Source organism: Hoeflea marina (assembly GCF_003182275.1).
GTDB lineage: Bacteria > Pseudomonadota > Alphaproteobacteria > Rhizobiales > Rhizobiaceae > Hoeflea > Hoeflea marina.
This window is the reverse complement of record NZ_QGTR01000001.1, coordinates 569,829-626,172: the sequence shown is the minus strand read 5'-3', so window position 1 is coordinate 626,172 and position 56,344 is coordinate 569,829. Positions and strand designations below refer to the sequence as shown.

The following is a 56,344-nucleotide window of genomic DNA, read 5'->3' as shown; positions in this document are numbered from 1 at the left end:
GGAACGACACCTGGCTGCCGCGGGCCTGCGCATCGCGCGGCGAGGCGAGCGTCAGCGCCGGGCAGGCGGCCTCAACTTCCGCGATGAACAGTTCGGTGAGCAGAATCGAGCGGGCGCGGACACGCGCCAAGTCGATGCCGTCCCAGACATCGAGCGCCGCGTCCAGCGCCTCCAGCGACAGCACCGGTGGCGTTCCCACACGCATCCGGTCGATGCCCGGGGCGGGGCGATAGTCGGGATCGAAGGCGAAGGGCGCGGCGTGGCCGATCCAGCCCGACAGGAGCGGCGCGATTCCGTCCTGGTGTCGCGGCGCCACATAGACGAAGGCCGGCGCGCCCGGACCGCCATTGAGGTACTTGTAGCCGCAGCCGACGGCGAAATCGACCCCGGTGCCGGCGAGGTCCACTTCGAGCGCTCCGGCTGAATGGGCGAGGTCCCATATCACCAGCGCGCCGGCATCGTGCGCGGCGCCGGTGATCGCCCTCATGTCGTGACGGCGACCCGTCCGGTAATCGACCTCGGTCAGCATGACCACGGCGACGGTGTCGTCGATCGCGGCCATGACGTCCTCCGGCGCCACGGTCCTGAGCATCCGGCGGCCGGGCAGGCGTGCGGTCAGCCCCTGAGCGATGTAGAGATCGGTGGGGAAGTTGCCGGTGTCCGAAAGCACCACCGAACGTTCTGAGTTGAGATGAATCGCTGCGTCCAGAACCTTGAAAAGATTGATTGATGTCGTGTCTGCCACCATGACGGTTCCGGCGGCCGCGCCGATCAGCCGGCCGATGCGATCTCCGACCTTGCCGCTGAGATCCATCCACCCGGCGTCATTCCATGCGCGGATCAGCATCGCGCCCCATTCCGCCTGGACCGTGCGGGCGACCCGCGCGGCGACGTTGGACGGCAGGGGCCCCAGCGAGTTGCCGTCGAGATAGATGACGCCATCGGGCAGCGCGAACATGGCCCTGGTGCCGGCAAACAGCGCATCGTCATCGGTGGGCGTGGGCATGGTTCTCTCCTGGCGGGCGGCGGGACGGACGGCATTGGTAGCCTCGGCAGACCGGTGCCGCAACCCGCGCTGGCGGTGTCGCTGCCGGTCTTGCCGCTTGCCCGGCGTCGTGCGAGGCTCCTGCATGATCGACAAGCTCGAATATTTCATGGCACTCGCCCGCGAACGGCATTTCGGCCGTGCCGCCACCGAACTGGGCATCACCCAGCCGACGCTGTCGGCGGGGCTCAAGCAGCTCGAGGACCAGCTCGGCGTGGTGCTGGTGCAGCGCGGCTCCCGCTTCCAGGCGCTCACCCCGGAAGGCCAGCGGGTGCTGGAATGGGCCCGGCGCATCGTCGGCGACGCCCGCACGATGCGCGAGGAGATGAAGGCGGCGCGCAAGGGACTGTCCGGTCATGCGCGGCTTGCCGTCATCCCCACCGCACTGTCAAAAGTTACGGCGATGACGGCGGCGTTCTCCGAGAAGCACCCGGCTGTCACGCTGTCGATCATGTCCTGCACGTCGAACGAGGTGTTGTTCCAGCTCGAGAACCTCGAGATCGATGCCGGCATCACCTATCTGGAGAATGAGCCCACCGGCCGCGTCGTTTCGGTGCCGCTCTACGAGGAGCGGTATCAATTGTTCACCACCGCCGGCCAGATGCTCGCCGACCGCGAGACGGTGACCTGGGCCGAGGTCGCCAAACTGCCGCTGTGCCTGCTCACGCCCGACATGCAGAACCGCCGCATCATCAACCAGCATCTCGCCGAAGCCGGCGCGGCCGCCAAGCCGACGCTCGAATCCAACTCGGTGACCGTGCTGTTCTCCCATGTGCGGACGGGCAAATGGGCCTCGATCATGCCGCTGCATCTGGCCGAGACCTTCGGCCTTGCGCCCGAAATCCGCGGCATTCCGATCGTCGAGCCGGATGCCCATCACATGGTGGGGATGGTCGCCGCGCCGCGGGAGCCGCACACCCCGATCGTTTCGGCACTGCTGCACGAGGCACGGATCTTTGCCCGTGACATGAACCCTCGATAGAGATTCCCTATCGGCCGACGAATATGCGCTATTGATTTTCGACTGAAATGCCTGAAATTGTGGCAGTTGTGATGATTGGGAGGATTGTCGATGCTGAACCGAACGGCTGACGCGGACATCGCGTCGCGCGCCGGCGCCATTGTTGAGGGCCACAGGGCGCTCGAAGGGCCGCTGTTGCCGATCCTCCATTCGATCCAGGACGAGTTCGGCTATGTGCCGACCGCGGCGCTGCCGGCGATCGCCGACGGGCTCAATCTGTCGCGCGCCGAGGTTCACGGCGTCGTCAGCTTTTACCACGATTACCGCCAGGAACCCGCCGGCCGCCACGTCATCAAGGTGTGCCGGGCCGAGGCCTGCCAGTCGATGGGCGGCGAGGAGCTTGCCGAAAAGCTGCTGGCGCTGCTGGGTCTCGACTGGCACCAGACCCGCGCCGACGGCGCCGTCACCATCGAGCCTGTCTATTGCCTTGGGCTGTGCGCCTGCGCGCCGTCGGCCATGGTCGACGGCGAAGTGATAGGCCGTCTCGATCATGACGCCATCGCCGAGATCGCCCGGGGAGTGAACGCATGAGCATCAGGATTTTCGTTCCCGGCGATGCCGGCGCCCTCGCGGTCGGCGCCGACAAGGTGGCCGGCGCATTGGTGAGCGAAGCCGCCAAGCGCGGGCTCGACATCGAGATCGTCCGCAACGGCTCGCGCGGCATGTTCTGGCTCGAGCCGATGGTCGAGGTGGAAACGGAAAAGGGCCGCGTCGCCTACGGGCCGGTAAAATCGTCCGATGTGCCGGGCCTGCTTGACGCCGGCCTGACCGATGGCGGCTCCCACGCGCTCAATCTCGGCCTGACCGAGGAGATCGATTTCCTCAAGCGGCAGACGCGGCTGACCTTCGCCCGCTGCGGCATCACCGATCCGCTGTCGCTCGAGGACTATCGCGCCCATGGCGGCCTCAAGGGTCTCGAGCAGGCGATCGCCATGACGCCGCTCGACATCGTCACCCAGGTGACCGACTCCGGCCTGCGCGGACGCGGCGGCGCGGGCTTCCCCACCGGCATCAAGTGGAAGACGGTTCTTGATGCGCAAGGCGCGCAGAAATACATCGTCTGCAATGCCGACGAAGGCGACTCCGGTACATTCGCCGACCGCATGATCATGGAGGGCGACCCCTTCGTGCTGATCGAAGGCATGGTGATCGCCGGCATCGCCACCGGTGCGACCAAGGGCTATGTCTACACGCGTTCTGAATATCCCCACGCCATTGCGGCGATGAACTCGGCCATCGAAATTGCGCGCAAGAACAACGTTCTCGGCGTGTCTGTTCTCAATTCAGGTCATGCGTTCGACATGGAAGTGCGGGTCGGCGCCGGCGCCTATGTCTGCGGCGAGGAAACTGCACTTCTGGAAAGCCTCGAGGGCCGCCGCGGCATCGTCCGCGCCAAGCCGCCGCTGCCCGCCCACAAGGGCTTCCTCGGCCGCCCGACGGTGATCAACAATGTGATCTCGCTCGCCTCGGTGCCGGTGATCATGGAAAAGGGCGCCGCCTTCTACAAGGATTTCGGCATGGGCCGCTCACGCGGCACGATCCCGATCCAGATCGCCGGCAACGCCAGGCATGGCGGCCTGTTCGAGGCGGCCTTCGGCATGACGCTGGGCGAACTGGTCGATGATGTCGCCGGCGGCACCATTACCGGCCAGCCGGTCAAGGCGGTGCAGGTGGGCGGTCCGCTCGGCGCCTATTTCCCGCGCGCGCTGTTTGACACTCCGTTCGACTACGAGGAGTTCGCCGCCCGCGACGGCCTCATCGGGCACGCCGGCATCGTCGTCTTCGACGACAGCGTCGACATGCTCGACCAGGCGCGCTTCGCCATGGAGTTCTGCGCCATCGAAAGCTGCGGCAAGTGCACGCCCTGCCGCATCGGCTCGACCCGCGGCGTCGAGGTGGCCGACAAGATCCGTCGCGGCGAGGAGCCGGAGAAGCAGCTCGCGCTGCTCACCGACCTCTGCAACACGATGAAGTTCGGCTCGCTCTGCGCGCTGGGCGGCTTCACACCCTATCCGGTGATGAGCGCCATCAATCACTTCCCGGAGGACTTTCGTCCGGTTCCCATGTCCCAGGCAGCGGAGTAGGCACCATGGCTCTTATCCAGGAAATCGACTACGGCACCCCGGTCTCCAAGGCGGAGAAGACCGTCAGCCTGATCGTCGACGGCAATAGGGTCACGGTGCCCGAGGGCACCTCGATCATGCGCGCCTCGATGGAGGCGGGCATTGCCATTCCGAAACTCTGCGCCACCGACATGGTCGACGCCTTCGGCTCCTGCCGGCTCTGCCTGGTGGAAATCGAAGGACGCCGCGGCACCCCGTCCTCCTGCACCACCCCGGTGGCGGAAGGCATGGTGGTCCACACCCAGACCGGACGGCTCAAGGACATCCGCCGCGGCGTGATGGAGCTCTACATCTCCGACCATCCGCTCGATTGCCTGACCTGTGCCGCCAATGGCGACTGCGAGCTGCAGGACATGGCCGGCGCCGTCGGCCTGCGCGATGTTCGCTACGGCTACGAAGGCGACAACCACGTGGTGGCGCGCCAGGGCGGCGAGCTGAACGCCCGCTACATGCCGAAGGACGAGAGCAATCCGTATTTCACCTATGACCCGGCCAAGTGCATCGTCTGTTCGCGCTGCGTGCGCGCCTGCGAGGAAGTGCAGGGCACCTTCGCGCTGACCATCGAGGGCAGGGGCTTTGGCAGCCGCGTCTCGCCCGGCATGCACGAGAGCTTCATGAACTCCGAATGCGTCTCCTGCGGCGCCTGCGTGCAGGCCTGCCCAACGGCGACGCTGCAGGAGAAGTCGGTCATCGACATCGGCCAGCCGGAACATTCCGTCGTCACCACCTGCGCCTATTGCGGCGTCGGCTGTTCCTTCAAGGCGGAAATGCGCGGCGAAGAAGTCGTCCGCATGGTGCCGTGGAAGGACGGCAAGGCCAACCGCGGCCATTCCTGCGTCAAGGGCCGCTTCGCCTGGGGCTACACCAACCACAAGGACCGGATCCTCAACCCGATGATCCGCGAGAACATCACCGATCCCTGGCAGGAAGTGACCTGGGAAGAGGCCTTCGCCCATGTGGCCAAGGAATTCAAGCGCATCCAGTTCCAGTATGGCCGCGGCGCCGTCGGCGGCATCACTTCGTCGCGCTGCACCAATGAGGAAACCTTCCTGGTGCAGAAGCTGGTGCGTGCCGGCTTCGGCAACAACAATGTCGACACCTGCGCCCGCGTCTGCCATTCGCCGACCGGCTACGGCCTCGGCAAGGCGTTCGGCACCTCGGCCGGTACCCAGGATTTTGACAGTGTCGAGCACACCGACGTGGTCATCCTCATCGGCGCCAACCCGACCGACGGCCATCCTGTGTTCGCCTCGCGGCTCAAGAAGCGGCTGCGTGAAGGCGCCAAGCTGATCGTCATCGATCCGCGCCGCATCGACATGGTCAAGACCCCGCATATCCAGGCGTCGCATCACCTGCCGCTGCGCCCGGGCACCAATGTCGCTGTTCTCACCGCGCTGGCCCATGTGATCGTCACCGAAGGCATCTTTGACGAGGCCTTCATCCGCGAGCGCTGCGACTGGTCGGAATTCGAGGACTGGGCGTCCTTCGTCTCCGATCCGGCCCATAGCCCGGAGGCCACCGAGGCCTATACCGGCGTTCCCGCTGCCGAGTTGCGCGGTGCTGCGCGGCTTTATGCCCGTGGCGGCAACGGCGCCATCTATTACGGCCTCGGCGTCACCGAGCACAGCCAGGGCTCAACCACGGTGATGGCGATCGCCAATCTGGCCATGGCCACCGGCAATCTCGGCAAGCCGGGCGTCGGCGTCAATCCGCTGCGCGGCCAGAACAATGTGCAGGGCGCCTGCGACATGGGCTCGTTCCCGCACGAGCTTCCCGGCTACCGGCATATCTCGGGCGAGGAAACCCGCGACATCTTCGAGAAGCTCTGGGGCGTCGAGCTCAATTCGGAACCCGGGCTGCGCATCCCCAACATGCTAGACGCCGCCGTCGAGGGCACGTTCCGCGGCATCTACATCCAGGGCGAGGACATTCTTCAGTCCGATCCCGACACCCACCATGTCCAGGCGGGTCTGGCGGCGATGGAATGCGTCGTCGTCCATGACCTGTTCCTGAACGAGACCGCCAATTACGCCCATGTCTTCCTGCCGGGTTCGACCTTCCTGGAAAAGGACGGCACGTTCACCAATGCCGAGCGCCGGATCAACCGGGTGCGAAAGGTGATGACGCCGAAGAACGGTCTCGGCGACTGGGAAGTCACGCTCGGCATCGCCGAGGCGATGGGGCTCGGCTGGGATTACAGCCACCCGTCGCAGATCATGGACGAGATCGCCGCCACCACGCCGAGCTTCACCAATGTCTCCTACGATCTCTTGGAGAAGATGGGCTCGGTGCAGTGGCCCTGCAACGAGAAGGCGCCGGAAGGCACGCCGGTCATGCATCTGGGCGGTTTTGCCCGCGGCAAGGGCAAGTTCATCCGCACCGAATATGTGGCCACCGACGAGCGCACCGGACCGCGCTTCCCGCTGCTGCTCACCACCGGCCGGATTCTGAGCCAGTACAATGTCGGCGCCCAGACCCGGCGCACCGAAAACGTCGCCTGGCATGCGGAGGATCTCCTGGAGATTCACCCGCACGACGCCGAGCAGCGCGGCATCCATGACGGCGATTTCGTCAAGCTGGCGAGCCGCTCGGGCGAGACCTCGCTGCGCGCCAAGCTGACCGAGCGGGTGTCGCCGGGCGTGGTCTACACGACGTTCCACCATCCCGGCACCCAGGCCAACGTGATCACCACCGACTTCACCGACTGGGCGACCAACTGCCCGGAATACAAGGTGACGGCGGTGCAGGTGAGCCCGTCGAACGGTCCGACCGCCTGGCAGGTGGAGTATGATGCGCAGGCAGCTCAGTCCCGCCGCATTGCCGAGCCGGCGCTCGAGCCTGCGGAATAGGGCGTCCGTGACCGCCCGCCAGACTCGCGCCACCGTCGCCCGGCTTGCCGTGCGCGGCGGTGTGCGGGCTTCGGGCGAGCGCACCTTGCCGGAGGAGGCGCCGGTGGCGCTGAGTTTTGGCGGCACCACGCAGGCGGTGATGATGGCGACGCCTGACGATCTTCTCGATTTCGGCTATGGCTTCGCGCTGACCGAGGCGATTGCCGGCAGCGGCGCCGACATCGAGGCGATCGAGATCGTCGAGGCGGGCGAGGGCTATGACGTGCAGATGCAGCTTGCCGACAGCCGACAGGCGGCGCTCGCCGCCCGGCGCAGGCGGATGGCGGGGCCGGTGGGGTGCGGACTGTGCGGGATTGAATCCATCGACGAGGCGCTGCGGCAGTTGCCCGAACGTTCGGCGCTCGAGGCGCAATTTACCGCCGGCGATATCCGCGCGGCCCTTGGCAGTCTCGGCGCGGGCCAGAAGCTGCGCGCCGAAACCGGCGCCGTGCATGCCGCGGGCTTCTACCGGCCGGGCGAGGGCATGGTGATGGTCCGCGAGGATGTCGGCCGTCACAATGCGCTCGACAAGCTGATCGGCGGGCTCGCCCGCGCCGGCCAAAACACCGCCGGCGGCGCCATCGTCATTACCAGCCGGGTCTCCGTCGACATGGTGCAGAAGACGGTGATCGCGGGCAGCCCGGTGCTGATCGCCGTCTCCACGCCGACCGCGCTGTCGGTGCGCACCGCGGAAGCCGCAGGCCTGACGCTGATTGCCATTGCGCGCGGCGAGGATTTCGAGATTTTCACACGGCCCGACCGGATAACATCGGGCCGGACAACACATGGAGTTGAGAGCGATGTCGCCTGACAAGCTGCGGTACCAGGCCAACCAGATTGCCACCTTCTTCGCATCCCAGCCGGAGCAGGAACAGGTTGAAGGCGTGGCCGACCACATCAACAAGTTCTGGGACCCGCGCATGCGCACGCAATTGTTCGAAATCGCCGACGAGAGCACCGAGGGTTTCAAGCCGATGGTTGTGGCGGCGCTAAAGGACATAAGGCGGCCGGAGAAGCTGGCGAGCGCGGGGTGATGTGCTGCCGGTATTGGCCTGTTGGATCAGTCAGTGGCCAAGGATTGACGGGCCGTAGCTGACGGATTGGTCCTGCACGAGCACATGCCCGCGCCGTATCAACTCTCTCGTCATCGCGTCCTGCTCGGCCTGGTCCAGGGTCTTCTTGAAGAGCGCGTTGACAGTTCCAGCAAGGGTCTTGAGCTTTCGCGGCCGCGCGGCGCCGCGGGATTTCAGGCTGGAAACAACCGCATCGATCTTTTCGTCGAGCGTTTTGGCGGAGGCCACCCTCAGGAGCGGAATTTCCGATATGTCCTTGTGGCGAAGAGCGAAGATCCCGCGTTCGCGCAGGTGGGCGATGAGCGGATCGAAACCCTTGTCACGCGAGATGATATGGAAATAGGCGTTGGCGTCCGTCGCCGCGAATTCTCCGATATAGAAGGCGATATGGAAATCAAGCGCGTTTGAGCCGTTGCCGGAGATCTTCCTGTAATCGGCGTTCTCTCCCAGCTTCTGCAATGCGGTGGCGAATTCGTAAGGAACAGTTTTCTGGTTGGCGCCGACAAAGACGACCAGCTTGAAATTGTGACCGTTGAGGATATCCAGGTTTCCCGGCTGGACGTTCTCGAAATCGATCAGGATATAATTGTTCTTCACGCCAGCGTCTCCCTTTCTCCTTCGGCGGTGAGATGCATTGATCCGTATGCCACCCCTGGTACCATCCGTCCTACATCAGCAACGTAAAGAAGCAATTGATCTGCGCCAGCAAAGTCAAACCTTTTGCTTGATCTAGAGAAATGCAAGCATCAGAAACCCAACCGCCACGGCAGCGGCAGGCCGGAGATGGCGGCGAGCGCGGGGTGATCTCAAGCCGGACGCATTTCCCGGACGATCCGCGAGAAAGGCGGTCTCTCACCGCGCCGACGCGCGGTGGCTGGATTCCGGCTCAGAGGCCGGAATGACGGGGGAGGAAATTGGTGCGGCGTAACGCCGACAAACCTTGGGGCACCGCTCAGAGCGGCCGAAGCAGCCAGACGATTTCCTTTGCCGGCACGCCCTTCATGCCGCCGGCCAAGGCGTTCGTGGCCAGCTCGGACAGCTCGTACCCATCACCGTATCGGAGCCGCACTTCATCGCTCGTTACCGAGAAGGGCGGGCCGTCAAGTCGGGACTGGTCGTAGTCGAAGGTGATCAGCAATTGCGGGGCGTTGCCGGCGAGGGCGGCGATGTGGGGCGCGTAGGCCGCGCGCATCTCCGCATGCAGGGCCACCAGGGCCGCCCGGTCGAAGACCGCGTCGATGGGTCCGAGCAGGTCGGGGGTGAGATCGAAGACATCGCCCACGAAGATGTCGATGTTTTCGGCGCTGTAGCTTTTGAGATCGCCAAGATCCGAAATCTCCGGCTCGAGGCCGAGTTCCTTGAACAATTGCCCGATCGCCAGTTCGCTCAGTTCCGCGCCGGCAACGCGGTGCCCCCTGGACATGAGCCAGCCGATGTCGAGGGTCTTGCCGCAAAGGGGCACGAAGACGCGGCCATTGGCGGGCACTGAAAGTGCGGCGAAATGGGCGAGCAGCAGCGGATTGGGCCGGTTCTCGTGAAAACCGATCCTGCCGCTCTGCCACCGGTCATGCCAAAATCCATGTTCCATTCAATCGCCCTTTCAGAAAACCAGCCGCCACAGCAGCGGCAGCAGGATGGCCGTGGCCAGTGCATTGAGGCCCATGGCGAGGCCGGAGAAGGCGCCGGCGATCTCGCTCTCCTGCAGCGCGCGGGCGGTGCCGATGCCGTGGCTGGCGGCGCCGAGCGCGAAACCGCGGGCTCGCCAGTCGCTGACGCCGATCAGCGTGAGCAGCATCGGTCCGAGGATTGCTCCGGTTATCCCCGTCAGCATCACCAGCACCGCCGTCAGCGACGGCAGGCCGCCCAGTTGCTCGGTGATCGCCATGGCGACCGGCGCGGTCACCGATTTCGGCGCCAGCGACATCAGCGTGTCGTGCGAGGCGCCGGTGAGCCAGCCGATGCCGAGTGCGGAGACGATGGCCGTCAGCGAGCCGCAGATGAGGCTGACGCCGAGCGCCAGCGCCGAGCGGCGCACCCGCTCGAACTGGCGGTAGAGCGGGATGGCGAGCGCCACCGTGGCCGGACCGAGCAGGAAGTGGACGAATTGCGCGCCCTCGAAATAGGTTTCGTAGCTGGTGCCGGTGAGGCTCAGCAGCGCCACCAGGACGATGACGGCGATCAGCACAGGGTTGAACAGCGGCAGGCCGCCGGAGCGCTGGTAAATCCAGGTGCCGAACTGGAAGGCGATCAGTGTGAGCGTCAGGAACAGCAGCGGGCTGGCGCTGAGATAGACCCAGATCTGGGTGAGATCACGCATCGCTTTCGCCCTCCGCGGCCTTGCCGGTAAGCCGGTCGATCCAGACCATGACCAGCGCCGTGACGGCGATGGTGGCGAGCGTCGAGCCGATCAGCGCCGCGGTGATCGGCCACCAGTTCTCGGCCATCAGATGCAGATGCACCATGACGCCGACGCCCGCCGGCACGAACAGCAGCGAGAGATGCGACAGCAGCCCGTCGGCGGTTGCCTGCAGCGGCGCGGGCACCTGGCCGCGGATCATCAGCATGGCGAACAGGATCACCATGCCGATCACCGGGCCGGGAATGGGCAGGGCCAAGACCTGAGAGAAGAGTTCTCCTGCCAGCTGGCAGCCGAGAATGAGGGTGAGCGAGGCAAGCATGAGTGGGCCTTCTGCAAGTTGCGGGCAGGGCGCACTATCGGCGGTTTCTGCCGCGATGGCGAGATGGCGGCAGATCGCCCTGTTCATTTCCCTATAACCAAATGCACCCCACCCGGCGCTGCGCCCCACGGGGCGAGCCACGGGTCTCGCCCGTCCTGCGGACACCCCGGACGGGGAGCGAAAACCCGCCGGTGATCCCGGCGCCGGGACGTTCCTCCCCCGAGCTGGGGCCGATTTGCGGTTTCCTCCCCCGAACCGGGGAGGTGCCGGCGCAGCCGGCGGAGGGGGCGACGGCCGGGATCCGCCCCGGATATCAAACCGCCAGCATATTCCCCAATCCCCAGCCATGAAAAGGTTCCCAGGTCAGGCAAATTGGGCAGGGACGCCACGCGTCCGTTGCGCGCCGCATTTCCAACACCAGCGGATCGGATCAGCCTTCGTGGTGCGCGGCATCCTGCCGATGGTTCTGGCAATGGCTGGCTTTGCCGCCGAGGACATGCTCATGCCGAGGACAGGTTCTTTGACCTGGCCGCCTCCGGCACGGCGGGTGGGCAGCCGGGCCGGCGACCCATCTGCTTCGTCAGTCAGTGATGCCGGCGATCATTGTTGCTTTGCCGCGCCCGTTCCCGAAGGCCCCCGGCCCGCGACGTAGGGGTCGGCGAGGGCAGCTTGCGGCCGGCTGACCGGGACCGATGTGGATGACGTGATTTTCGACAGATGCTCCGGGCCCTTACTGGCCAGAATCCTGCGGAAAACCGGGTTCATGCCGCCATCCGAATAGGCAAGGCCCGGGCTCTGGACATCGTTGAGCAGGCTTTTCATCTTCTCAAGGTCCCCGGTCGACTTGTCGGCCACTTGCTGGACCTCCGGTGCAAATGCCGGGCATTCCGCAAGCGGGTCGGCAGGCGCCGCTCCGCTGACCGGCTCTCCGAACCGGTAGCGTCCTTCACAGAACTGAAAGTCCGGCGGTCGACGCAGCACTTCGAAGCGGTCATAGCCTGCCTTGAGATCCATCCAGAAGCTGAAATTGGGATTGTCGCTGTGCGCGGCAAGATTTTGCGGCGTCATCCGAAACGGATAGGATTGAACCTGGACCGATGGTTGGCCACTCCGCAATGCATCCCTGAGAACGGCGTAGACCTCGGCGACATGTTCATCGGAGATCGCGAAGCAGCCCGACGAGGAACAGGCGCCATGAACCATCAGGGCGGAGCCGCTGTACCCCTTTGCCCGCTCCAGCCTGTTCGGATAGCCCAGATCGAAGGAGAGATGGTATTGGGAGTTCGGGTTCAGCTGTCCGGAATTGACCGTGTAGAACCCCTCGGGGGCCTGCCGGTCACCTTCGAACCGCTTGGGCCCCAATCCGCCGGACCATCGGCACATCGGATAGGTCTTCATCAGGGCGTATCTGCCGGATGAATTCCGTTTCCATATTTCCAGTTCGCTTTCCCGCTTGAAAATCCGGACTAGCACCGGGTCCGCGGGCTTCATGCCCAGTTCCCGCATCTTGACGATCGTCTTCTGCGGGATCGGAGCATTGCCGCGGTCATTGAGCTCCAGCGTGCTCGTCACACATCCGGACACAACAAGGCCTGCCATCAGAATGCCGATCACTCTGGATCGGAAGCCCCGGCTCCCGTGGTGTTTTCCTGCGAAGATAGGCAGCATCGTTTTCCGCTTCTTGCCAATGGCTTGAGATTGCGATCGGCATGGCCCGCCGGTCACGCGGCCTTGCCGATCGACAGCATCGTGATCGACCCGACGCGGGAGCGCGCCAGTGCCGAAGGCGCCGGCCGCCATGCTGCGGTCCTGGTCAACACGCGAATCATCGCACCCTTTTGGCTTCAAAAGCGTTACTTGTCCACGATCCGCGGTCGTCTTTCGAGAAGCCCGCGGCGCGCAGATCAGGTGCGGTCCGGTCGCGGACCGTGAATGGCCGCTGATCATGTCGGGATGCATGTCGGGATGCTTGGCGCGGGGATGGGCGACCGGGAGGCCGCGCCGCGCCGGATCATTCCGGCTTCGCTGTCATGAAAGGGTTTCCCGGGCCGGGCAAACGGGGTAGGGACGCCGTGCGTCCATTTCCGGCCGCTTAAGGCAGCCGACGATCGGATCGACCTCATGGACAATATGCGCGGCATCCTGCTGATGGTTCTGGCGATGGCAGGCTTTGCCGCCGAGGACATGTTCATCAAGCTGGCCGCCTCAGGCCTGCCGGTGGGCCAGATCCTGGCGGTGCTGGGACTTGTCGGCGCGCTGATGTTCGCGGCCTATGCGCGGGCGAACGGCATGAGCGTGGTGTCCGGAGGGTTCTTTCACCCGGCGGTGGTGGTGAGAAACCTCACCGAGATGCTCGGCGGCCTCTGCTTTGTGACGGCACTGACGCTGATTCCGCTCGCCACCGCCACCACCATCCTGCAGGCAACGCCGCTGCTGGTGACCATGGGCGCAGCGCTGGTTCTCGGGGAGGCGGTCGGCTGGCGCCGCTGGACCGCCATCCTGATCGGTTTTGGCGGCGTGCTGCTCGTCATTCGCCCCGGCCTGGAGGGCTTCGAGCCGGAAGTGCTCTGGGCCGTCCTGGGCGTGGTGGGGCTGGCGATCCGCGATCTGGCCAGCCGCAAGGTGCCCCGGAGCATCTCGTCGCTGCAACTCTCGGCCTGGGGCTTCTTCTCCGTCGGCGTGTCCGGCGTCGTGCTGCTGGCCGTAACCGGCGGCGCGGTGCTTCCGACGGTCCGCGAGGCGGGCTACCTGACCGGCGCGCTGTCGGTCGGCGTGCTTGCCTATTGGGCGCTGACCGAGGCCAGCCGGATCGGAGACATCTCGGTGGTAACGCCGTTCCGCTATTCGCGGCTGGTGTTCTCCATGATCGTGGGCATGCTGGTGTTTGCCGAGTTTCCGGACATCTACACCCTGACAGGCGCCGGCATCATCATCGCCACCGGGCTGTTCACGATCATCCGCGAGCAACGGCGGCGGCGCCAGGATGCAACGGCCGGCAGACCGGCAACGTCGGTGGAGACAGCTCCGTAGGGGCGCGGCCCGAGGCCGCCAGACGGATCGGCCCTTTCCGGCCGGCTGCGCAGCCGGACCCTCCGGATCGCGGGACTCGTCCTGCGGAGGGCGCGCGTGAGGGTGGGACCATCCATTGTTGAATCGCGGCGGTTGCCTGTTGGCGCTTAAGCGGGCAAGGTCGGCGGCGCGGGGATGTGGACCAGAGGTCTGCCGGGAGACCCCGACGGAGGATGCATGACGCAGAACACGGCAAGGCTGGCGACAGCCGAGAGCGATGATGCGGAATTCGGCCCACTGCTTTCGCGCGCGTCGATCCTGATCGTCGACGACGAGCCGGGCATACGCAACTTCCTGATGCGCACCATCGGCCCGCGGGTCAAGTCGATCGACGAGGCCGCCGACGTCAAGGCGGCGTCCGCCATGCTCGATGCCCGCCATTACGACGTGGTGATCCTCGACAACGTCATGCCGGGGAAGAACGGTGTCGACTGGCTTGCCGAGCAGCGCGCCATCGGCTTCTTTTCCGACGCGATCCTGATGACCGCCTATGCAGATCTCGAGACCGCCATCCAGGCGCTGCGCGCGGGTGCCGTGGATTTCGTGCTCAAGCCGTTTCGTTCCAACCAGATTCTCAACGCCATCGCCCGCTGCCTCGACCGCCGGAAGCTGCAGCGCGAAAACTACGTGCTGCGCCACGAACTGATGGCCGCCTCCGAGCACATTCTGCTGCGCGACCGGATGATCGGGCATTCGGCCATCATCGTTCAATTGCGCGAGATGATCGCCCGGGTGGCGCCGCTGCCGACGTCCGTGCTCATCTGCGGCGAATCCGGCACCGGCAAGGAGGTCACCGCGCGGTCCATCCACACCCTCTCGGACCGGGCCGGCAAGTCCTTCGTGCCGGTCAACTGCGCCGCAATCCCGCAGGAGATGATCGAGGCGGAGCTGTTCGGCCACGTCAAGGGCGCCTTCACCGGCGCGCAGGGCGCGCGTGACGGCCTGTTCATGCATGCCCAGGGCGGGACGCTGTTCCTCGACGAGATCGGCGAATTGCCGATGGCGACCCAGAGCAAGCTGCTGCGCGCGCTGGAAGAGCGCAAGGTGCGGCCGGTCGGCTCCGAGCGCGAGGCATCGGTCGACCTGCGCTTCATCTTCGCCACCAATGCGGACCTCGAACAGCGCATGGCCGAAGGCAGATTCCGGCCCGACCTGTTCTACCGCATCAATGTCATGCGCATCGACATGCCGCCGCTGAGGGATCGCGGCGAGGATGTCATCGAACTGGCGGAGCTGTTCATCTCCAAGCTGTCATCGCAGATCGGCATGCCCCCGGTGCCGCTGACCGATGCGGTGCGGCGGGAATTCCTCGCCTATTCCTGGCCCGGCAATGTGCGCGAACTGCGCAACCTGGTCGAGCGCTCGCTGATTCTGGGCCAGTTTCCAAAGACCCTTTCCGACCAGCCGGCCCCGAAGCTAACCCACGGCGAGACGCTTGAGGACATCGAACGGCGCCACATTCTCGATGTGCTCGAGGCCGTCGGCGGCAACCGGTCGGAGGCAGCCCGGGTGCTCGGCGTGTCGCGCAAGACCATCGAACGCAAGCTTGCCGCCTGGGGTTCGTGATGCGGATCGAGCCGCGGTGATGCCCGATGCAAGGCAGGCCCGGCCGACGCGGTCGATCCGCTACCGGCTGCTCGCCATCGCGCTGCTGCCGACGCTGGTGATCCTGCCGATCCTGCTCGGCGTCACCATGGTGCGCTGGAACGCCAAGTTCGACGCCGTGCTGGTGTCCAAGGTCAATGGCGACCTGACGATCGCGCACCAGTATCTCAGCCGCATTCTCGAAAACACCGGCGAACACCTGACCGCGCTCGGCCGCTCCGCCGAATTCCGGGACGCGGTGGCCGGCGAAGGCCAGACGCAAGCCAGTCTCCAGACACTGCTCAGCGAGGCCCGCACCGCGCTGTCGCTCGATTTTCTCTACATCGCCGATTCCACCGGCCGCGTCATCGCCCGGGCCGAGCCGGGCGCGCCCGAGCGCGTCGACATGAGCTGGCCGGTTCTCGCCGACGCCGTCAGCGGCAGCACCAGCACCGCCATCGACATCTTTCCGGCGGAGCTGCTGGCCAGCTTCTCGCCCGCGCTGGCGCAGCGGGCGAAGATCGACCTGATCGCCACGCCCAATGCCGTTCCGACCGAAGCCTCGCAGAGCACATCGGGCATGGTGGTGCATTCGGCCAGTTCGGTCGGTCTGGCCGACGAGGGCCGCGGCATTCTGGCGGGTGGCATCCTGCTCAACCGCAATCTCGAGTTCATCGACACCATCAACGACCTTGTCTACCGCGAGGCGAGCCTGCCCGAAGGCAGCCAGGGGACGGCGACGCTGTTCCTCGACGACGTCCGCATCAGCACCAATGTCCGCCTGTTCGAGGGCAGGCGGGCGCTCGGCACACGGGTGTCGGCCGCGGTGAGGCGGCTGGTTCTTGAACAGGGCGAGGTCTGGCTCGACCGCGCCTTCGTCGTCAACGACTGGTACATCTCCGCCTATGAACCGATCGTCGACAGCTTCGGCAAGCGCGTCGGCATGCTCTATGTCGGCTTTCTGGAAACACCGTTCGCCCGCTCCAAGATCGCCAGCGTGGTGGCGATCCTGGCCGCCTTCTTCGTGGTCACGCTTGCGAGCGTGCCGCTGTTCCTGCAATGGGCGCGCTCGATCTTCAAGCCGCTCGAGAAGATGGCCGACACCATCACGCTGGTGGAGGCGGGCAATCTCGGCGCCCGGACCTCCATCAGCGATGTCGGCGACGAGATCAGCCGCGTGGCGGCCCATCTCGACGGCCTGCTCGACCGGCTGCAGGCGCGCGACCGCGAGCTGCGGGACTGGAACGAGGAGCTCAACAGCCGCGTCGACATCCGCACCCGCGAACTGCAGGAGACCAACCGCCGCCTCGAGGCGATGACCAAGCAGCTGGTGATGGCGGAGAAACTCGCGGCCATCGGCGAGATCACCGCCGGCGTGGCACACGAGATCAACAACCCGATTGCCGTCATCCAGGGAAATCTGGAGGTGTTGCGCGCCATCATGGGGGAAAGGGCGGGCGAGGCCGATACGGAACTCAGGCTGATCGACGAACAGACCGAGCGCATGACCCAGATCGTCACGCGGCTTTTGCAATTCGCGCGGCCCGAGGAATATTCGGGCACCACCGCCGACAGCCTGCCCGGCGACGTCATCTCCGACTGCCTGCCGCTGGTGCGGCACATGCTGCGCACCAACGAGATCGCGGTCGAGCGCCACGACAGGGCCAGCCGGCACGCAGCCATGAATCGCACCGAACTGCAGCAGGTGCTGGTCAACCTTATGGTCAATGCCATCCACGCGATGCCTGAGGGCGGAAAGCTGACACTGGCCAGCTCGGACGAGGAGCGGGACGCAGCCCCGGGCGTCCGCATCGATGTGAGCGATACAGGCAGCGGCATCGATCCGATGATCCTCGACCGCATCTTCGATCCGTTCTTCACCACCAAGCGCGGCGCGGGAACCGGTCTCGGACTGTCCATCACCCACATGCTGGTCTCGCGGCATGGCGGAACCATCTCCGCGCACAGCGTCATCGGCGAGGGCACGCGGTTCAGCATCTGGCTGCCCGAGGCCGGCTGACCGCGCCGGCGGCAATTCCGGCCCGCCGGTCGGGACTTTTTGTCGGTACCGGGACTTTCTGTCCCGCGGCCAGATGCGACTGCGGCGACCAATCCATTTTACGCCAATCAAACCAAGGGCTTTCGAACGCGGCGTTCTGGCACGGAACTTGCGAGGAGATTCGTGCTCAGCGGCCCGGAGGCAGGCCGCTGGCGCGAACACGACGCCGACCCGGAGGTTGACCGCCAGGGCGCGCGTCGAACATGGCGCCGCAAGGCGCATCCACGGGAGGACACCTATGTTTGACAGTCTGAAGAAAGAACACATCGTCGCGGGCGAGGGGTTCAACCGGTGGAAGGTTCCGCCGGCATCCATCGCCATCCATCTCTGCATCGGCTCGGTCTATGCCTGGTCGATCTTCAATCCGCCGCTGATCAAGGAATTTGGCGTCGTCGCCGCTTCGGCCGACGACTGGAGCCTTCCATCCGTGGTCTGGATCTTCTCGGTGGCCATCGTCTTTCTCGGCCTTGCGGCGGCCTTCGCCGGCAAATGGCTGGAGGAAGTCGGGCCGCGCATGGTCGGCCTCGTGGCGGCCGCCTGCTGGGGCGGCGGGTTCATCATCGGCGGCCTCGGAATCATGACGCACCAGCTCTGGCTGGTCTATCTCGGCTACGGCGTCATCGGCGGCTGCGGTCTCGGCCTGGGCTACGTCTCGCCCGTCTCCACGCTGATCCGCTGGTTCCCCGACCGGCGCGGCATGGCCACCGGCCTTGCCATCATGGGCTTCGGCGGCGGCGCGATGATCGCCACCCCGATCAAGGAGACGCTGCTGTCGCTGTTCTACAAGGCGCCGCAGTATCTTGGCGCCGAAGGCGCGATCAACGTGGTCACCGAAGGCGGCAGGCGTCTGGCGGAAGTCAACGGCCAGATGGTCGAAGTCGTCGTCGCCTCGGCCAAGCAGCTGGCCTCGGCGCCGGCGGCCCTGCAGCTGCAGGAAGGCGTCTATGTCGTCGGAACCGGCAACACGGGCGCCGCCTCGACCTTCTTCACCCTCGGCATCGGCTATTTCATCGTCATGGTCATTGCCGCCTTCTCCTACCGCGTCCCGCGCGAGGGCTGGCTGCCGGCCGGCTGGACCCCGCCGGCCAACGACAAGCGCAAGATGATCACCCAGAACCATGTCCATATCGACCAGGCTCTGAAGACACCGCAGTTCTGGCTGCTCTGGATCGTGCTCTGCTTCAACGTCACCGCCGGCATCGGCGTGATCGGCGTCGCCAAGACGATGATGAGCGACATCTTCGGCACCACGCTGCCGCTGATCGTGAACTCGGCCTTCGCGGCAACCTATGTGTTCATGATCTCGGTGTTCAACATGGTCGGCCGCTTCTTCTGGGCATCGACCTCGGACTTCATCGGGCGCAAGAACACCTACCACATCTTCTTCGTGCTCGGTATCATTCTCTACGTCTCGATCCCGTTCGCGGCAGGCCAGGTGTCGGTCAATCCGGCCGTGACATGGCTGGTGATGTTCTACGCGGCCACCATGATCATCTTCACCATGTATGGCGGCGGCTTCGCCACCATCCCGGCCTACCTGGCGGACATCTTCGGCACCAAGTATGTCGGCGGCATCCACGGGCGGCTGCTGACGGCCTGGAGCACGGCCGGCGTGCTCGGACCGCTCGCCATCACCAAGCTGCGTGAGGCCTCGGTGGGCAATTCGATCCGCGATCTCGCCGCGCAGGTGGATCCGGCGGCGTTCCAGGCCAAGTTCGGCGCCGGCATCGACCAGCTCAACCAGCTGGTGGCGGCCAAGACGGTGACCATCGCCCGGCTGATGGAAATCGCACCGGCAGGCACTGTGGATCCGACCTCGAGCCTCTACAACACGACCATGTATGCCATGGCCGCGTTGCTGGTGATCGCGCTCGTCTGCAACTGGCTGGTCAAGCCGGTGCATGAAAGCCATCACATGGCGACAGATCCGGTGCCCTCCAAGGCCTGACCTGCCTGCACCTGTGCCAAGCCGATGTCCCGGGCGTCCGCGCCCGGGATTTTTTTCGACCGCCGCCCGCCTGGACGGATCCGGCCTTGATGAAGATCAATGCGATTGCCCGGCCAGGTGGTAGCGTCCGCGCCATGGCAACGGACAATTCCACCAGCGAGCCGGTGTTCCGCGTCGAGAACCTCACCAAGATCTACCGGACCGGCGATGTCGAGGTCCGGGCGCTCAACGGCGTCGACATGACGCTGTATCGCGGCGAGATGGCCGTGCTGCTGGGTCCGTCCGGCAGCGGCAAGTCGACGCTTCTCAACATCATCGGCGGTCTCGACCAGGCGACCGGCGGCAAGGTCTGGTTCGGCGACACGGAGCTGACCGGTTGCAGCCAGCGCGAACTCACCCGCTATCGCCGCGACCATGTCGGCTTCGTCTTCCAGTTCTACAACCTGATCCCGAGCCTGACCGCCTGGGAGAATGTCGCGCTGGTCACCGAAGTCTCGAGACATCCGATGCGTCCCGAGGAGGCGCTGGCCATGGTCGGCCTTGACCACCGCATGAGCCATTTTCCCGCGCAGATGTCGGGCGGCGAGCAGCAGCGGGTGGCGATCGCCCGCGCCATCGCCAAGCGCCCGGACGTGCTGCTGTGCGACGAGCCGACCGGCGCGCTCGATTCCAGGACCGGCGTTCTGGTGCTGGAGGCGTTGTCGCGGGTCAATGCCGAGCTCGGCACGACGACGGCGATCATCACCCATAATGCGGGCATCCGGCAGATCGCCCATCGGGTGTTCTCCTTCCTCGACGGCCGTATGTCCGATTGCACCGTCAATGAAACCCGTGTCGATCCGGCGGAGGTCAAGTGGTAGCCATGCGGATGCTCGACCGGAAACTGCTGCGCGATCTCGGACGGCTCTGGGCCCAGGCGCTGGCGGTCGCGCTGGTGATGGCGTGCGGCGTCATGACCCTGATCCTCGCCATGGGCGCCAGCCGCTCGCTGGAGGCGAGCCAGAGCGCCTTCTACGACCGCTATCGCTTCGCTTCGGTCTTCGCCGAAGCCGTGCGGGCGCCGCGGCATCTGGAACCGCGCATTCAAAGCCTGCCCGGCGTATCGGCTGCCGAACTCCGCATCGTCAAGCCGGTCATCATCACCATCACCGGCATGACCGAGCCGGCCAGCGGCGTGGTGGTGTCGATTCCCGACACGGGCGAGAGCGCCGTCAACCGTCTCTACCTCCGGGCAGGGCGGCTTCCAGGGAGCCGGGTGCCGGGCGAGGTCGCGGTGGTGGAGGCGTTCGCGGCCGCGCACGGATTTCGCCCCGGCGACCGGTTCGACGTGGTGATGAACGGCAAGGCGCGGCGGCTTTCGATCACCGGCATCGTGCTGTCGCCGGAATTCATCTATGCCATCGGCCCGGGCGACATGGTGCCGGATCCGCGGCGCTACGGCATCCTGTACATGTCGGAAACCGTGCTGTCCTCGGCCTTCGGGATGGAGGGGGCCTTCAACGATGCGGCGCTGACGACGATGCGCAATGCCGACACCAGGGCGGTGATCGAAGGGCTCGACGGCCTTCTTGCGCCCTATGGCGGCACCGGCGCCTACGGGCGCAAGGACCAGATGTCGCATGCATTCCTGGATTCCGAACTGACGCAGCTGTTCGCCATGGCGACGATCATTCCGCCGATCTTCCTGTTCGTGTCCGCCTTCCTCGTCAACATGATCCTGTCCCGCCTGATCGCGCTCGAACGCGAACAGATCGGCCTGCTGAAGGCGGTGGGCTACACGGACCTTGCCGTCGGCTGGCACTACGCCAAGCTGGTGATCGTCATTTCCGCCGTCGGCCTCGCGATCGGATGTGTCGCGGGAAGCTGGCTCGGTCGCGGCCTGACGCGGCTCTACGGCGAGTTCTTCGCGTTCCCGTTCCTGATCTTCACCCATGGCATCGATCTCTACGCCATCGCCGCCACGGTGACCGTGGCGGCCGCGCTTGCCGGCGCCTCGAGCGCGATCTGGGCCACGGTGATGCTGCCGCCGGCCGTCGCCATGCGGCCGCCGAGCCCGACGCAGTACCGCAGCCTTGCCGGCGCCGCCGTCCCGACCAATCCGCTGTTTTCGCAACTCACCGTGATGGTCTTCCGGCATTTCCTGCGCTGGCCGCTGCGGTCGACAATGACCATCATCGGTACCGCGCTGTCGGTCGCGCTGCTGGTCACGGCGCTGTTCTCGTTCGATTCCATCGACGCGATGATCGACACGATCTTCTTTCGCGCCGACCGCCAGGACGCGACGCTGACCTTCGCCAGCGCATCCGGGCCGGAGGCCGTCACCCGTGTCGGCGACCTGCCCGGGGTGATCCGGGTCGAACCCTATCGCTCGACCGCGGTCAAGCTGAAGAACGGCCGACACGAGCGGCGCATGGTGATCCACGGCCTGACGCAGCAGTCCGAGCTGTCGCGCGTCCTCGACAGGGACCTGCTTCCCATGCAGCCGCCAAGCTCCGGCCTGGTGCTGTCGGAGCGGGTCGCTGCCCTCCTGGATCTCCAGATCGGCGACCCTGTCGAGATCGAACTGATGGAATTTGCCGACCGAAAGGTTTCCGTGCCGGTGACCGGCATTGCCGAAAGCTATGTGGGGCTCGCGGCCTACATGGAACTGACGGCGCTCAACCGGCTGCTGATGGAGGGACGCCGGGTGTCCGGAGCCCGCATCCTGGTCGACGAGGACCGGCTCGACGAGCTCTATGCGCACATCAAGCAGGTGCCGGCGATCGCCTCGCTGGCGCTGCAGACCGTCTCGCGCGACCGGTTTCGCGAGACCGTCCGGCAGAACATCTCCTACAGCATCACCATCTATGTGACGCTTGCGATCATCATCACCTTCGGGGTGATCTACAATTCGGCCCGCATCCAGCTGTCCGAGCGGGCGCGGGAGCTGGCCAGCCTCCGGGTCTTCGGCTTCACCCGCGCGGAGGTCTCCAGCGTGCTGCTGGTGGAACTGGCGCTGATCGTCATCATCGCCCAGCCGCTCGGCTGGCTCGCCGGATACGGGTTTGCGGTGCTGATGATCCGCGGATTCGAGAGCGATCTCTTCCGCATTCCGCTGGTCATCAGCCAGGCCACCTACGCCACGGCGAGCCTGGTGGTGATCGGGTCCGCGGTCGTTTCGGCGCTGCTCGTCAGGCGGCGCGTCGACACGCTCGACCTCATTCGTGTTCTCAAGACGAGGGACTAGACCGATGATCCGAAGCCGGATGAAATTTATTGCGGCGGTGCTGCTGCTGGCGGCGATCGGCTACGGCTTCTACGCCGCGTTCCGCACCGCGCCGGTCCTGGTCGACCTGGTGGCGGCCGCGCGCGGACCGATGCAGGTGACGATCGACGAGGAGGGGACCGCGCGGGTGCGCCATGTCTATTCCGTATCCTCGCCGATTGCCGGCCATCTCGACCGGGTGACGCTGGAGGAGGGCGATCCGGTCACCCCGCGGACGGTGATCGCACGCATTCACCCGCTGGAATCGCCGTTCCTCGACACCCGGACCCGGGCCCAGCTTGAGGCGAGCATCGCCGCGGCTCGCTCGGCGGTGGCCTCGGCGCAATTCGAGCTGCAGCGCGCCGAGAACGCGCGCGACCTGGCGCGGTCGAACTACCGGCGGATGGAGCAACTGGCCAGGGACAGCGTCGTATCGGACAGCCAGCTGGAGCGCGGGATGAGCGAGTGGCAGGGCCAGGAGGCGCTGGTCGACAGCGCCCGCGCCGGCGTGGGCATCCGCCAGGCGGAGCTGGCCAGCGCCGAGGCACAACTGACACAGCCGCCTTCAGACGGTGCGCCCGCCTCCGGCACCGACTGCTGCGTCAACATCCGTTCGCCCATCAGCGGCGTGGTCCTGGCGGTGCATGCGCGCAGCGAACAGGCGGTATCGGTCGGCACCCTCATCGCCGATGTCGGCGACCCGTCGGAGCTGGAGATCACCGTCGATGTGCTGTCGAGCGACGCCGTCAACATCAGGCCCGGCGCCCGGGTCGAGATCTCGGACTGGGGCGGCGCGGGCGATCTGGAGGCGACCGTGCGGCGCATAAACCCCGCGGCTTTCACCAGGGTGTCGGCGCTGGGAATCGAGGAGCAGCGGGTCAATGTGCTGCTCGATCCCGCCGCCGTGCCGCCCGGCCTCGGCCATGGCTACCGGGTCTTTGCCAGGCTTGTGGTCTGGTCCTCCGACGATGCGCTGCAGATCCCGGTCGGCGCGCTGTTTCGCGATGGCGGCGCCTGGGCGGTGTTTCGCGTCAGGGACGGCGTTGCCAGAACCGCGCGGATCGACATCGGACAGATGGGCGCGGCAAGCGCCCAGGTGATTGCCGGCCTGGAGCAGGGCGATGAGGTGGTGCTCTATCCCAATGACACGCTCAGGGACGGCAGTCCGGTGCGCGACCGGAAGCTGGCGGAGTAGGAACCGGCGCGAGGCGCGCCTTGGGGCGGATCCACCTCGACCCCCGATGCGCTATGCACATCGCGTGAATTCAGATTCGCGCGATGTGCATTAGCCCTTTGATTTTGCATGTCGTGGTCCCGAAACCGCTGCACACTTTCGGGCGACATGCATTAGATCCAGGCCAGAACCGCGGCGGCCAGCAGGCTGTAGCGGGCAACCTTGCCGATGCTGACCAGGATCAGGAACCGCCACAGGGGTTCGCGGAGGATGCCCGCCGCCAGGGTGAGCGGATCGCCGATGACCGGCAGCCAGGCAAACAGCAGCGACCAGTGCCCATAGCGGGAATAGAACCGGCGGGCGCGCGCCAGCTGCGAAGCCGAGGCCGGAAACCATCGCTTTTTGGCGAACCGTTCGAGGCCGCGCCCGATCAGCCAGTTGATCACCGACCCCAGCACATTGCCGAGACTGGCGACCGCCACCAGCAGCACCGCCGGCTGCGCGCCGCCGAGCAGCAGCGCGGTCAGCAGCGCCTCCGATTGCGCCGGAAGCAGGGTTGCCGCAATCAGCGCCGCCAAAAACAGGCTGCCATAGGCGGCGAGATCGCTCATCGGGCGGAACCTTGCCGTTGGCCGGCGAGGGGCGCTGCAGGGCGCATGACGGCCGGACCGGTCAGAGCCCGGCCGCCCTCAGGTCTTTTCAACCGGCTGGTTGGCGCCGAGCCGGGTGACCAGCAGCCTGCGCGCGCCGTCCTTGGCCGCGGTGATCACGCTGAACAGCGACGGCACGAACAGCAGCGACAGCATGGTCGAGACCAGCAGCCCGCCGATCACCGCGATCGCCATGGGCGAACGGAACTCGCCGCCCGTGCCGAAGGCCAGTGCGCTCGGCACCATGCCGGCGATCATGGCGATGGTGGTCATGATGATCGGCCGGGCGCGCTTGTGGCCGGCGTCGAGCATCGCCTCGTTCTTGGAGCTCCCCTGGCTCATCGCCTCGATGGCGAATTCCACCAGCATGATGGCGTTCTTGGTGACGATCCCCATCAGCATCAGGAAGCCGATGACCACCGGCAGGCTGATCGCCTTGTTGGTCAGATACAGCGCGAAGATGGCGCCGCCGACGGCCAGCGGCAGCGACAGCAGGATGGTGATGGGAGTGATGAAGCTCGAAAACAAAAGCACCAGAACCACATAGACCAGGAGGATGCCCGCGCCCATGGCCAGGCCGAAGCTCGAAAACACCTCGCCCATGATCTCGGCGTCGCCCGAAGACTGGATCTCGGTGCCCTCCGGCATCGCCTTGGCGAGCGGCAGCTCGTTGACCGCAGTGACGGCCTCGCCGAGCACGTAGCCGTCCCTGATATCGGCCTCGACATTGCTCTTGTAGCGGCGGTCATAGCGGTTGATGGAGCTCGGGCCGGCCGAGAAGCTCAGATCGGCGACAACGCCGAGCGGGATCTGCTTGCCGCCGGTGCTGGGAATGCGCTGCCCGGACATCTTGAAGAGGTCCTTGCGCACATCCTCCTTCATCCGCACGGTGATGGGGATCTGCCGCTCGCCGGTGTTGAACTTGGCAAGATTGGCGTCGGTGTCGCCGATGGTGGCAATGCGGATGGTCGACGCCAGCGCCGTGGCGGTAATGCCGAGCTGGGCCGCGAGCACCGGCTTGGGGGTGATGCGGATTTCCGGCCGCGACAGCGACGCGGTGGTGGAAACCTTCTTGAGACTCGGAAGGCCCGCCATCTGGTCCGCGAGCTCGGTCGAGGCCTCGGTCACCGCTTCTATGGTGTCGCCGAGCACGACGATGGACAAATCGCGCTGCCCGTTCTCGTTGACCACGTTGAGCCGGATGTCGGGAGTGCCTGCGAGCAGAGCCTGGATTTCCTTTTCCAGATCCTGCGCGGATTTCTCGCGAGTGTCGCGGGTGCCGAAATTGACCGTGATGTTGGCCTTGGTGATGTCGGACGAGCCGCCGTCGACGAAGACATTGGTCACCTCGGGCAGGGTCATCACCTTCTGCGACAGCATCCGGGTGACGTCGCGCGTGTCCTCGATGGTCGAGCCGGGCGGCAGTTCCACCGACAGCACCGCGCGGCCCTCGTCGGTCACCGGGATGAATTCGGTCGGCAGCAGCGTCGCCGAGAAGATCGAACCGACAAAGATGCCGAGGCCGAGCAGCAGCGTGATGACCCTGTTGTGCAGCGTCCAGTTCAGCACCCGCATATAGGTGCCGAGGATCCGGCCATCTTCGCCTGCCTCGGATCCGGGGGCGTCCTTGAGGAAGTAGGCGGCCATCATCGGGGTGATGAGGCGGGCCACCAGCAGCGAAAACAGCACCGCGACGGCAACCGTGATGCCGAACTGCTTGAAATATTGCCCGGCAATGCCGCCCATGAAGCTCACCGGCGCGAACACGGCGACGATCGTGAACGAGATCGCGATGACGGTGAGCCCGATTTCGCCGGCCGCCTCCTCGGAGGCCTCGAAGGCGGGCTTGCCCATATGGATGTGGCGGACGATGTTCTCGATCTCGACGATGGCGTCATCGACCAGGATGCCGGTCACCAGGGTGATGCCGAGCAGGCTCACGGTGTTGAGCGAGAAGCCGAGCCAGTTCATGACGAAGAAGGTCGGGATGATCGACAGCGGCAGCGCCACGGCGGTGATCAGCGTCGCGCGCCAGTTGCGCAAAAAGAGAAAGACGACGATCACGGCGAGAATGGCGCCTTCATAGAGCGTGTCCATGGCGCTCGCATAATTGCCTTCGGTGTAGACGGTGGTGTCGTCGATGAGCGAGAACCGGACACTGGGATATTCCTGCTTCAGTGTCTCGAGCCGTGCCTTGGTGTTCTCGCCGGCGGTGATGTCGCTCTTGCCGGTGGCGCGCAGGATGCCGAAGGCAACAACCGGCTGGCCGTCGAACATGGCGAACGAGCGGACTTCGGCGGGACCATCGATGACGGCGCCGAGATCATCAAGCCGGACGGTTCGCCCCGTGGACAGCGCAATCGGCGTGGCTGCGAGCGCACGCAAGGTGTCGGCGCTGCCGAGCGTGCGGATCGAGAATTCCTGGCCGGCGAGATCGCCGCGGCCGCCGCCGAGATCGATGTTCTTCGATCTCAGCTGCTGGTTCACATCGGCCGCGGTGATGCCGAGCGCCAAGAGCCTGTCGGGCTCGAGTTCGACCTTGATCTCGCGGTCGGCGCCGCCAAGCCGAGAGACCTTGCCGACGCCCTCGACACCCTGCAACTGGCGGGTGACCACGTCATCGACGAAGTAGGACAGGTCCTCGATCGTCCGCGTCGGGTCCGAGACCGCATAGGTCATGATCGGCTGGCCGGTGACGTCGAGCCGCTTGATGATCGGCTCGGAAATGGTCTCGGGCAGGTCGTTGCGGATGCCTGCCATCGCATCCTTGACGTCGTTGAGTGCCCGGTCGGAATCGGTTTCAAGCTCGAATTCGATGGTCACGGTGACGAGTGAATCGTTTGCCACCGAGGTCACGTGGCGGATGCCGGTGATCGACGAGATTGCATCCTCGATCGGCTTGGTCACCTGGTTGGTGAGCTCAAGCGGGGCGGCGCCCGGCTGGGCGACCGAGACGGTGATGATCGGCAGGTCGATATTGGGAAAACGGGTGATCGGCAGCTGGAAGAAGCTGACCATGCCGATGACGCAGAGAACCAGGAACATGGCCAGCGGCGGCACCGGGTTGCGGATGGCCCAGGTGGACATATTCATTGCGCGGCGCCCTCGGCCGGCGTGCCCAGCGGCGCGGCTTCCTCTTTCGGCGCGGATGGCACGGAAGCGGGGGCGGTATCGGAGGACGACGCCACGATCTGCACCTTGTCGCCGTTGCGAAAGAAGGCGCCGGCACGGGTGATGACGGTTTCACCGGCTTCAAGGCCGCTGACGATTTCGCGGCGGCCATCCTCGGTCAGAATGCCGGCCCGGACGTCGCGGCGCTCCACCGTTCCGTCCTTGACCACCTGCACGGTCTGTCCGTCGCTGGCGGTCACGACAGCGCTCGAGGGGACGGTGATGCCGTCATGGCGATCGACCTCCACCGTGGCGCTGGCAAATGTGCCCGCCCGCAGCATGCTGCCGGTGTCGAGCGAGACGCGGATCACACCGAGCCGGGTGGTCTGGTCAACGGTGGGTGAAATCAGCCGCACCTTGCCGTCGAGCTTGTCCGCCTGATGGCCAGCCACGGCGGCGTGCACCGGGTCACCCACGTCTATGAGCCCGAGGGCCGTCTCGATGACTTCGGCCTCCAGCTCGATTTCCCCGTCGCGGACAATCCGGAACAGCGGCTCGCCGCTGGCGGCGACGATGGCGCCGATCTTGGCGTTGCGGGCGGAGATCACGCCGGAGACCGGCGCCTTGATGCGGGTGCGCGACAGGTTGAGGTCGGCGAGATCGCGTTGCGACTGGGCCTGGGCCACCTGCGCCTGGGCAATCGACAGCCCGTCCTCGGCCGAAGAGGCGGCGGCGCGGGCAGCGGCTGCGGCGGACTTGCTCTGGTCAAGCAGCGCCTGGGTGGTGTTGCCGGAATCCTTGAGCTGCTCGGTGCGCTCAAGCTGCGCCTGGGCTTCCGACAGCGCCGAACTGGTTGACGCAATCTGGTTGCGGGCCTGGCTGACTGCGGCGTTGGCGCGCGCCAGTTCGGAATTGGCCTGCGCCAGCTGCGCTGCCAGCGTGGAATCGTTGATCACCGCCAGCACGTCGCCCTCTGCCACCGTCTCGCCGATATCGACATTGATCTCTTCGATGGCGTAGCCGCTGATCTGGGCGTTGACCAGCACCTCCTCGCGCGGCACCAGCGTGCCGGACACCGGGATATTGGACACGATCTCCGAGCGGGTCGCTTCCGAGACGGTGACATAGGACGCCGCGGGGTCGGCTGCCGCTGCGGGAGCGGGGGCGGTATCCGCGGCCAGCACCGGGTGAGCGGCCATCAGGGCCAGGATCGCCAGTGTCGTGAGCCTGAGGAATTGTTGCTGCATCTTGACCGCCAATTTCGAGTTCGCCTGCCGCACTTATACGATGTCATCCGATAAAAGTACAAAAGGCTGACTTCCTGTCGGCAACATGTCGAACCGTGCGGCTCAATTGCGGCAGCTTGCCGGTTGCCGGGGGGGGGGGCGGGTTCACCCCAGCTCGAAGCTGGTGATGCCGAACACCGACGGACGGTCGATTTCAGGCGGCCTGCCCTTGTACATGCGGGCGGTTTCGAACACCGGGGCGAGGCCTGCCTCGCGGGCCAGCTGCACCGCCGGCACATTGTCTTCCGGCGTATCAAGCGTCACTTCGCTGCCCGCCGGAACGAGTGCGCAGAGTCCCTGGAAAAGCGCACGCGCAGGTTCCAGCCCCTGCGCAAACAGCGGACCGATCTTGTAGCCCTTGCGGCAGCGCCGCATGGCGCCGAAGCCGATCGGCCCTTTATCGGCGATGACCATCAGCGCCTGGCGCGAGTTCGGGGCATCAGGCAGCAGCCACCGCCGCAGGAAGCTGTCGCGCGCCGCGCCGAAACGGGTGCGGTCAAAATCGGCAAGTGCAGGGATGTCGAAGGGTTCGACGGAGCGCATACACAGTCCGGAGGGCGCCGCGTCTACCAATTGGGGCACGCCGGTGTGGCGAATGTTGCGGCCGTCGAGCACGAAGCCGCTCTTGCGGTAGTTCTCCTGCTGGGCGACGACACCATCGAGGCCCACGGTGGAGCCCTCGAGGCGCGCCATGCCGGCGTTCCACAGCCTCAGCCCGGCGCCCGTGCCGCGATGGTCCGGGCGGACGATGTAGAAGCCGAGAAAGCCGAAATCGGGTGAGTAGCGCACGACCGAGATCGCGGCGACCGGCTCGTCATCGATGAAGCCCATGAGAAAGCCGTCGGGATCGGTGGCGTGAAAGGCGGCAAGGTCGTCGAGGCCGGGATTCCAGCCCTCGCTGGCGGCCCAGTCGATGGCTGTCGAGAATTCGGCGAGAGCCGCCGGGCGGATGCGCATGTCGGTCATGCCGGTACCAGTGCCAGGCCGGATTTGAGCCGGCGGGCGTTGCCTGTCGTCACCGTGGCTTCGGCGAGCGCGATGGCGGCGGCGACGCCGTCGATCACCGGCAGACGATAGGCGTCGGACATGCGTTCGGCAAGACCGGCCATGCCGGCGCAGCCGAGCACGATGGCGTCGGGCCGGTCTTCCCGCATGGCGCGGCCGATTTCCGCCGCGATCGCATCGGCGGAGGCTTCCGCATCGGATTCGAGCGCCAGCACCGGCACCTCCGAGGCACGGACCCGGATGCAGCGGGAGGCATAGCCATAGGCCCGGAGATTGTCCTCGATCACCGGGATCGACACCGACAGTGTGGTGACGACGGAGAAGCGTTGCCCGAGGAGCATCGCCATCTGGAATGCGGCCTCGCCGATGCCAATGACCGGGATGGCGGCGCGGCGGCGCAATTCCATCAAGCCGGTGTCGTCGAAACAGGCAATGACGCAGGCGTCGTAGCCGCCGGGCGCCATGACAGCGCTTTCGAACAGCGAGAACAGGCCGGGGAGGGTGGCGAGCCCGTCTTCGGGGCCCTGGATCGAGGCCGGCGTGTCGGTGGGGTTGATGGCGGTGATTTGGGTACCCGGGCGGGCGGCGAGGCGGGCCGCGGTTTCGATCGACCGGGTCATCGACGCGGTCGAATTGGGATTGATGACGAGGATGTGCATGGAGCTACACCAGACCCTTGCCTGCGTCGGATCCCATCGCCGCGCGCCGGGACTGGCTGATCCTGGCGATCAGCAGGAAGACGCCGATGATGATGAAGGAAAACAGCGTCGTCATGGTGCCGAGCGCATAGAGAACCGGTGAGGTGACATTGGTGGTCATGCCGAAGATTTCGAGCGGCAGCGTGTTGTAGGAGCCGGCCGTCAGCAGCGTGCGGGCGAACTCGTCATAGGACAGCGTGAAGCCGAACAGCGCCACCCCGATCAGGCTCGGGCCGATGATCGGCAGCACCACATGCTGCAATGTCTGCCACGGCGTGGCGCCGAGATCGCGCGCCGCCTCCTCGTAGGATTTGTCGAAGCGGTTGAAGACGGCGAACATGATCAGCAGCCCGAAGGGCAGGGTCCAGGTCAGCTGCGCGCCGAAGCCGGAGGTGGCCCAGTGCACGTCGAGCCCGGACTGGCTGAAGATCAGGCCGATGCCGAGCGAGACCAGGATCGACGGAATCGTCAGGCTGGTGATGATGAGATAGAACAGCGGCGTCGAGCCGCGGAACTTTCGCCGGAAGGCGAGCCCGCCCATCACCGAGACCACCACCGTGGTGACCATGACCATCAGGCCGAGCACCAGCGAGCGAAAGAACGCTCCCCAGATGTCACCGACTGCCTGCTGCTGGAACAGTTCCCGGTACCAGTTGAGAGAGACGCCGCGCATGGGGAAGGTGAGGCCGCCGCCGGGCCCCTGGAACGACAGGATGCCGATGGTGATCGTCGGGCCGTAAAGGAAGAGGATGAAGAGCGCGAAAAAGGCGCCAAGCAGGTAGAAGGATCGCGACCGCGGTTCCATCAGAGTTCCTTCCGGATGTCGACGAAGCGCAGCATGATGGCGATCATGATCAGCACCATGGCGAGCAGCACCACGGCGGTGGCTGCGGCCGAGGGATATTGCAGAAGCGCGATGTCGTTGGAAATCAGCCGCCCGACATTGGCCGATTGCGAGCCGGACATGAAGCGCACGGTGATGAAATCGCCCATCACCAGGGTGACGACGAAGATCGAGCCGATCATGATGCCGGGCTTGGCGAGCGGGATGATGACATTGGTGAGGATCTGCAGCCCGCTGGCGCCGGCGTCGCGCGCGGCTTCGACCAGCGACTTGTCGATGCGCATCATGGTGTTGAAGATCGGCACCACCATGAACAAAGTGTAGAGATGGACGAAGGCCAGCACCACGGCGAAATCCGAGAACAAGAGCCATTCCAGCGGCTGGTCGATCAGCCCCATCTGCAGAAGCGCCGAATTGGCGATGCCGTTGCGCCCCAGGAACGGCACCCAGGAGATCATCCGGATGATGTTCGAGGTCCAGAACGGAATGGTGCAGAGCAGGAACAGCGCGATCTGCCAGGTCAGGCTGCGGACATGGAAGGCGAGGAAATAGGCGACCGTAAAGCCGATCGCCAGCGTGAACACCCAGGTGATGGCGGCGAAGACGAACGTCTTGAAGAACACCTGATAGGTGACGGCGGAGCCAAAGAGGAATTGGTAATTGTCGAACTCGAAGGCCGGATAGATCGAGAATTCGGTGGCGCCCCAGAAGCTGACGACGACGATCATGAGGATCGGCAGCACTAGGAAGATGCCGAGCACGAGGACGAGCGGGCTCGACAGGAGCCAGCTCGCGCGTTCGCCATCGCGCGCCTTGCGGACAAGCCGGTACCTGGCCGAAGCGGCGAGCGGAAGATCCGGGGCTTTCGCCCCGGATGCGCTGGTCGGGATCACGCTCATGCGGCGATGAACTCGTTCCACTTGCGGACCATGTACTGGTTCTCGTCCATGACGGCGTTCCAGCAGGCGACCTTGCCCATGCGTTCGTCGTAGGAGCCGCCGTCGCGGACATCGCCGGCCTTGCCGAGCACGTCGCCGGTGGGCGAGACGATTTCTGCGGTCGCCGGCTTGCCCTCGTACCAGTAGCCCCACTCGTTCTCGGACATGAATTCCTTCGAGGTCTCGGGCACGGCGGAGTAGTAGCCCTGGCGCATCAGGTAGCCGCCGACCCAGCCGGAGAGATACCAGTTGATGTATTCATAGGCGGCGTCGAGTTCGATGCCCGAGAGGTTCTTCGACAGACCGAGACCGCCGCCCCAGGAGCGATAGCCTTCCTTGAGCGGCTGGTAGACGCAGGGGATGCCCTTGGACTTGACGGCCGTGATTGCCGGCGACCACATCGACTGGATCACCACTTCGCCCGAGGCCATCAGGTTGACGGATTCATCGAAGGACTTCCAGAAGGCGCGGAACTGGCCCGCCTTCTTGGCCTCGGTGAATATGCCGATTGTCTTGTCGATCTCCTCCCTGGTCATGTTGCCCTTGTCGCCATACTGGATGGCGCCCATGGCTTCGCAGACCATGGCCATGTCCATGATGCCGATCGAGGAGATGTCGAGGATCGAGGCCTTGCCCTTGAATTCGGGATTGAGCAGCTCGGCCCAGCTTTCGATCGGGCGGCCGATGAGATCGGGGCGGATGCCGAGCGTGTCGGCATTGTAGATGGTCGGGATCAGCGTCATCCAGCGGGTCACCTCATCGGCGAACTTGGTGCCGTCGGCGCCATCGACGAAGCCCACCGTGCTCGGCGCTGTCCCTTGCGCCACGACGCTCTCCGGCGTCAGCTTGCCGGTGGTGAAGATCGGCGAGATCTGGTCGAAATACTTGATCTTCGAGGTGTCCATCGCCTGCAGGTTGCCGGTCGGCCAGACCTTCTTGCAGATCCAGTATTCGATGTCGGCGATGTCGAAGCTCTTGGGCTGGGTGGCGGCGCGCTGGGTAACGGAGTCGGAATCGAGCGCCGTCATTTCCAGCGTGAAGCCGAGATCCTCCTTCACCTTGGTGGCGACGTCATTGAGGTTGGACACGCCGGTGCCGAACTGGCGCAGGGTGACGTTCTTGATGTTCTGCGCCCAGATGGTCGGAAAGCCGGTGATGACCCCCGAGCCGGCGGCGGCGCCAACAGCGGCGGCTGCGCCCCTGAGCACCGAACGGCGGCTCAGGCCTTTGTTTTCCTTGCTGATCGTCATAGTTCCCACTCCTGTTTCTTCTGGTTGGAGCCGGCGTGACCCGGCCGGCTGTTGCAGCTCACGCCGCAAGTTCATGGGCATCCGCCCGCTGCCAGGCGACGGATACGGACTGGCCCGCCTCGAACGGTGCGGCGAAGAACGCCGAGTCGCTGACGGTGGCGGTTATCTCCGGCGCGCCCTCCATGTCGAGGCTGACATTGACGGTGGTGCCGAGGTATTCGATCGCCTTGACCACCGCGTCGCGGCCGGCGGCCAGCGGTACGCTCGCCAGGCTGATGCGGTCGGCGCGGACGGCGTATTTGGCGCCGTCGAGCGCGATGATGTTGTGGCCGCCCATGAAGCGGGCGACGAATTCGGTGCGCGGCGCGTCGAAGATCTCGTGCGGGGTGCCGGCCTGCTCGATGCGGCCGCCATTCATGACGATGATCTGGTCGGCGAGCGCCATCGCCTCGTCCTGGCTGTGGGTGACATGGATGAAGGAGATGCCGAGGCTCAATTGCAGGCGCTTCAACTCGGAGCGCATCCTGAGCCTGAGGAACGGGTCGAGCGCCGAGAGCGGCTCGTCGAGCAGCAGGATCTGCGGCGAGGTGATCAGCGCGCGGGCGAGCGCGATGCGCTGCTGCTGGCCGCCCGACAGCTGCGCCGGCAGCCGGTCGCCGTAGCTCGCCATGTCGACGAGCTCGAGCAGTGTGCGCGCCTGGGCGCGGCGCTCGTCGCGGGCGATGCCCTTCATCTTCAGGCTGAAGGCAACATTGTCGATGACGCTGAGATGCGGAAACAGCGCATAGTTCTGGAACATCATCGCGGTGCCGCGCCGGGCAGGGGGCAGGTCGGTGATGTTGGTGCCGGCAAGAACGATGTCGCCGGAGGACACCGTTTCATGGCCGGCAATCATCCGCAGCGTCGAGGACTTGCCGCAGCCCGACGGGCCGAGCAGGCAGGTATAGGTGCCGCTGGCGATCAGCTGGTTGATCCCGTCAACCGCAATGGTCTCGCCGTATTTCTTGGTGAGCTGCGCGAGCTCCAGGGCATTTTGCCTCGACATGGCCGTCTCCCGGTTATCTAAAAGGGAGAATGCAATCGACGTGCCAATTCCGTGCCGCCCATTAGAGTTATGAAATAACTGGATTATTTTCCGGATATGCAGATGCGCGCTTGTATCGTGCCCAATTAACGGGCACATTGGATACGCAATGCACAAGGATTGTATACGATCCTGAGCTTGATTGATGGACAAAGCGGGCGTAGTCATGGCTCTCGGAAAACAGGCATCGAAACGGATCTCCCCATGGCGCTGATCGACCAACCGCAAGACCAGCAGGGCGCGTTCTCGCTGCCGCCTGGGCGGGCGCTGGAGATCTGCCGGCAGCTGGAAATGGCGATCCTCGAGCACCGGATCCTGCCGGGCATGAAATTGAACGAGGACGAGGTCGGCGAGACCTTCGGCGCGAGCCGCACGGTGGCGCGCAGCGCGCTGCAGGCGCTCGCCCACAGCGGCCTGGTGACCATCGAGCGAAACCGCGGCGCCTTCGTCTCGCGGCCGAGCATCCGCGAGGCGCACGACGTGTTCGAGGCCCGCGCGCTGATCGAGCCGCGCATCGCCCGCATGGCGGCACGCGCCATGAGCGATGACGACCTGACGATGCTGCGCGCGCACATCGAGAACGAGCACAGCGCGGTGCACTCCGGCAACAAGGGGCAGGCGCTGTCGCTGTCGGGCGCCTTTCACCTCGCCATCGCCGAGGTCGCCAACCAGCAGGTGCTGACGCAGATCATGCGGCCGCTGATCTCGCGCTCGTCGCTGATCATAGCGCTCTACTGGCGCCGACCGGACACCACCTGCGAGAGCCATTCTCACGAGGCGCTGATGAAGGCATTTGCCGCGCGCGATCCCTTCGCCGCCGAGGAGGTGATGAAGAGCCACATCGTCGACCTGCATTCAGGCCTCGACCTGGTGGAGCGGCCGGCCGCCGAACCGACGCTGGCCGCCGTCTTCTCCGGCGATCCGGGCTCGAAGACCTGAAGGCGCGCCAAACCGTCAGACCCGGCGGGCCACCGATTGCGGCAGGACGAACAGACTGTCGGCCGGGACCGCGCCGACGCGCAGCGGGCAGCCATAGACCTTTTCCAGCACCCGATCGGTGAGCGTCGCGGCGGGCTCTCCGGCCGCCTCCATGCCGCCGTCGCGCAGCAGCACGATCCGGTCGGCAAACATGGCGGACAGATTGAGATCATGCATGACGGCAATGACGCCGCCGCCCCGGTCGGCGAAATCACGCGCCAGCGCCATGATCGCCAGCTGGTGGCGGATGTCGAGGCTGGAGACCGGCTCGTCAAGGAAGAGCCAGCGCGGTCCATCGGGAAGGCGCGGCTGCCAGATCTGGCAGAGCACCCGGGCCAGTTGCACCCGCTGGCGCTCGCCGCCCGAAAGCTCCTGGTACATGCGCTCGGAAAACCCGGCGAGATCGACCTTGCGCAGCGCCTCTCCCACCCGGTCGGCTGCCTGGGTGAAAGACAGCACGGCGGCATCCCTGAGCCCGATGCGCACCACCTCGCCCACGGTGAACGGAAAGGCGAGGGCCGTGTCCTGCGGCAGCACGGCGCGCAGCTCCGCCAGCCGCCAGGGCGGAAGGTCGGCCACCGGATTGCCGTTGATGAACGCCTTGCCGGCATAGGCGATGTCGCCGCAGAGGGCGCGCAGCATCGTCGTCTTGCCCGAACCGTTGGGGCCGGCGACGACGGTCACCGCGCCTGCCTCGGCGACCAGATCGACATCGGCAAGGATGGTCCGGCCGCCCAGCGCGACCGAAAGGGATTTTGCGACTACCCGCATGGCCGTGTCCGTCACAGATCGAGCATCCCGCGCTTGCGCATCAGGATCCAGAGAAAGAAGGGGGCGCCGATGACGGCGGTGACGATGCCGATCGGCAGTTCGGCCGGCGCAACGATGGTGCGGCTGACGGCATCGGCGGCCAGCAGCAGGCTGGCGCCGAGCAGTGCCGAGGCCGGCAGCAGGTAGCGGTTGTCCGGGCCGATGGAAAGCCGCAGCAGGTGGGGCACGACAATGCCGACAAAGCCGATGGTGCCGGCGACCGCCACCGATGCGCCGGTGGCCAGCGCCACGGCGACAATGGCCGTCTGCTTGAGCCGCTCGACGGGAATTCCCACGTGCCGGGCGGGGCCCTCGCCGAGGGCGAGGGCGTTGAGTCCGCGCGCGAGAAACCGCATCGAGACCAGCACCAGCAGGATCGGCGGGGCGATCGAGATCACCTTCGGCCAGGTGGCGCCGGCGAGCGATCCCATGTTCCAGAAGGTGAGGTCGCGCAGTTGCGCGTCATCGGCCATGAACACCAGGATGCCGGTGCCGGCGCCGGCAAAGGCCGCCATGGCGATGCCGGCCAGCAGCATGGTGGCCACGGAGGTCCGGCCCTGGCGGGTGGCGATGCGGTAGAGCAGCATGGTGCTTGCCAGCCCGCCGGCAAAGGCCGCCAGCGGCAGGGCGAACAGCCCGGCCACCGCCATGGCCGGGGCGAGGACGCCGGAGCCGAGCACGATGGCGCAAGCCGCCGCCAGCCCGGCGCCGCCGGACACGCCGACGATGCCGGGATCGGCCAGCGGATTGCGGAACAGTCCCTGCATCAGCGCGCCGGAAACCGCCAAAGCGGCGCCGATCAGCATGCCGAGGACGACGCGCGGCAGCCGGATGGCCTCGATCACCAGCCTGTCGCTGGCCTTGACCGAGGCAGGATCGCCGATGCCGGCCCATCCGAGCATCACCGCCCGCAGCGAGGCCTCCGAAGCGCCCTGGGCAAGGCAGACGGCCGCCGTGGCGGCGAGCAGCAGCACCAGCAGCCCGATGGTCAGGCGGGCCCGGGCCGACCGGTCACCCGCGGCGGCGGTGGACCGCCGGCGCAAAGCCGGCAGGGTGAAGGACGCCATCGACATCTCAGTTGGCCACCCGCGCGGCGAGCCGCATCTTGTCGCTCAATTCCGCGATGGCCTCCGCGGTGCGCGGGCCAAAACCCAGAAGCTTCATGCCGTCGAGCCGCACGACCGCATGGGCTGAGGCGGCGGGCGAGGAGCTCAGCGCCGGGTGGGCGAACAGCATCTCGTCGCTGATGGCGTGGTCACCGGTGCGATCCATCATCACCACGACATCGGGAGCGGCGGCCATCACCGCCTCGTCGCTCACCGGCTTGTATCCGCTGATCCCGGCCATCACATTGTCGCCGCCGGCCAGCCGGATGATGCCGTCCGCATGGGTGTCGGCGCCCGCCGCCATGATCCGCCCGCCCTGCATCGACAGGATGAACAGCGCCCGCGGCCGGTCCGCCGAAGCCGCCGCGCCGGCCGCCCTGGCGATGGCGGCATCGACCGTGCAGGCGAGGATCTCGGCCTTTGCCTCCAGGCCGAGCGCCCGGCCGACGGCCCGGATCTTGGTGGAGATCGCCGCCGCGTCGTAGCCGTCGGGGATTTCCGCCAGCGCAATTCCGGATTCGCGGATGACCGCCATCACTTCCGGCGGACCGGCGCCTTCGAGCGCGATGATCAGGTCCGGCGCGAGGCCGATGACCCCCTCGGCCGACAGCGCCCGGATGTAGCCCACATCCGGCAGATCCAAGGCCTCGGGCGGGAACGTGCTGGTGGTGTCGCGCGCCACCAGCCGCTCCTGACCGCCGAGCGCATAGACGATCTCGGTCACCGAGCCGCCGATGGCGATGATGCGGGCAGGGGCCTCGCCGGCCCGCGCCTGGGATGCGAGCGCCAGGGCCGCGGCGACGAACAGGCCCACCCGGAGGACCGCCCGCATGAATGCGAACATGCCCGGTCCCGGCCTCATGCCGCACCTGCCAGTTCCAGGCGCGGCAGGCTTTCCATGACGGTGCGCCACTCGGTGCGTTCGTCCTGGCCCTCTATGCGCTTGCCGAAGAACTGGATGATGAGTTCGCCGGCCTGATCATAGGCTTCCAGCGAGGTGACATAGCCCTTGTCGGTGGGCTTGCGCACCAGCCAGGCACCGGCGATGCGGTCGGTGCGCAGATGCAGATGGAAATCGGCGTCCATCACATTGAGCCACGGGCCCATGCTCCTGATCGACTTTATCGGGCCGGAATGGATCTGGATGCAGCCGCGATTGCCGACGAAGACCATGATCGGCACGGCGGCATCGGCGGCGGCAAGCATCATGGTGGCGACGCTCCCGGCCAGGATGCGCTCGGCAAATTCCGGGCCGATGCTTTCGAGCGCGCGCAGACGCGAGAGCTTGAGGACCTTGAGGATGGAGACGAACTGATGAGTGTCGGTCATCGACTGCCAGCGGCGGCGCAGGTCGTCGAGCGGCACGTTGTCGTCATTCTCGGCAGCCGCGGGAGCCGCGATGATCTCGGCCTCGAATTCGCAGGACTGGTCCGTATGCGCCAGCGATCGGGTGATGCCCGCCCAGGCTTCGTCACTGGAAGCGGCGCGCAGGTGGATCTTGTGCAGGGCATCGCCCGCCTTGTCGAAGAACTGCAGGCTGCGCCGGGTCTCGCCCTCGGCGGTCGTCGTCTCGACCGAGAAGGCATGCGCCCAGTGCCCGGGAAACATCCGCATGTCGATCTCGGCGCCCAGCATCATCGAGGCGTGCTTGCCGGCGATGAAATTGTCATAGACGCCGATCTTCTCGTGCACGGCCGACTCGTTGCGGGTCAGCGCCATGACTTCGCCGAGCGATTCGAGCAGCGGGAAAATCGTCGGCATCGGCGCGTCGAGGCGGACCGTGCCGGCGCCGCAGCCGGCGGCAACCAGGGCCGCTTCGGAAATGCCGAGCTGGCCGGCGAGGTCGCGGGCTCGCATCTTCGGGTTGTCGAGTTGCTCGGCACGGATCCGGGCCGGGGAAAGTCGTGTCGTCATGGCTGCAAGCCCTTTCATTTGTTCAGAATCAGTTTGCCCTGCCGGGTGATCTTCAGCCGGTAAAAGGTGTCCTCATGCCGGATGGTGATTTCACCCCGGCCACGAAACAGGATGTCCGTCGAATAGACATAGCTGTCGGTGCGGCGGTCGGTGCCAGCAGGCGGGATGTCCCCAGCGGTTCGCTGGCCCGGTCCGCTGGCCGTGCTGGTGTCTTTCATAGCAAGGGGGTCTCTCTGGGTGCACCGGGCTGGCAGATCATGCTGGCTGGGCCGCAAATTCGTCGATAATACTTGACATGAATAGTCATGTTTTGTAGCGGAGGCAATACCGGAGTGAACCACTCATGTTATTTTTGCTCCGGTCGAGCATGCCAGCCTCGGCCGGCCGATACGGACACACTGACTGCAGGGAGACGGCAATGGGGCTGACGGAAAACACACCCGGAATCATGAGACCAGCCGCGGCTTCGCCGTCGCGCCGGCAGGCCTCCGTGTGGCTGGCGGCGCTGGCGCTGGCGGCGGCCGGAACGACTGCCTCGGCGCAGGACACCACCCCGGCCGCACCGGCCGGAAGCATCAGTCTCGAGCTCAACAAGGCCGGCGACGAGGCGGGCGCCTGCCGCACGACCTTCGTTGCCGTCAATCGGCTGGGCGGGGCGCTGGACGAGCTCGCCTACGAGATCGTCGTCTTTGACGGCGACGGTCTGGTCGACAGGCTGGTTCGCTTTGATTTCGGCGCCATGGCCGCCGACAAGACCACCGTCAAGCGCTTCGACCTGCCCGGCCTGTCCTGCGGCGCCGTCGGCCGGCTGCTGGTCAACGACGCGGCTGCCTGCAAGGGCGACGGCGTCGAGCCGCAGGCCTGCCTGGCCGGCCTTAAGACCGCAAGCCGCACGTCCATCCTCTTCGGCCGCTGACAGGAGCTCCCATGCAGTCCGGTATAGACCAACTCAAATCCATCCTCGATCTCGGCGGCCCGGTTGTCGCCGTGCTGTTTCTCGTCTCCGTGCTGGCTGTGGCGGTCATCGCATTGAAGCTGCTGCAGTTCGTCCGCGCGGGCGTCGGCCGGCGCAAGACGGCGGAGGCCGCGGTGATGGCCTGGGTTCACGGCAACCGGCCCGAGGCGAGGGCGCTCGTCGCCCCCGCGCGCGGCGCGCTCGCCAGTTGCGTGGCGCTGACCTTCTCGCTGTCCTCCAACGGCCGCGCCAGCAAATCGGAGATCGAGGAGCAGGTGGCGTCGCTGGCCATGCACAAGCTGCACGAGCTGCGCGGCGGCATGGCCTTCCTCGACACCGTCGTGCAGCTGTCGCCGCTGCTCGGCCTTTTCGGCACGGTCCTCGGCATGATCGAGGCGTTCCGCAAGCTGCAGGGCGCCGGCGCCGTCGTCGATCCGTCGATCCTCGCCGGCGGCATCTGGGTGGCTTTGCTGACCACCGCGGTCGGGCTTGCCATCGCCATGCCGGTCTCTGTGGTGCTGACCTGGTTCGAGACCCGGATCGAGGACGAGCGGGTGGCGATCGAAACCACCATCACCCAGGTGCTCTCGGCCGGACGGCCGGCGCAGCCGGACGACGCCGGCGCGGCCCGGGCCGGCGGAACCAGCCTGATGGAGCTGCGCCATGCGCATTGACGCCGGTCCGCGCCGGGCCAGACGCCTGTCGCTGACATCGCTCATCGACGTCATCTTCCTGCTGCTGCTGTTTTTCATGCTGACATCCACCTTCACCCGCTTCGCCCAGGTGGACGTGGCGATGGCCGGGCAGGGCGGGGCTGTCGCCGCCGGCAAGCCCGGCGTGCTGCTGCGGCTGACGGCGGCGGGTTTCGAGGTCAACGGCGAGATCACCGATGCCGACGGGCTTGAAGACCGGCTGGCGCTGCTGAAACAGACCGGTGCCACGTCCGGCCTGGTGCTGGTCGGCGTTGAGGGGCTGTCGCAGGACCTGGTCAGCGCGCTGGAGGCATTCCGCGCCGCCGGCCTCGACGTATCCGTCGCCCGTTAGGACCGATCATGAAAATCGCCCGCCCGGTTCCCAGACGCCGCCCCGAAGGCACCATCGCGCTGATCAACGTGGTGTTCCTGCTGCTGATCTTCTTCCTCATCGCCGGTTCGCTGACGCCGCCGCTCGACGGCGATGTCAGCATGGTCGAGACCAGCCAGGCCGACGCCAGCGGTCCGCCCGACGCCGTCTCGGCACGGCGTGACGGGCAACTCTATTACCGCGGCGAGCCGGTCACCGCCGCCGCCTTTCTTGAGACCCGCAGCGCCGAAAGCGGTGGCGACGGCGGGGCGCCGGACATCAAGCTGGTGGCCGACAAGGATCTTCCGGCCCGCCGGCTCCTGGAAATTCTAGAGGAATTCCGCAGCCTTGGCGCGGGCAAGGTGCTGGTGATCACAAGGAGAGCAGGGGCATGAAGCTCGGCTACAAGCAATGGACCGCGGCCCTGGCACTGTCGGCCATCGCCCATGTGGCGGTCGCCGGCCTGTTCGAGCCGGTGGAGCCTGCGGTCGAGATCGCCGGCGGCAGTCCGGTGGTGCTGTCTCTGGCCGGCAATTCGTTCTCCGACATGATGGCCTCCGGCGAGGCCGTCGAGACGCTCGAGGCGGTGACGGAGCCTTCCGCCGAGGAGGCCGTCGCCGTCGACGAGCCGGCCGAGCCGGTGACTGCAGAGGCGGTCGAGGCCGCAGAGCCGGTGGACGTGGCCGCGGCGAGCGCGGTCATAGAGGCCGCGCCGGCGCCACCCGAGACGCAGGCCGTCGAGACGGCAACGCCGGTGCAGCCTGAGGTCGCCGTGGAGGCCGAGCCGGTGGCCGAAGTGGCCGCGATCGCCGCCGATGTCGCCATCGCGGCGCCGGCCGCCACGGTCGTGGAGGCCGAGCCCGATCCCGTCGCCGAGATGGAAATCCCGCTGCCGGTGGCACGCCCGGTGCCGGAGCCCGAGCCGAAGACAGCCAGCGCCGCCGAGAAGCCGCGGCCGGTCAAGGCAAAGCCCGCGAAGGCAAGGCCCAAGCCACCCGCCAAGCCGAAAGCCCAGGCCGGCAACGGTGGCCAGTCCAACGCCAATGCGACCAGGGGCGGCGCCCGCGCCGCCAGCGGCAACAGTGCACGTGCCGGCAACGCAGCGGTGTCGAACTATCCCGGCAAGGTTGCGTCAAAACTCCGGCGCGCGCTGCGCTATCCGGCGGAAGCCCGCTCGCAGCGCATCCGCGGCGAAGCCGTCGTCGGCTTCGTGGTGGCCTCCAGCGGCTCGGTGAGCGGCGTGCGCCTGGTGCGCTCGTCCGGATCGTCGCTGCTCGACACCGCGGCGATCGAGACCGTGCGCCGCGCCGCGCCGTTTCCGCCGATACCCGGCGGAGCCGGCCGATCCTCCTGGCCGTTCAGCGTGCCGGTGGCCTTCAACCGCTGACGGCCGCCGCGCGCGCGACGCGGTCCGAGTTCGACGGCTGCCGCCGGGCAGGGCGTCCTCCAGGGTCATGCCCGGCGGCAGTCGTCGATGAGATCGCGCAGGATCGCATTGAGCGCCTCGGGTATCTGCGCGCTGAAGTGGAGTTCAGGGTCGCACTGCATGTCCGGGCGCATCCTCTGCCCAGGCAACGATGCGCTTACCGCACAGGCGCAGCGTCGGCACACAGGACCCGTGCCCGAGCGGGCAGGCTAGGGGCACTGATATTGGCCACCATCACCGGCTGAGAATCCGGCTTGATAAAATGTGAGGCTGAGGACTTGCGGAGAGAGACCAATTTGCGCCACACGTGTTTCATGCCGTCCGAGCTGCGAATTCGCACATTAGCTGGAAATCGCGACGCGGTATTCGCCCCGTCCAGCTAAATTTTAGATAAACCTCCGCCGACGATAGGATCTCTTTTCCTCTGTCACAACAGGCCGTCCGACAGCAGCTACTCGACCATCTCGTAGGTGGAATGACAGCCAGAGGCCGTGGGGAGGTTCGGCCCTACCCACTATGCACATCAGCATGCCAGGGAGTTCGTGGACGGATTGGCGAACCATGTTCTCGATACTTCTTGAATCTTGCGGCGAGGGGCGAGGTATATCCTCAGGATGAGTGTGCCAATCACCAACGAAATCGAGGCCTTTCCTATAGAACTCGTTGATTTCGTCCTGCTCGGCCTTTCTGTCCGGCCAAAAATGAAGCCGACCTCGCCTATCTCCCGGGCGCGCACCCGTTGCCACTTCGATGGTCCATTTTCCGGATGCCAGTCGTGCAAACATCTGGCCACCCGTTTCCCGGGAAAAAATTCCCTTTTGACGATTTGCCATCATCGTAATTAATGCCTCTGAGGCAATTTCGACCTCCAGACCTTCGAATTTGTACACACACCCTGTCATCAGAATGCCCACTTCCATTCGGTAACGCCACCAAGCACTGGTGGTTTGCCGCGCGTCTCCAGCCAGTAGTTAGTCCATCGACCTTCGGCCTGTTGCACGACGATTTCTTCTGCCGTCCACGTTCTCCAGACATCCCCGTCGTGTCGACCGGCAAGGACTTCAAGCGCGAGCCTACTGGCCACAGCCTGCGACTGAGCTAGTTCAATTGCGCCGAATGGAGAAGTTGCGTTGCCGCATTCAAGCGGCATTTTCAATCCTGCCACGGAAGCCCGACCCTTGAAGTTGCCGACCTCATCAAATCCGTCGGTGAAACGGCCCTCTTTGCCCGAGATGGCTACAGAATGGCCGGCAAGGGCATAAGCTTCGACCCAAGAGTAGAGGGTCGGGAGCGTGACGCTGTCACTAATGAACACATCGGCAGCCCAGTCTCCGGTCGCGGATATGACAAGATCGACATCATCGAGGAGCTTCGGACTTGAGGCTAGAAGGCCTTGTATACCACAGGCATACGCGCCCACCTGCTCGATATCAGGAAGCGACTTCTCGATTCTGGCCTTGATCGCTGCGGTCTTGGATACACCGACCCATTCGGCGCCGAGTTCGTGTCTTCGGATATTCTCCCAGCCTAGAAGATCTTGATCGACCAAGATGAAGCGGGACACGCCCGCCTTCGCGAGCATTACCGCGATGCCAGACCCAAGCGCTCCGCATCCGATGATCGCTACCTTTTTATGCATCGGTCCAGGTGCAGCACCAGGGAGGCGGGTGAGGGCCGCGTCGAGGTGTTGGGTGTTCAACGGAGCGATGTCGTAGAGCGCGATAACGTCGTCGTTCGCGAGTTTTGATTGGACATGGGCTTTAGAAAGCGGTCGCCCACTATTATCGCGGCGGATAACCAGTTCCACGGCGACCTTTACAGCGGCACCGTCCGGCTTCGTTCCCGAAAAGAGGACAGGCAACCTCGACGGGCACGCGCGGAGTTTCTCCCCCACGATTGCCACTCCATTCAAGGTATTCCGCTTGAGCATCATGAGCAGCGAGGCGAGGTCACGAGGGTACCTGTCTGGCCTCGGTAGCTTCGTGAGTTCAACGATAGGGAAGTGCAGCAGATCTCGCATGTATTCGCCGGTCAGATGCCCATGCCAGCGACGGATGGAAAATTTGTTCGGGAAGCAGAAATAGGATCCGCCACGATAAAAGAAGACCCCGGACCCGGCGGGAGCGACGGAAAAACCATGAAGTTTCGCTTCTCGAAATCCTGCAGGCAGGTAGTGCCTCCAGTATGCACCGAAATCGGCCTCGAAGTCATAATCCTCATCTCCGCGCTCGTTAGCCTTCAGAAGGTCTCGAGCATCGCGCAAGGCCGACTGTATGGCTTGAAGAGGATGGCTGGGAATGGTTGGGGGCAGCAAACATATCCGCGCCATATCGCCAAACCTGGGCAACGGCTCGATATGCGGCTGCGGGTGCGACACATCGTATTGCTCGATAAATGCTTGAGGCTTGGAGTAGGGGAAGTTGCTGTCGATTAGAATGAGGATATCCTTCCCCATCGTCCGGACCCGCCACGCCATTCCGCCATAGAATCTATTGGCCGGATGGTCGTCAGGGAGCTTTCCCTGAAAAGCCTCTTCTAAGGATTCAAACCATGCGTCGATTTCTTCTGCAGAATATGTCATCAATAAAGCTATGCGAAGCGTCCGTCGTCGGTCGCATAGCGGGTTTCACCACCTTTGATGACAGGCGCGGTAGTTCGGGCGTCAATCTTCTTTTCCGCGTCGGGATCTGGCTGGCTGCGGAACCAGTCCGAGTTGAATACCTTATCCCATGCCTTCATCGCCTGCTCGTGCGTGCAATCGGGATGGTCAAGTACCTCAAGATGAACGAGATTCTCCTCAAGGCAATCCTTAAAGAAAGCAACCTTGGGGTTGCCGGAACTGACAATATTCTCGCCCGTTAGTGTGGGGTGCCCGATTTCGTCATTGTATTCCAAGCGATCACAGATTTGCCGCATGAGCTCCCGAAAGGCCTCGTCATTCCGGCCCTTTATTTCAAGATAGCTTTCCTCTACGAGCCGCGAGATTGCAAATCCGGAAGTTGTCTTGGATTTCCAAGATATCCGGCTCTTTGCGAATTTCTTCATCAGCCGAGTCATGCGGACGAACTGGCCGCGGTCCCCCCCCGCACTTGCATCCGAGCATCGAGTGCTGTTGGCGGTCTTGAACCATTTTGTTACGGATCGCGCATCGGACCGTTTCCAATCCGATCCTGCAAGCTCCCACGCTGGCTTCATTTCTCCCGATATCGGATCCTTGATCTCTATCTTGCGGTAGGAGGGCACGTCGACATGGAATCCCTGATCGTAGTAAACGCGGACGCAGTTTTTCCGGACTTCTGGCGCGGTCTTGAAGCGCTTGTCCTGGAGTGCATCGCAAATCATCTTTCGTACTGCCAATGCTGACATTTCGCCCCCGTTGGGTCCGACGAGATCCTCCTTCTTAAAATAGACGCCGTCATCTATGTCATAGTCCCCGTCCTCCTCTTGGATCATGGTCTTCATGGAGTACGATCCCTGGGTGTGCAGGCCAATGGGTGCAGGCTTGTTGTCCGCAGCAAGACCTCCCTTGAGACGTTCGCGGTTGGTGTCTGCCTTATCCTTGATGTCCATGCGCTCATCATCGGACAGTTTCACCATATCCCGCTGATATTTCAGGACTTGAGCGTCGCAGTTCTTCATTGAAATACCTCCATCGGGATACCCGCTTTCGGCATCGGCGGCACCTCATTGAACAGACGGTGAATCATTCGGCCCTCAGGATGACCTGGCCGATCACAAAGGCTCTTCACCATGTCGGCATCATCGTATCCGTGGGCGATCAAAGCCTTCAGTGCCTCGGGGCGGGTCTCGTCCAAGCTCAGATATCGGAGCATGGTGCTCGAGGCTTCCTGCTGTGGAAGGCGTATATGGGTAACTGAGCGACCGAGCTTCGAGATGTGCCCGGCAAAGAACCGTGCCATTTGGTCGTATGCGAACTCCTGCACGTCGATCGCCAATGGCCCAATTTCAGCCCCGAGCTTCCAAGAGAGCATTCCACGATGGACTTCTTTGGGTTGAATCTGTGATCCCGCCGGCCGCGAAACGTTCCCAATGGAGAAGATCTCGATTGGTTGGTCTGGCTCGGCGCAAGAGAGAGCGTCGATCATCGCGACAAGAACCGGGTTATTCGCCCACAGACCTCCGTCGGCAAACACTCGAAAGTTATCAGAGCCGTTATCGGGATCGCGCACCGCTGCCAGCGAACGATAAATCGGTGCTGCACTTGATGCGAGACACACATCAGCAAGCTGATAATTATCATCGCGGACACCGCTCCTCGGCGTCTTTTTAAAAACCCAAGAGCGATGTTTCTCCATCGATACTGCAGGAACCGAAAGACTGATACCGCGGAGGTCAAGAACCTGCTTCATGGTGACGTTTTGTAGCTCGCGACGCAGCGCCGCCTGCAGCGCGAAATCGCCAGCGCGAACGATACGTCCGCCCTTCACCACTGCTCTCCACAACGGGCTCAGAATGCCATCTTTGATTCGGTGGGGAAAGATCGCAGCGCCGTGCTCCTCGTACAGGGCGACAACGGAGGACATCGGACGTCCGATTGCAGCGGCACATCCGAGGATAGCCCCAGTACTGGTACCTGCAATAAGGTCAAATCCTTTACCGACATCAAGTGCCTCCACATTTCTTAGGCGAGCGTAGTAGTTTGTGAGCTTGTCCAAAAGTGCAGCAGTATAAATACCCCGCATCCCGCCACCATCAATGCAAAGCACCCGATAGGGACGGTCGGGGACGGGCGTCGTGTCAGTCATTCACTTTTCCTTCTAGGATTAGACCCTGTTCGTCCCGCCGTGTGGGATAGCCGCCCAAATTCAAATTCGGTTGATAGACCAGATAATAGAGCCTCTAAAATGCAGTAAGTTTCATTCTGGCTGAAAATAGAAATGGTCGCCAGTGTCACTTTCAGTTATCACCCGAAATAGCTCTTCGCGCTACACGATTGATTGACACCGCTGCGTGCGTTCTTTATTCGTTCTGAGCCAAAAAATATCGTTAAATGCACCGACGCTGGCGCGCTCTGCGCTCGCCCGCTGTCTCTTGGTTTTGTATTTTGATCTTGAGGGCAGCCGTGAGGGGGTCTCATCGACCACAGGACCAACAGCGTAGGTACGCAAACTCTCTATCAGTTCTAGGACTACGAACATGTAAGTGAATTGGCCTACTGCTTTTCGCTCGTGGCCAGGCGCTCGAGTAGGGGGAATTGAATCTAAGTTCTCTAGCTACGCTCAGCCTGCCGAACTGAAAGCACGCATCCGCACAGGTCAATCCGAAGATCGCATAAGATAGATTATGGAACTGATGCATGTGCCTGATATGGCTGCGCGGTCGGCTGCGGCGGTGCCGGTCGGCCCGCTCGCAGGCTTCTCCGACGCGTCAGCCGACCGGATCGCGCATGTCGATGACGACGGCGCCAATGGCCCGCGCCAGAGCCTTGGGCTCGACGCTGAACACGCTGTCGGGCCGTCCGGCGGCGGCCCAGACGATGGCATGGTCGAGCAGCGTCCGGTCGATGTGGACGCCGAGCGGCGCCCGATGGCCGAACGGCGCCACGCCGCCGATGGCAAAGCCGGTCTCGTCGCGCACCCGCCGGGCATCGCATCGCGCGAAGTTGAGCCCATAACGCGCGGACAGATAATCCATATCAGCGTTTTGGTTTCCGGCCACCAGCAGCAGTGCCAGGCTGCGGGTGTCGGCATTTTCAAAGATCAGCGACTTGACGATCTGGCCCGTGGCACAGCCGCAGGCGCTGGCGGCTTCCTCGGCGGTGCGGGTCGAGTCCGCCATGCGCCAGATCGAGATATCGAGGCCGAGCGTTCGCGCCGCGTCCGCCACGCGCGCCATGCTGGATCCAGCCGGTATATCGGCCGCCTGAACTTCGCTGCGGCTCACAGCTCGACCTCGAATTCGATCGTCATTCCGTCGTAGCCCGGCTCGACATGCGCCGGCGTCTCGTCCAGCACCGTCCGGTAATCGAGCGGCACGTGCATGTGGGTGAGCACCGCGCGCCTGGGAGCCAGTGTCCCGATCCATCCCAGCGCCTGGTCGAGCGACAGATGGCTCGGATGGTGCTTGTATTGCAGGCAGTCGATAATCAGCAGATCGAGGCCCGACAGCCGGTCGATGGTGGCGCCGGGAAAATCGCTGACGTCGCAGCAATAGGCGACATCGCCGATGCGGTAGCCGAGCGAGCGGATGCCGCCATGGATCTGGTCGAGCGGCTGAATCGAGACCGGGCCCCCTGCTCCGTCTATGAGGATCGGCTTGTCAAGCGACTCGATGAGCTGCGGCGCGACGATCGGCGGATAGTCGCTGCCCTCCGGCGTGGTCATGACATAGCCGAAGCCGGCACGGATGCGGGACATGGTCTCGGGATCGGCATGGATCGGCATCTGCCGGCGCTGGCTCAGCGCGAAGCCGCGCAGATCGTCGATGCCATGGACATGGTCGGCATGGGAATGGGTGTAGAGCACCGCGTCAATCGAGGTCACCCGGTTGGCGATCATCTGCTCGCGGAAATCCGGACCGGTGTCGATGACCACCGTGGTGACGCCGCCGTCGGCGCCGGTCTGGCGCAGCATGAAGGCGGCGCGCGAGCGGCGGTTCCTCGGATTCGTCGGGTCGCAGGCGCCCCAGTCGCCGTTGATCCGCGGCACGCCCGGCGAGGAGGCACAGCCCAAAACGGTGAACTGGCGGCGGACGCGCGGCATCAGGGTCGGGTCATCTTCGAAAACAGCCGGTAGGCATTGGCGGTGGTGATGTCGCGGATCTCCGTCTCGCCGACGCCAATCGTCTCGCCCAGCACGCGCGCCGTGTTGACCACATAGGACGGCTCGTTGCGCTTGCCGCGATAGGGCATCGGCGCCAGATACGGCGCGTCGGTTTCCACCAGCAGCCGGTCACGGGGAACCGAGGCGGCGATCTCGCGCAGTTCGAGCGAGTTCTTGAAGGTGAGAATCCCCGAGAACGAGACATGGCCGCCGAGCTTCACGCCGATTGCCGCCAGCTCCGGACCGGCGGAAAAGCAGTGCAGGATGAAGGGGAAGGCCCCCTTCCCCGTTTCCTCTTCCAGGATCGCGATCATGTCGGCGTCGGCATCGCGCGAGTGGATGACCAGCGGCAGCTGCGTGATGCGGCTCGCCTCGATGTTGGCGCGGAACACCGCGAGCTGTACGTCGCGCGGCGCATTGTCCGGATAGTGGAAGTCGAGCCCCGCCTCGCCGATGGCGACGCATTTGGGGTGCCGCGCCAGCTCGACGATTTCCGCCGCGGTGATGTCGGGCTCCTCGCCCGCATTGCCGGGATGGGTGCCGACCGAGCAGAACACGTCCGCGTGGGCCTCGGCCACGGCACGGATGCGGTCGAAGCGGCGCACGCGGGTGCAGATCGTGATCATGCGGACGACGCCGGCGGCGCGCGCCCGCTCGACGATCAAGTCGCGCTCCGGCGCGAAATCGTCGAAGTCGAGATGGCAATGGGTGTCGATCACCGGATGGGTGCGGGCGAGATCGGTCATGCGCCCGGAGCCTCCTTGTCCGCCTCCACATAACGGGGGAAGACCGGTTCGGGTTTCGGCAGCTCGGTGCCCGCCACCAGCCGGTGGCCCGCGCCGAGCCGGGCAAAATCGCGCGCCTCGGCAGGCAGCGCCAGAGCATCAAGGAATTTCGCCGCGGAATCCGGCATGATCGGCTGGCACAGGATCGCCACCTGGCGGATGACCTCGGCGGTGACGTAGAGCACCGTCTGCATCCGCGCAGGATCGGTCTTCTTCAAGGCCCAGGGCTCCTGGCCGGCGAAATAGCGGTTGGTTTCCGCCACCACGTCGAAGACCAGCGCCAGAGCCTGGTGCAGCGCCTGACGGTCCATCGCCTCGCGCGTCGGCGCGAGCAGTGCATCGGCCATGGCCAGGATGGCCTTGTCTGCATCGCCAAGCGCGCCGGGTTCGGGGACGCGGCCCTCGCAGTTCTTGTTGATCATCGACAGCGAACGCTGCGCCAGATTGCCGAGATCGTTGGCGAGATCCGCATTGGTGCGGGTGACGATGGCGTCGTGGCTGTAGCTGCCGTCCTGGCCGAAGGGCACCTCGCGCATGAAGAAATAGCGCACCTGGTCGAGTCCGTAGCGGTCGATCATCGCGAAGGGGTCGATGACGTTGCCGACCGACTTCGACATCTTCTCGCCCTTGTTGTTGAGAAAGCCGTGCGCATAGACGCGGGCCGGCAGCTCGAGCCCCGCCGACATCAGGAAGGCCGGCCAGTAGACGGCGTGGAAGCGGACGATGTCCTTGCCGATGATGTGCAGCGCCGGCCAGTAGCTCCACTTTTCGGTGCTCTCGTCAGGGAAGCCCGCGGCGGTGATGTAGTTGGTCAGCGCGTCGACCCAGACATACATCACATGCTTGTCGTCGCCAGGCACCGGAATGCCCCAGTCGAAGGTGGTGCGCGAGATCGACAGGTCCCTGAGCCCGGACTTGACGAAGCTCGCCACCTCGTTGCGGCGCTCGGCCGGCATTACGAAATCGGGGTTGCCCTCGTAGAGCGCCAGCAGCCTGTCGCCATAGGCCGACAGGCGGAAATAGTAGCTTTCCTCCTCCACCCATTCGACCGGCGAGCCGAGCGGCTCGCGGCGCACGCCGTCCTCGCCGAGCTTCGTTTCGCCCTCGTCGAAATAGGCCTCCTGGCGCACCGAGTACCAGCCGCCATACTTGCTCAGATAGATGTCGCCATTGGCCTGCATCCGCCGCCAGAGCTCCTGCACCGAGACCTTGTGGCGCTCCTCGGTGGTGCGGATGAAATCGTCGTTGGAGCAGTTGAGCCGCGCCAGCATGTCGCGAAAGACGGCCGAATTCTTGTCGGCGAGCTCGATGGGCGCAATGCCTTCGGCCTCGGCGGTGCGCTGCATCTTCTGGCCGTGCTCGTCGGTGCCCGACAGGAAGAAGACATCCTTGCCGTCAAGCCGCTGGAACCGCGCCAGCACGTCGGTGGCGATCGCCGTGTAGGCGTGGCCGATATGGGGATTGCCGTTGGGATAGAAGATCGGCGTGGTGATGTAGTAGCGCTCGCGAGTCATGGGGGCCTTCAGGAACAATGCTATGCGGGTGCCATCGCTGCACCGGCCTCAGGCCGTCGTCATAAGCGATTATGTTCGCCGATGCCATGCCTATGTCAGCCGAACAGCATCGTGAACAGGCTCAGCACCGTCTGCTTGCGGTCGAGATTGTAGGCTTCGGCGGTGTCGAAATGCGCGACGATCTCGCCGGCCAGCTCCGCCCAGTGCGCGGCGGCGCCGAGATCGCCGGCCGAGGCCGCCGCGCCCGCCGCTCCCCGCACCCGGTCGATGACGTGGCCGGTGAAGAACTGGTAGGCGACGTCGCGGTCGCGCGCCGACAGCGTGTCGGCAATGGCGTAGACGGCGGCGCGGTCGTCGGCGCGGCCGCTGTCGAAGATGGCGTCGAAGGCATTGGCGATGTCGGCGCCGCCGTAATTGATCAGCATCAGGGCGCGCGCCACGCTGCCCTCGCTCAGGCGCGACAGCGCCGCCGGGTCGGCGCCCGGCACCCCGAGATGGCCGAGCGCCCGGCCGAGATCGGCCTCCGACAGCGGCTTGAGCCTGAGCGGCAGGCAGCGCGAGCGGATGGTGGGCAACAGCTTGCCGGGCGCGTGCGACAGCACGAAGAACAGCGCCCGCTTCGGCGGCTCCTCGAGGATCTTCAGGATGGCGTTGGCGGCGTTGCGGTTGAGGTCGTCGGCGGGATCGATGATGGCGATGCGCCAGTTGCCGGTGCCCGAGGTCTGGCCGAAGAAGCGCGCGGCCTTGCGCACCTCGTCGACAGTGATGACCGACTTGGCCTTGCCGGTCTTGGCGTCCACCGGGCGGTCGATGTGCATGAGATTGTGGGAGGCGCCGGACATGATCTGGCGGAAGGCCGGGGATTGCGGATCGGGGTCGGCCATCCGCGCCGGCGCCGAGGCCGGGTCGGGGTGGCTGAGCACATGATTGGCGAAGCGGAAGGCCAGCGTCGCCTTGCCGATGCCCTCGGGTCCCTCGATCAGCAGGGCATGGTGCATGCGGCCGGAGCGGTAGGCGTCGGCGAGGAACTGCTCGGCCGCCCCGTGGCCGAACAGCCGGGTGTTTTCGGCGGGCGCGACGGCGCCGTCGAGAAGGCCGGGACTGTCGCTCATCAGGACGCGCCCTGGCCGCCGCTCCGGCCCCCCGCGGCGGCGGGCAGGATCGGCTCGACCGCCGTCAGGATGGCCAGCGCCACCGCGTCCTCGCTCTGCTGGCCGTCGATCAGCCGGCAGCGCCGCGGCTCGCTCTGGGCGAGATCGCGAAAGCCCTCGCGGCGCTTCTCGTGGGTGGCGACCTCCTCGCGCTCGAAACGGTCGGGCGCGCCCGCTGTGGCGCCGCCCCGGCTTCGCGCCCGGCGCAGGCCTATCTCGGCCGGCAGGTCGATGATCAGCGTCAGGTCCGGGACCAGGCCGTTGACGGCGACGCGCTCGAGATTGCGGACGAAATCCGGCTCCAGATTGCCGGTCACGCCCTGGTAGATGCGCGAGGAATCCATGAAGCGGTCGCAGAGCACGATGGTGTTGTCGTCGATCGCCGGGCGGATGACCTGCTCGACATGGTCGCTGCGCGCGGCGGCAAACAGCAGCGCCTCCATGCGCACGCCGTAATCCTCGGCATGGCCGGACAACAGCACGTGGCGCACCGCCTCGGCGCCCGGCGAGCCGCCGGGCTCGCGGGTCACCAGCACATCGAGGCCGCGGCGGCGCAGGATATCGGCGAGCCGGCGGATCTGGGTCGACTTGCCCACCCCCTCGCCGCCCTCGAATGTAATGAACCTGCCCCTGGTCTCGCTCACGTCCGTCCTTCCGGTTGATGCCTGGCCGCCGGCGGCGCCCGCGTCCGCACGGCGCCCATCCCCTCAGATGCCTTAGAGCATTTCGGCGGTGAGGTGAACGCGTGGAGCGAAGATTCAGGTCCTAAAGCACATCGCACGCGATGTGCTTTAGTTTTCCATAATTATGCATGTCGTGGTTCCGAAACCGCTGCGCAGTTTCGGGCGACATGCAGTGGAACCGCTCAGTGCCAGAACTGGACCAATTCCACCAGCGCGTCCAGCGCCCGGCGGTGCAGCGGCCCCCGGGTCGCGGCGGCGGCGGCATAGAGCGGCTCCTCGCGGCTGAGATTGTCGCCGATCCAGATCTTCAGCGTGCCGAGCTGGTCGCCCTCGGCGACGGGCGGCTTGAGCGGCCACCGGTAGGTGATTCGCGCCGTGAGTTTCTCCGGGCTGGTGATCGGCAGGAAGATCTCGACAGGTCCCGCCGCCTTCAGCGGCACCGAGGAGGGGTCGCCGCCATAGACGCTGGCTTGGCCGACGATCTCGCCATCGGCATAGAGCGGCTTCTTCTCGAAGGCGCGGAGGCCCCAGTCGAGAATCCTGCGCGCCTCCTCCGCCCTCGCCCGCTCGCTGTCGAGCCCGCTCATGGCCAGGAACAGCCGGCGGCCCTCGCGGTTAACCGAGGCGACGATGGCATAGCCCGACTCCTCGGCATAGCCGGTGGCCAGGCCCTCGGCGCCGATGTCCATCGCAAGCAGCGGATTGCGGTTGCGTTGCAGGATCTTGTTCCAGGAGAATTCCGCCTCGGCGTAGTAGCGGTAGAAGTCGGGATAGGTCGCCTGCATGTGGCGGGCGAGCGTCACCAGGTCGCGCATCGTCACCTTCGACACCGGCTCGGGCGACACCGACTCGGGCAGGCCGGTGGCGTTGGCGAACACCGAGCCGGACAGTCCCAGCAGCTTGGCCCGCTCGGTCATCTCGCGGGCAAAGTTCTCCTCCGAGCCGGCCATGCCCTCGGCGATGATGATGCAGCCGTCATTGGCCTGCTGCACGACGACGCCGCGGATGAGGTCCTCGAGCCGGATCGACGACTTGAGCTCGGCGAACATCGTCGAGGTGCGCGAGGGCGCGCCGCCGGTGCGCCAGGCGTTTTCGGAGACCACAAACTGGTCATCGAGCGTCAGCCGGCCGCTCTTGATGGCGTTGAACACCACCTCCATGGTCATGAGCTTGGCCAGCGAGGCCGGCGGCACCGGGCGGTTTTCGTTCTTGGCAAACAGCACCGTGCCGGTGTCGGCCTCGATCAGATAGGCCTCGGTGGCCTTGGTCTCGAACAGCTGCGCCCTTGCGGCCGGCGCCGCGACGAGCACGGCCGCCAGAAGGGCGATCAGGAAACGGGACAGGCGCCGCGGCATCGGGGCCTCCAAATCTGGTGCATGACGAGGGAGTTCATGCGCGGACCCTAGAGCAACCGCACCGGAATGCAAAGCATTCCGCGCGCCGCGGTGCGATCAATCGCGACGCCGCCGCAGGGCCGGAGCGGTCAGGGCCTGGAGGGCCCGGGTGCCAGCAGATGGTCGAAGGCCTGGCTGATGCGGGTGACGCGGCCGCCCCGATAGGCGAGGCCGACATCGGCATAGCCGCTGGCAAGGGTGACGCCGGCGGCGGCCAGGACCGACGGCCGGTCCGGCGGCACGGGGCCGATGTCGGGAAGGCGGAAGGAAGCCGGGATCAGGCTGGTGTCGGCGCTGTAGCCGGCGGCGTAGCCCGATTGCGGGATCATCGCCACGGAGGCGGTCTCGACCGCCGGCGCGGCGGCGGTGATGCCTGCCGGCGGCGCCACGGCTGCAACCGCGCCCACGCCCGGAAGCGACGGGCCGCCCGACGGCGAAGGACCGTTCATGGCCATCATCACCCCGCCCGGCATGTCGCGGTTGGGATCGCCGGGCATGCCGTTGGTGCGGTAGGAGGCCATCAGATAGGACATGTCGTCGCCGTGGACGGGAGCGCGGCCGACATATTCGACCCGGACGGCGGCGATGCCGTCGCGCTTCATTTCCAGGAGTTCCGCCGCCTTGCTGGAGACATCGACGATGCGGCCGGGCGAATAGGGGCCGCGGTCGTTGATGCGGACGATGACCGAATGGCCGTTCTTCTTGTTGGTCACCCGCGCATAGCTCGGCAGCGGGAAGGTCGGATGGGCGCCGGAGAGATGGAACTGGTCGTAGATCTCGCCGTTGGCGGTCAGCCGGCCGTGGAAGTTGGGCCCGTACCAGGAGGCAATGCCCGCCTTGTCATAGCCCGGCTCTTCCTTCGGCGTGTACCACTTGCCGCGCACCTTGTAGGGCTTGCCGACCATGTCGCGGCCGCCGCCCTTGGGCACGTTCTTCGACATCGTCACCCGCGGACTGGCGGCGACGCCGTATTCGGCGACCGAGAACTTCGTCTTGGTGTTGATGTAGCTCG

51 protein-coding genes (2 of these 51 only partly in view) are annotated in these 56,344 nt (G+C 65.4%); 19 read left to right on the top strand and 32 right to left on the bottom strand.

Features of this window, described 5'->3' with window-relative positions; genetic code table 11:
• A protein-coding gene (gene kynU, locus DFR52_RS02800) for a kynureninase (RefSeq protein ID WP_110030380.1) crosses the window boundary here: on the bottom strand, positions 1-1,006 show its 5' portion. Its footprint begins 209 nt before the window's first position; the window shows 1,006 of its 1,215 coding nt (coding positions 1-1,006); the start codon lies at positions 1,004-1,006; its stop codon lies off the left edge, out of view.
• A gap of 124 nt (positions 1,007-1,130) precedes the next feature.
• Here kynU and DFR52_RS02795 point away from each other — a divergent pair, with 124 nt between their 5' ends.
• From DFR52_RS02795 to DFR52_RS02770, 6 genes are all read left to right on the top strand, one after another.
• Positions 1,131-2,027, top strand: coding sequence for a LysR family transcriptional regulator (locus DFR52_RS02795; RefSeq protein ID WP_110030379.1), 897 nt, complete (start codon positions 1,131-1,133; stop codon positions 2,025-2,027).
• Between the two features lie 90 nt (positions 2,028-2,117).
• Complete coding sequence (locus DFR52_RS02790) at positions 2,118-2,597, top strand: formate dehydrogenase subunit gamma (protein WP_110030378.1); 480 nt, start codon at positions 2,118-2,120, stop codon at positions 2,595-2,597.
• Entirely contained in the window at positions 2,594-4,150 is a 1,557-nt protein-coding gene (locus tag DFR52_RS02785) for a formate dehydrogenase beta subunit (RefSeq protein ID WP_110030377.1), read from the top strand. Before DFR52_RS02790 ends, DFR52_RS02785 begins: the two co-directional genes overlap by 4 nt.
• 5 nt (positions 4,151-4,155) lie before the next feature.
• Entirely contained in the window at positions 4,156-7,038 is a 2,883-nt protein-coding gene (gene fdhF / locus DFR52_RS02780; RefSeq protein WP_110030376.1) for a formate dehydrogenase subunit alpha, read from the top strand.
• 7 nt (positions 7,039-7,045) lie between these two features.
• Complete coding sequence (gene fdhD, locus DFR52_RS02775; protein ID WP_245415166.1) at positions 7,046-7,888, top strand: formate dehydrogenase accessory sulfurtransferase FdhD; 843 nt, start codon at positions 7,046-7,048, stop codon at positions 7,886-7,888.
• Positions 7,878-8,111 (top strand): formate dehydrogenase subunit delta, encoded by a 234-nt coding sequence (locus tag DFR52_RS02770; RefSeq protein ID WP_110030374.1) that lies wholly within the window; start codon positions 7,878-7,880, stop codon positions 8,109-8,111. Before fdhD ends, DFR52_RS02770 begins: the two co-directional genes overlap by 11 nt.
• A 30-nt stretch (positions 8,112-8,141) precedes the next feature.
• Here DFR52_RS02770 and DFR52_RS02765 read toward each other — a convergent pair whose 3' ends face one another.
• From DFR52_RS02765 to DFR52_RS02745, 5 genes are all read right to left on the bottom strand, one after another.
• A complete protein-coding gene (locus tag DFR52_RS02765; protein ID WP_110030373.1) occupies positions 8,142-8,747 on the bottom strand; it encodes a PIN domain-containing protein in 606 nt (201 codons plus the stop codon).
• A gap of 355 nt (positions 8,748-9,102) precedes the next feature.
• On the bottom strand, positions 9,103-9,738 hold the full coding sequence (gene tmpT / locus DFR52_RS02760; protein WP_110030372.1) for a thiopurine S-methyltransferase: 636 nt from the start codon (positions 9,736-9,738) through the stop codon (positions 9,103-9,105).
• A 12-nt stretch (positions 9,739-9,750) separates the two neighbouring features.
• Positions 9,751-10,467: an LrgB family protein gene (locus tag DFR52_RS02755; protein WP_110030371.1), complete on the bottom strand. Its 717-nt coding sequence runs from the start codon at positions 10,465-10,467 to the stop codon at positions 9,751-9,753.
• A complete protein-coding gene (locus tag DFR52_RS02750) occupies positions 10,460-10,828 on the bottom strand; it encodes a CidA/LrgA family protein (RefSeq protein ID WP_110030370.1) in 369 nt (122 codons plus the stop codon). The genes DFR52_RS02755 and DFR52_RS02750 overlap by 8 nt, the downstream gene beginning before the upstream one ends.
• Positions 10,829-11,428: 600 nt before the next feature.
• Positions 11,429-12,427, bottom strand: coding sequence for a L,D-transpeptidase family protein (locus DFR52_RS02745; RefSeq protein WP_210205783.1), 999 nt, complete (start codon positions 12,425-12,427; stop codon positions 11,429-11,431).
• Between the two features lie 522 nt (positions 12,428-12,949).
• Here DFR52_RS02745 and DFR52_RS02740 point away from each other — a divergent pair.
• The 7 genes from DFR52_RS02740 (at position 12,950) to DFR52_RS02710 (ending at position 23,927) form a co-directional block, all read left to right on the top strand.
• On the top strand, positions 12,950-13,858 hold the full coding sequence (locus DFR52_RS02740) for a DMT family transporter (RefSeq protein WP_110030368.1): 909 nt from the start codon (positions 12,950-12,952) through the stop codon (positions 13,856-13,858).
• A gap of 216 nt (positions 13,859-14,074) precedes the next feature.
• On the top strand, positions 14,075-15,463 hold the full coding sequence (locus tag DFR52_RS02735) for a sigma-54-dependent transcriptional regulator (protein WP_110030367.1): 1,389 nt from the start codon (positions 14,075-14,077) through the stop codon (positions 15,461-15,463).
• Between the two features lie 19 nt (positions 15,464-15,482).
• Positions 15,483-17,501, top strand: a complete 2,019-nt coding sequence (locus tag DFR52_RS02730; RefSeq protein ID WP_110030366.1) for a sensor histidine kinase — start codon at positions 15,483-15,485, stop codon at positions 17,499-17,501.
• Between the two features lie 277 nt (positions 17,502-17,778).
• Positions 17,779-19,488, top strand: coding sequence for an OFA family MFS transporter (locus DFR52_RS02725; protein WP_110030365.1), 1,710 nt, complete (start codon positions 17,779-17,781; stop codon positions 19,486-19,488).
• Between the two features lie 134 nt (positions 19,489-19,622).
• The gene (locus DFR52_RS02720; protein WP_110031093.1) at positions 19,623-20,348 is read left to right on the top strand and encodes an ABC transporter ATP-binding protein; all 726 of its coding nucleotides are present in this window, start codon (positions 19,623-19,625) and stop codon (positions 20,346-20,348) included.
• A gap of 2 nt (positions 20,349-20,350) precedes the next feature.
• On the top strand, positions 20,351-22,714 hold the full coding sequence (locus DFR52_RS02715) for an ABC transporter permease (protein ID WP_210205781.1): 2,364 nt from the start codon (positions 20,351-20,353) through the stop codon (positions 22,712-22,714).
• Positions 22,715-22,733: 19 nt separating this feature from the next.
• Positions 22,734-23,927 (top strand): efflux RND transporter periplasmic adaptor subunit, encoded by a 1,194-nt coding sequence (locus DFR52_RS02710; RefSeq protein ID WP_245415165.1) that lies wholly within the window; start codon positions 22,734-22,736, stop codon positions 23,925-23,927.
• A gap of 152 nt (positions 23,928-24,079) precedes the next feature.
• Here DFR52_RS02710 and DFR52_RS02705 read toward each other — a convergent pair whose 3' ends face one another.
• The 9 genes from DFR52_RS02705 to DFR52_RS02665 all read right to left on the bottom strand — a co-directional run bounded on the left by DFR52_RS02705 (position 24,080) and on the right by DFR52_RS02665 (position 34,733).
• A complete protein-coding gene (locus tag DFR52_RS02705) occupies positions 24,080-24,517 on the bottom strand; it encodes a YqaA family protein (protein ID WP_110030362.1) in 438 nt (145 codons plus the stop codon).
• Between the two features lie 78 nt (positions 24,518-24,595).
• Positions 24,596-27,649, bottom strand: coding sequence for an efflux RND transporter permease subunit (locus tag DFR52_RS02700; RefSeq protein ID WP_110030361.1), 3,054 nt, complete (start codon positions 27,647-27,649; stop codon positions 24,596-24,598).
• The gene (locus DFR52_RS02695; RefSeq protein ID WP_210205752.1) at positions 27,646-28,914 is read right to left on the bottom strand and encodes an efflux RND transporter periplasmic adaptor subunit; all 1,269 of its coding nucleotides are present in this window, start codon (positions 28,912-28,914) and stop codon (positions 27,646-27,648) included. Before DFR52_RS02695 ends, DFR52_RS02700 begins: the two co-directional genes overlap by 4 nt.
• A 144-nt stretch (positions 28,915-29,058) precedes the next feature.
• A complete protein-coding gene (locus DFR52_RS02690) occupies positions 29,059-29,919 on the bottom strand; it encodes a GNAT family N-acetyltransferase (RefSeq protein WP_110030360.1) in 861 nt (286 codons plus the stop codon).
• Positions 29,916-30,617, bottom strand: a complete 702-nt coding sequence (locus DFR52_RS02685) for an aspartate/glutamate racemase family protein (protein ID WP_110030359.1) — start codon at positions 30,615-30,617, stop codon at positions 29,916-29,918. Before DFR52_RS02685 ends, DFR52_RS02690 begins: the two co-directional genes overlap by 4 nt.
• Positions 30,618-30,621: 4 nt before the next feature.
• Positions 30,622-31,461, bottom strand: a complete 840-nt coding sequence (locus tag DFR52_RS02680) for an ABC transporter permease (RefSeq protein ID WP_110030358.1) — start codon at positions 31,459-31,461, stop codon at positions 30,622-30,624.
• Positions 31,461-32,399, bottom strand: a complete 939-nt coding sequence (locus DFR52_RS02675; RefSeq protein WP_110030357.1) for an ABC transporter permease — start codon at positions 32,397-32,399, stop codon at positions 31,461-31,463. Before DFR52_RS02675 ends, DFR52_RS02680 begins: the two co-directional genes overlap by 1 nt.
• Entirely contained in the window at positions 32,396-33,688 is a 1,293-nt protein-coding gene (locus DFR52_RS02670) for an ABC transporter substrate-binding protein (RefSeq protein ID WP_210205751.1), read from the bottom strand. Before DFR52_RS02670 ends, DFR52_RS02675 begins: the two co-directional genes overlap by 4 nt.
• A 58-nt stretch (positions 33,689-33,746) precedes the next feature.
• The gene (locus DFR52_RS02665) at positions 33,747-34,733 is read right to left on the bottom strand and encodes an ABC transporter ATP-binding protein (RefSeq protein WP_110030356.1); all 987 of its coding nucleotides are present in this window, start codon (positions 34,731-34,733) and stop codon (positions 33,747-33,749) included.
• A 243-nt stretch (positions 34,734-34,976) separates the two neighbouring features.
• On the opposite strand from DFR52_RS02665, the gene DFR52_RS02660 reads away from it, so the two are divergent.
• Complete coding sequence (locus DFR52_RS02660) at positions 34,977-35,711, top strand: GntR family transcriptional regulator (RefSeq protein ID WP_110030355.1); 735 nt, start codon at positions 34,977-34,979, stop codon at positions 35,709-35,711.
• 15 nt (positions 35,712-35,726) lie between these two features.
• On the opposite strand, the gene DFR52_RS02655 is transcribed toward DFR52_RS02660, so the two are convergent.
• From DFR52_RS02655 to hemP, 5 genes are read right to left on the bottom strand one after another with little or no spacing between them, the layout of a single operon-like run.
• Entirely contained in the window at positions 35,727-36,521 is a 795-nt protein-coding gene (locus tag DFR52_RS02655) for a heme ABC transporter ATP-binding protein (RefSeq protein ID WP_110030354.1), read from the bottom strand.
• 11 nt (positions 36,522-36,532) lie between these two features.
• Positions 36,533-37,633: a FecCD family ABC transporter permease gene (locus DFR52_RS02650; protein WP_110030353.1), complete on the bottom strand. Its 1,101-nt coding sequence runs from the start codon at positions 37,631-37,633 to the stop codon at positions 36,533-36,535.
• A gap of 1 nt (position 37,634) precedes the next feature.
• Positions 37,635-38,510 (bottom strand): heme/hemin ABC transporter substrate-binding protein, encoded by an 876-nt coding sequence (locus DFR52_RS02645; protein ID WP_245415164.1) that lies wholly within the window; start codon positions 38,508-38,510, stop codon positions 37,635-37,637.
• A 14-nt stretch (positions 38,511-38,524) separates the two neighbouring features.
• Positions 38,525-39,580 (bottom strand): hemin-degrading factor, encoded by a 1,056-nt coding sequence (locus tag DFR52_RS02640; RefSeq protein ID WP_110030352.1) that lies wholly within the window; start codon positions 39,578-39,580, stop codon positions 38,525-38,527.
• A 14-nt stretch (positions 39,581-39,594) separates the two neighbouring features.
• Positions 39,595-39,798, bottom strand: coding sequence for a hemin uptake protein HemP (hemP, locus tag DFR52_RS02635; protein WP_110030351.1), 204 nt, complete (start codon positions 39,796-39,798; stop codon positions 39,595-39,597).
• A 200-nt stretch (positions 39,799-39,998) separates the two neighbouring features.
• Between hemP and DFR52_RS02630 the strand changes: the two genes are divergently transcribed.
• Genes DFR52_RS02630 through DFR52_RS02610 form a run of 5 tightly spaced genes read left to right on the top strand, consistent with a single transcriptional unit; the run spans position 39,999 to position 42,984 of the window.
• Positions 39,999-40,496 (top strand): hypothetical protein, encoded by a 498-nt coding sequence (locus tag DFR52_RS02630; RefSeq protein WP_245415163.1) that lies wholly within the window; start codon positions 39,999-40,001, stop codon positions 40,494-40,496.
• Between the two features lie 11 nt (positions 40,497-40,507).
• Positions 40,508-41,209: a MotA/TolQ/ExbB proton channel family protein gene (locus DFR52_RS02625; RefSeq protein ID WP_110030350.1), complete on the top strand. Its 702-nt coding sequence runs from the start codon at positions 40,508-40,510 to the stop codon at positions 41,207-41,209.
• Complete coding sequence (locus tag DFR52_RS02620; RefSeq protein ID WP_110030349.1) at positions 41,199-41,579, top strand: biopolymer transporter ExbD; 381 nt, start codon at positions 41,199-41,201, stop codon at positions 41,577-41,579. Before DFR52_RS02625 ends, DFR52_RS02620 begins: the two co-directional genes overlap by 11 nt.
• Before the next feature lie 8 nt (positions 41,580-41,587).
• Positions 41,588-41,992: an ExbD/TolR family protein gene (locus DFR52_RS02615; protein ID WP_110030348.1), complete on the top strand. Its 405-nt coding sequence runs from the start codon at positions 41,588-41,590 to the stop codon at positions 41,990-41,992.
• Entirely contained in the window at positions 41,989-42,984 is a 996-nt protein-coding gene (locus DFR52_RS02610; RefSeq protein WP_110030347.1) for an energy transducer TonB family protein, read from the top strand. The genes DFR52_RS02615 and DFR52_RS02610 overlap by 4 nt, the downstream gene beginning before the upstream one ends.
• A 425-nt stretch (positions 42,985-43,409) precedes the next feature.
• On the opposite strand, the gene DFR52_RS25060 is transcribed toward DFR52_RS02610, so the two are convergent.
• From DFR52_RS25060 to DFR52_RS02550, 12 genes are all read right to left on the bottom strand, one after another.
• A complete protein-coding gene (locus DFR52_RS25060; protein WP_425351143.1) occupies positions 43,410-43,856 on the bottom strand; it encodes a Mov34/MPN/PAD-1 family protein in 447 nt (148 codons plus the stop codon).
• 68 nt (positions 43,857-43,924) lie between these two features.
• Complete coding sequence (locus tag DFR52_RS02600) at positions 43,925-45,604, bottom strand: ThiF family adenylyltransferase (protein ID WP_110030345.1); 1,680 nt, start codon at positions 45,602-45,604, stop codon at positions 43,925-43,927.
• A gap of 8 nt (positions 45,605-45,612) precedes the next feature.
• Complete coding sequence (locus tag DFR52_RS02595; RefSeq protein ID WP_110030344.1) at positions 45,613-46,662, bottom strand: cyclic GMP-AMP synthase DncV-like nucleotidyltransferase; 1,050 nt, start codon at positions 46,660-46,662, stop codon at positions 45,613-45,615.
• A complete protein-coding gene (locus DFR52_RS02590; RefSeq protein WP_110030343.1) occupies positions 46,659-47,789 on the bottom strand; it encodes a patatin-like phospholipase family protein in 1,131 nt (376 codons plus the stop codon). Before DFR52_RS02590 ends, DFR52_RS02595 begins: the two co-directional genes overlap by 4 nt.
• Before the next feature lie 622 nt (positions 47,790-48,411).
• Complete coding sequence (locus tag DFR52_RS02585; protein WP_110030342.1) at positions 48,412-48,879, bottom strand: YbaK/EbsC family protein; 468 nt, start codon at positions 48,877-48,879, stop codon at positions 48,412-48,414.
• Positions 48,880-48,923: 44 nt separating this feature from the next.
• A complete protein-coding gene (locus tag DFR52_RS02580) occupies positions 48,924-49,745 on the bottom strand; it encodes an MBL fold metallo-hydrolase (protein ID WP_110030341.1) in 822 nt (273 codons plus the stop codon).
• Positions 49,745-50,551 (bottom strand): TatD family hydrolase, encoded by an 807-nt coding sequence (locus tag DFR52_RS02575; protein WP_110030340.1) that lies wholly within the window; start codon positions 50,549-50,551, stop codon positions 49,745-49,747. The genes DFR52_RS02580 and DFR52_RS02575 overlap by 1 nt, the downstream gene beginning before the upstream one ends.
• Positions 50,548-52,104 (bottom strand): methionine--tRNA ligase, encoded by a 1,557-nt coding sequence (metG, locus tag DFR52_RS02570; RefSeq protein WP_110030339.1) that lies wholly within the window; start codon positions 52,102-52,104, stop codon positions 50,548-50,550. Before metG ends, DFR52_RS02575 begins: the two co-directional genes overlap by 4 nt.
• 95 nt (positions 52,105-52,199) lie before the next feature.
• Complete coding sequence (locus DFR52_RS02565; RefSeq protein WP_110030338.1) at positions 52,200-53,219, bottom strand: DNA polymerase III subunit delta'; 1,020 nt, start codon at positions 53,217-53,219, stop codon at positions 52,200-52,202.
• The gene (gene tmk / locus DFR52_RS02560) at positions 53,216-53,899 is read right to left on the bottom strand and encodes a dTMP kinase (RefSeq protein ID WP_110030337.1); all 684 of its coding nucleotides are present in this window, start codon (positions 53,897-53,899) and stop codon (positions 53,216-53,218) included. Before tmk ends, DFR52_RS02565 begins: the two co-directional genes overlap by 4 nt.
• A gap of 221 nt (positions 53,900-54,120) precedes the next feature.
• Entirely contained in the window at positions 54,121-55,293 is a 1,173-nt protein-coding gene (locus DFR52_RS02555; RefSeq protein WP_110030336.1) for a D-alanyl-D-alanine carboxypeptidase family protein, read from the bottom strand.
• Positions 55,294-55,421: 128 nt separating this feature from the next.
• A protein-coding gene (locus DFR52_RS02550; RefSeq protein ID WP_170132207.1) for a septal ring lytic transglycosylase RlpA family protein crosses the window boundary here: on the bottom strand, positions 55,422-56,344 show its 3' portion. The gene runs 118 nt beyond the window's last position; the window shows 923 of its 1,041 coding nt (coding positions 119-1,041); its start codon lies beyond the right edge, outside the window — the gene reads right to left on this strand; its stop codon occupies positions 55,422-55,424.

Excerpts from the sequence above, each read along its gene's own strand:
- DFR52_RS02795 (WP_110030379.1), top strand. The coding sequence starts at position 1,131 with ATGATCGACAAGCTCGAATATTTCATGGCACTCGCCCGCGAACGGCAT.
- DFR52_RS02790 (WP_110030378.1), top strand. The coding sequence starts at position 2,118 with ATGCTGAACCGAACGGCTGACGCGGACATCGCGTCGCGCGCCGGCGCC.
- DFR52_RS02785 (WP_110030377.1), top strand. The coding sequence starts at position 2,594 with ATGAGCATCAGGATTTTCGTTCCCGGCGATGCCGGCGCCCTCGCGGTC.
- fdhF (WP_110030376.1), top strand. The coding sequence starts at position 4,156 with ATGGCTCTTATCCAGGAAATCGACTACGGCACCCCGGTCTCCAAGGCG.
- DFR52_RS02770 (WP_110030374.1), top strand. The coding sequence starts at position 7,878 with ATGTCGCCTGACAAGCTGCGGTACCAGGCCAACCAGATTGCCACCTTC.
- tmpT (WP_110030372.1), bottom strand. The coding sequence starts at position 9,738 with ATGGAACATGGATTTTGGCATGACCGGTGGCAGAGCGGCAGGATCGGT.
- DFR52_RS02755 (WP_110030371.1), bottom strand. The coding sequence starts at position 10,467 with ATGCGTGATCTCACCCAGATCTGGGTCTATCTCAGCGCCAGCCCGCTG.
- DFR52_RS02750 (WP_110030370.1), bottom strand. The coding sequence starts at position 10,828 with ATGCTTGCCTCGCTCACCCTCATTCTCGGCTGCCAGCTGGCAGGAGAA.
- DFR52_RS02745 (WP_210205783.1), bottom strand. The coding sequence starts at position 12,427 with ATGGCAGGCCTTGTTGTGTCCGGATGTGTGACGAGCACGCTGGAGCTC.
- DFR52_RS02740 (WP_110030368.1), top strand. The coding sequence starts at position 12,950 with ATGGACAATATGCGCGGCATCCTGCTGATGGTTCTGGCGATGGCAGGC.
- DFR52_RS02735 (WP_110030367.1), top strand. The coding sequence starts at position 14,075 with ATGACGCAGAACACGGCAAGGCTGGCGACAGCCGAGAGCGATGATGCG.
- DFR52_RS02730 (WP_110030366.1), top strand. The coding sequence starts at position 15,483 with ATGCCCGATGCAAGGCAGGCCCGGCCGACGCGGTCGATCCGCTACCGG.
- DFR52_RS02725 (WP_110030365.1), top strand. The coding sequence starts at position 17,779 with ATGTTTGACAGTCTGAAGAAAGAACACATCGTCGCGGGCGAGGGGTTC.
- DFR52_RS02720 (WP_110031093.1), top strand. The coding sequence starts at position 19,623 with ATGGCAACGGACAATTCCACCAGCGAGCCGGTGTTCCGCGTCGAGAAC.
- DFR52_RS02715 (WP_210205781.1), top strand. The coding sequence starts at position 20,351 with ATGCGGATGCTCGACCGGAAACTGCTGCGCGATCTCGGACGGCTCTGG.
- DFR52_RS02710 (WP_245415165.1), top strand. The coding sequence starts at position 22,734 with ATGAAATTTATTGCGGCGGTGCTGCTGCTGGCGGCGATCGGCTACGGC.
- DFR52_RS02705 (WP_110030362.1), bottom strand. The coding sequence starts at position 24,517 with ATGAGCGATCTCGCCGCCTATGGCAGCCTGTTTTTGGCGGCGCTGATT.
- DFR52_RS02700 (WP_110030361.1), bottom strand. The coding sequence starts at position 27,649 with ATGAATATGTCCACCTGGGCCATCCGCAACCCGGTGCCGCCGCTGGCC.
- DFR52_RS02695 (WP_210205752.1), bottom strand. The coding sequence starts at position 28,914 with ATGCAGCAACAATTCCTCAGGCTCACGACACTGGCGATCCTGGCCCTG.
- DFR52_RS02690 (WP_110030360.1), bottom strand. The coding sequence starts at position 29,919 with ATGACCGACATGCGCATCCGCCCGGCGGCTCTCGCCGAATTCTCGACA.
- DFR52_RS02685 (WP_110030359.1), bottom strand. The coding sequence starts at position 30,617 with ATGCACATCCTCGTCATCAATCCCAATTCGACCGCGTCGATGACCCGG.
- DFR52_RS02680 (WP_110030358.1), bottom strand. The coding sequence starts at position 31,461 with ATGGAACCGCGGTCGCGATCCTTCTACCTGCTTGGCGCCTTTTTCGCG.
- DFR52_RS02675 (WP_110030357.1), bottom strand. The coding sequence starts at position 32,399 with ATGAGCGTGATCCCGACCAGCGCATCCGGGGCGAAAGCCCCGGATCTT.
- DFR52_RS02670 (WP_210205751.1), bottom strand. The coding sequence starts at position 33,688 with ATGACGATCAGCAAGGAAAACAAAGGCCTGAGCCGCCGTTCGGTGCTC.
- DFR52_RS02665 (WP_110030356.1), bottom strand. The coding sequence starts at position 34,733 with ATGTCGAGGCAAAATGCCCTGGAGCTCGCGCAGCTCACCAAGAAATAC.
- DFR52_RS02660 (WP_110030355.1), top strand. The coding sequence starts at position 34,977 with ATGGCGCTGATCGACCAACCGCAAGACCAGCAGGGCGCGTTCTCGCTG.
- DFR52_RS02655 (WP_110030354.1), bottom strand. The coding sequence starts at position 36,521 with ATGCGGGTAGTCGCAAAATCCCTTTCGGTCGCGCTGGGCGGCCGGACC.
- DFR52_RS02650 (WP_110030353.1), bottom strand. The coding sequence starts at position 37,633 with ATGTCGATGGCGTCCTTCACCCTGCCGGCTTTGCGCCGGCGGTCCACC.
- DFR52_RS02645 (WP_245415164.1), bottom strand. The coding sequence starts at position 38,510 with ATGTTCGCATTCATGCGGGCGGTCCTCCGGGTGGGCCTGTTCGTCGCC.
- DFR52_RS02640 (WP_110030352.1), bottom strand. The coding sequence starts at position 39,580 with ATGACGACACGACTTTCCCCGGCCCGGATCCGTGCCGAGCAACTCGAC.
- hemP (WP_110030351.1), bottom strand. The coding sequence starts at position 39,798 with ATGAAAGACACCAGCACGGCCAGCGGACCGGGCCAGCGAACCGCTGGG.
- DFR52_RS02630 (WP_245415163.1), top strand. The coding sequence starts at position 39,999 with ATGGGGCTGACGGAAAACACACCCGGAATCATGAGACCAGCCGCGGCT.
- DFR52_RS02625 (WP_110030350.1), top strand. The coding sequence starts at position 40,508 with ATGCAGTCCGGTATAGACCAACTCAAATCCATCCTCGATCTCGGCGGC.
- DFR52_RS02620 (WP_110030349.1), top strand. The coding sequence starts at position 41,199 with ATGCGCATTGACGCCGGTCCGCGCCGGGCCAGACGCCTGTCGCTGACA.
- DFR52_RS02615 (WP_110030348.1), top strand. The coding sequence starts at position 41,588 with ATGAAAATCGCCCGCCCGGTTCCCAGACGCCGCCCCGAAGGCACCATC.
- DFR52_RS02610 (WP_110030347.1), top strand. The coding sequence starts at position 41,989 with ATGAAGCTCGGCTACAAGCAATGGACCGCGGCCCTGGCACTGTCGGCC.
- DFR52_RS25060 (WP_425351143.1), bottom strand. The coding sequence starts at position 43,856 with ATGGCAAATCGTCAAAAGGGAATTTTTTCCCGGGAAACGGGTGGCCAG.
- DFR52_RS02600 (WP_110030345.1), bottom strand. The coding sequence starts at position 45,604 with ATGACATATTCTGCAGAAGAAATCGACGCATGGTTTGAATCCTTAGAA.
- DFR52_RS02595 (WP_110030344.1), bottom strand. The coding sequence starts at position 46,662 with ATGAAGAACTGCGACGCTCAAGTCCTGAAATATCAGCGGGATATGGTG.
- DFR52_RS02590 (WP_110030343.1), bottom strand. The coding sequence starts at position 47,789 with ATGACTGACACGACGCCCGTCCCCGACCGTCCCTATCGGGTGCTTTGC.
- DFR52_RS02585 (WP_110030342.1), bottom strand. The coding sequence starts at position 48,879 with ATGGCGCGCGTGGCGGACGCGGCGCGAACGCTCGGCCTCGATATCTCG.
- DFR52_RS02580 (WP_110030341.1), bottom strand. The coding sequence starts at position 49,745 with ATGCCGCGCGTCCGCCGCCAGTTCACCGTTTTGGGCTGTGCCTCCTCG.
- DFR52_RS02575 (WP_110030340.1), bottom strand. The coding sequence starts at position 50,551 with ATGACCGATCTCGCCCGCACCCATCCGGTGATCGACACCCATTGCCAT.
- metG (WP_110030339.1), bottom strand. The coding sequence starts at position 52,104 with ATGACTCGCGAGCGCTACTACATCACCACGCCGATCTTCTATCCCAAC.
- DFR52_RS02555 (WP_110030336.1), bottom strand. The coding sequence starts at position 55,293 with ATGCCGCGGCGCCTGTCCCGTTTCCTGATCGCCCTTCTGGCGGCCGTG.